The sequence below is a fragment of the Mucilaginibacter phenanthrenivorans genome (assembly GCF_024721155.1).
Lineage (GTDB): Bacteria > Bacteroidota > Bacteroidia > Sphingobacteriales > Sphingobacteriaceae > Mucilaginibacter > Mucilaginibacter phenanthrenivorans.
The window spans coordinates 1-57,671 of the sequence record NZ_JAHVAP010000013.1 but is presented as its reverse complement, the minus strand read 5'-3'; the positions used below and the strand labels follow the sequence as shown (position 1 = coordinate 57,671).

The 57,671-nt window shown below is 42.1% G+C and carries 48 protein-coding genes (1 of these 48 running past the window's edge); 17 read left to right on the top strand and 31 right to left on the bottom strand.

The genetic code is table 11. The annotated features are described in order from the left end of the window. From KXD93_RS25585 to KXD93_RS25560, 6 genes are all read left to right on the top strand, one after another. On the top strand, nt 1-99 hold the 3' portion of the coding sequence (locus KXD93_RS25585) for a JAB domain-containing protein (protein WP_258140373.1). 372 nt of this gene lie to the left of the window's left edge; the window shows 99 of its 471 coding nt (coding positions 373-471); its start codon lies off the left edge, out of view; its stop codon occupies nt 97-99. 57 nt (nt 100-156) lie between these two features. Further along, complete coding sequence (locus KXD93_RS25580; RefSeq protein WP_258140372.1) at nt 157-990, top strand: DNA adenine methylase; 834 nt, start codon at nt 157-159, stop codon at nt 988-990. 15 nt (nt 991-1,005) lie between these two features. Continuing rightward, nucleotides 1,006-1,197 carry a hypothetical protein gene (locus tag KXD93_RS25575; protein WP_258140371.1) on the top strand — a complete coding sequence of 64 codons (192 nt, stop codon included), beginning with the start codon at nt 1,006-1,008 and terminating at the stop codon, nt 1,195-1,197. Beyond that, nucleotides 1,194-1,571 carry a DUF2958 domain-containing protein gene (locus KXD93_RS25570; RefSeq protein ID WP_258140370.1) on the top strand — a complete coding sequence of 126 codons (378 nt, stop codon included), beginning with the start codon at nt 1,194-1,196 and terminating at the stop codon, nt 1,569-1,571. Before KXD93_RS25575 ends, KXD93_RS25570 begins: the two co-directional genes overlap by 4 nt. Nucleotides 1,572-1,632: 61 nt before the next feature. Beyond that, nucleotides 1,633-2,547, top strand: a complete 915-nt coding sequence (locus KXD93_RS25565) for an ArdC family protein (protein ID WP_258140369.1) — start codon at nt 1,633-1,635, stop codon at nt 2,545-2,547. Between the two features lie 137 nt (nt 2,548-2,684). After that, nucleotides 2,685-4,373, top strand: a complete 1,689-nt coding sequence (locus KXD93_RS25560) for a hypothetical protein (RefSeq protein ID WP_258140368.1) — start codon at nt 2,685-2,687, stop codon at nt 4,371-4,373. A 14-nt stretch (nt 4,374-4,387) separates the two neighbouring features. Here KXD93_RS25560 and KXD93_RS25555 read toward each other — a convergent pair whose 3' ends face one another. The 8 genes from KXD93_RS25555 to KXD93_RS25520 all read right to left on the bottom strand — a co-directional run bounded on the left by KXD93_RS25555 (nt 4,388) and on the right by KXD93_RS25520 (nt 12,223). Further along, complete coding sequence (locus KXD93_RS25555; protein ID WP_258140367.1) at nt 4,388-4,774, bottom strand: hypothetical protein; 387 nt, start codon at nt 4,772-4,774, stop codon at nt 4,388-4,390. After that, nucleotides 4,758-7,496 carry a MobF family relaxase gene (mobF, locus tag KXD93_RS25550; RefSeq protein WP_258140448.1) on the bottom strand — a complete coding sequence of 913 codons (2,739 nt, stop codon included), beginning with the start codon at nt 7,494-7,496 and terminating at the stop codon, nt 4,758-4,760. The genes KXD93_RS25555 and mobF overlap by 17 nt, the downstream gene beginning before the upstream one ends. Nucleotides 7,497-7,599: 103 nt before the next feature. Next, complete coding sequence (locus KXD93_RS25545; protein WP_258140366.1) at nt 7,600-8,034, bottom strand: hypothetical protein; 435 nt, start codon at nt 8,032-8,034, stop codon at nt 7,600-7,602. A 749-nt stretch (nt 8,035-8,783) separates the two neighbouring features. After that, complete coding sequence (locus KXD93_RS25540) at nt 8,784-9,233, bottom strand: hypothetical protein (RefSeq protein ID WP_258140365.1); 450 nt, start codon at nt 9,231-9,233, stop codon at nt 8,784-8,786. 120 nt (nt 9,234-9,353) lie between these two features. Beyond that, nucleotides 9,354-10,115 carry a hypothetical protein gene (locus KXD93_RS25535; protein ID WP_258140364.1) on the bottom strand — a complete coding sequence of 254 codons (762 nt, stop codon included), beginning with the start codon at nt 10,113-10,115 and terminating at the stop codon, nt 9,354-9,356. A gap of 10 nt (nt 10,116-10,125) precedes the next feature. Beyond that, on the bottom strand, nt 10,126-11,655 hold the full coding sequence (locus KXD93_RS25530; protein ID WP_258140363.1) for a type IV secretory system conjugative DNA transfer family protein: 1,530 nt from the start codon (nt 11,653-11,655) through the stop codon (nt 10,126-10,128). Nucleotides 11,656-11,729: 74 nt separating this feature from the next. Next, on the bottom strand, nt 11,730-11,915 hold the full coding sequence (locus KXD93_RS25525; RefSeq protein ID WP_258140362.1) for a hypothetical protein: 186 nt from the start codon (nt 11,913-11,915) through the stop codon (nt 11,730-11,732). A 101-nt stretch (nt 11,916-12,016) separates the two neighbouring features. Beyond that, complete coding sequence (locus tag KXD93_RS25520; RefSeq protein WP_258140361.1) at nt 12,017-12,223, bottom strand: hypothetical protein; 207 nt, start codon at nt 12,221-12,223, stop codon at nt 12,017-12,019. Between the two features lie 123 nt (nt 12,224-12,346). On the opposite strand from KXD93_RS25520, the gene KXD93_RS25515 reads away from it, so the two are divergent. After that, on the top strand, nt 12,347-12,682 hold the full coding sequence (locus tag KXD93_RS25515) for a hypothetical protein (protein WP_258140360.1): 336 nt from the start codon (nt 12,347-12,349) through the stop codon (nt 12,680-12,682). 103 nt (nt 12,683-12,785) lie between these two features. After that, complete coding sequence (locus KXD93_RS25510; RefSeq protein ID WP_258140359.1) at nt 12,786-14,048, top strand: hypothetical protein; 1,263 nt, start codon at nt 12,786-12,788, stop codon at nt 14,046-14,048. An 85-nt stretch (nt 14,049-14,133) separates the two neighbouring features. On the opposite strand, the gene KXD93_RS25505 is transcribed toward KXD93_RS25510, so the two are convergent. The 5 genes from KXD93_RS25505 to KXD93_RS25485 all read right to left on the bottom strand — a co-directional run bounded on the left by KXD93_RS25505 (nt 14,134) and on the right by KXD93_RS25485 (nt 16,344). Beyond that, nucleotides 14,134-14,409: a hypothetical protein gene (locus KXD93_RS25505; protein ID WP_258140358.1), complete on the bottom strand. Its 276-nt coding sequence runs from the start codon at nt 14,407-14,409 to the stop codon at nt 14,134-14,136. 4 nt (nt 14,410-14,413) lie between these two features. Next, nucleotides 14,414-14,686: a helix-turn-helix domain-containing protein gene (locus KXD93_RS25500; protein ID WP_258140357.1), complete on the bottom strand. Its 273-nt coding sequence runs from the start codon at nt 14,684-14,686 to the stop codon at nt 14,414-14,416. A 249-nt stretch (nt 14,687-14,935) separates the two neighbouring features. Next, the gene (locus KXD93_RS25495) at nt 14,936-15,154 is read right to left on the bottom strand and encodes a hypothetical protein (RefSeq protein WP_258140355.1); all 219 of its coding nucleotides are present in this window, start codon (nt 15,152-15,154) and stop codon (nt 14,936-14,938) included. Nucleotides 15,155-15,357: 203 nt separating this feature from the next. Further along, nucleotides 15,358-15,759: a DUF1104 domain-containing protein gene (locus KXD93_RS25490; RefSeq protein ID WP_258140352.1), complete on the bottom strand. Its 402-nt coding sequence runs from the start codon at nt 15,757-15,759 to the stop codon at nt 15,358-15,360. A gap of 12 nt (nt 15,760-15,771) precedes the next feature. After that, nucleotides 15,772-16,344, bottom strand: a complete 573-nt coding sequence (locus KXD93_RS25485; protein ID WP_258140351.1) for an RNA polymerase sigma factor — start codon at nt 16,342-16,344, stop codon at nt 15,772-15,774. Nucleotides 16,345-16,628: 284 nt separating this feature from the next. On the opposite strand from KXD93_RS25485, the gene KXD93_RS25480 reads away from it, so the two are divergent. Continuing rightward, nucleotides 16,629-16,967 carry a TfoX/Sxy family protein gene (locus KXD93_RS25480; RefSeq protein ID WP_258140349.1) on the top strand — a complete coding sequence of 113 codons (339 nt, stop codon included), beginning with the start codon at nt 16,629-16,631 and terminating at the stop codon, nt 16,965-16,967. Nucleotides 16,968-17,053: 86 nt separating this feature from the next. Here the strand turns inward: KXD93_RS25480 and KXD93_RS25475 are convergent, their stop codons facing one another. Both KXD93_RS25475 and KXD93_RS25470 read right to left on the bottom strand, forming a co-directional pair. Then, nucleotides 17,054-17,545, bottom strand: a complete 492-nt coding sequence (locus KXD93_RS25475; RefSeq protein WP_258140347.1) for a hypothetical protein — start codon at nt 17,543-17,545, stop codon at nt 17,054-17,056. A 187-nt stretch (nt 17,546-17,732) separates the two neighbouring features. Further along, nucleotides 17,733-19,907 carry a penicillin acylase family protein gene (locus tag KXD93_RS25470; RefSeq protein ID WP_258140345.1) on the bottom strand — a complete coding sequence of 725 codons (2,175 nt, stop codon included), beginning with the start codon at nt 19,905-19,907 and terminating at the stop codon, nt 17,733-17,735. Between the two features lie 456 nt (nt 19,908-20,363). Here KXD93_RS25470 and KXD93_RS25465 point away from each other — a divergent pair, with 456 nt between their 5' ends. After that, on the top strand, nt 20,364-20,879 hold the full coding sequence (locus KXD93_RS25465; RefSeq protein WP_258140343.1) for a hypothetical protein: 516 nt from the start codon (nt 20,364-20,366) through the stop codon (nt 20,877-20,879). 180 nt (nt 20,880-21,059) lie between these two features. On the opposite strand, the gene KXD93_RS25460 is transcribed toward KXD93_RS25465, so the two are convergent. After that, entirely contained in the window at nt 21,060-22,151 is a 1,092-nt protein-coding gene (locus KXD93_RS25460; RefSeq protein ID WP_258140341.1) for a DUF3810 domain-containing protein, read from the bottom strand. A 92-nt stretch (nt 22,152-22,243) separates the two neighbouring features. Next, nucleotides 22,244-22,759 (bottom strand): DUF2911 domain-containing protein, encoded by a 516-nt coding sequence (locus KXD93_RS25455; protein WP_258140340.1) that lies wholly within the window; start codon nt 22,757-22,759, stop codon nt 22,244-22,246. 383 nt (nt 22,760-23,142) lie between these two features. On the opposite strand from KXD93_RS25455, the gene KXD93_RS25450 reads away from it, so the two are divergent. Beyond that, nucleotides 23,143-24,798, top strand: a complete 1,656-nt coding sequence (locus tag KXD93_RS25450) for an ArnT family glycosyltransferase (protein WP_258140338.1) — start codon at nt 23,143-23,145, stop codon at nt 24,796-24,798. Between the two features lie 309 nt (nt 24,799-25,107). Here the strand turns inward: KXD93_RS25450 and KXD93_RS25445 are convergent, their stop codons facing one another. The 13 genes from KXD93_RS25445 to KXD93_RS25390 all read right to left on the bottom strand — a co-directional run bounded on the left by KXD93_RS25445 (nt 25,108) and on the right by KXD93_RS25390 (nt 47,507). After that, nucleotides 25,108-26,412, bottom strand: a complete 1,305-nt coding sequence (locus tag KXD93_RS25445; protein ID WP_258140337.1) for an HlyD family secretion protein — start codon at nt 26,410-26,412, stop codon at nt 25,108-25,110. A 101-nt stretch (nt 26,413-26,513) separates the two neighbouring features. Next, the gene (locus tag KXD93_RS25440) at nt 26,514-28,691 is read right to left on the bottom strand and encodes a peptidase domain-containing ABC transporter (protein WP_258140336.1); all 2,178 of its coding nucleotides are present in this window, start codon (nt 28,689-28,691) and stop codon (nt 26,514-26,516) included. Between the two features lie 243 nt (nt 28,692-28,934). Then, nucleotides 28,935-29,144: a bacteriocin-like protein gene (locus KXD93_RS30710; RefSeq protein ID WP_157740613.1), complete on the bottom strand. Its 210-nt coding sequence runs from the start codon at nt 29,142-29,144 to the stop codon at nt 28,935-28,937. A gap of 96 nt (nt 29,145-29,240) precedes the next feature. Beyond that, nucleotides 29,241-31,667 (bottom strand): TonB-dependent receptor, encoded by a 2,427-nt coding sequence (locus KXD93_RS25435; RefSeq protein WP_258140334.1) that lies wholly within the window; start codon nt 31,665-31,667, stop codon nt 29,241-29,243. Between the two features lie 443 nt (nt 31,668-32,110). Then, complete coding sequence (locus KXD93_RS25430) at nt 32,111-33,700, bottom strand: cysteine peptidase family C39 domain-containing protein (protein WP_258140332.1); 1,590 nt, start codon at nt 33,698-33,700, stop codon at nt 32,111-32,113. 107 nt (nt 33,701-33,807) lie between these two features. Then, nucleotides 33,808-37,485, bottom strand: a complete 3,678-nt coding sequence (locus KXD93_RS25425) for a carboxypeptidase regulatory-like domain-containing protein (protein ID WP_258140330.1) — start codon at nt 37,483-37,485, stop codon at nt 33,808-33,810. An 11-nt stretch (nt 37,486-37,496) separates the two neighbouring features. Continuing rightward, nucleotides 37,497-41,453: a carboxypeptidase regulatory-like domain-containing protein gene (locus KXD93_RS25420; protein ID WP_258140328.1), complete on the bottom strand. Its 3,957-nt coding sequence runs from the start codon at nt 41,451-41,453 to the stop codon at nt 37,497-37,499. A gap of 79 nt (nt 41,454-41,532) precedes the next feature. Beyond that, nucleotides 41,533-42,195, bottom strand: a complete 663-nt coding sequence (locus tag KXD93_RS25415) for an ATP-binding cassette domain-containing protein (RefSeq protein WP_258140326.1) — start codon at nt 42,193-42,195, stop codon at nt 41,533-41,535. Nucleotide 42,196: 1 nt separating this feature from the next. After that, on the bottom strand, nt 42,197-42,502 hold the full coding sequence (locus tag KXD93_RS25410) for a hypothetical protein (protein ID WP_258140324.1): 306 nt from the start codon (nt 42,500-42,502) through the stop codon (nt 42,197-42,199). A gap of 47 nt (nt 42,503-42,549) precedes the next feature. Then, a complete protein-coding gene (locus tag KXD93_RS25405) occupies nt 42,550-43,746 on the bottom strand; it encodes an MFS transporter (RefSeq protein WP_258140323.1) in 1,197 nt (398 codons plus the stop codon). 73 nt (nt 43,747-43,819) lie between these two features. Beyond that, entirely contained in the window at nt 43,820-44,419 is a 600-nt protein-coding gene (locus KXD93_RS25400) for a C40 family peptidase (protein ID WP_258140321.1), read from the bottom strand. A gap of 103 nt (nt 44,420-44,522) precedes the next feature. Then, entirely contained in the window at nt 44,523-46,991 is a 2,469-nt protein-coding gene (locus KXD93_RS25395) for a TonB-dependent receptor (RefSeq protein ID WP_258140319.1), read from the bottom strand. 99 nt (nt 46,992-47,090) lie between these two features. After that, on the bottom strand, nt 47,091-47,507 hold the full coding sequence (locus KXD93_RS25390; RefSeq protein WP_258140317.1) for an EamA family transporter: 417 nt from the start codon (nt 47,505-47,507) through the stop codon (nt 47,091-47,093). 197 nt (nt 47,508-47,704) lie between these two features. Between KXD93_RS25390 and KXD93_RS25385 the strand changes: the two genes are divergently transcribed. The 5 genes from KXD93_RS25385 (at nt 47,705) to KXD93_RS25365 (ending at nt 55,148) form a co-directional block, all read left to right on the top strand. Further along, complete coding sequence (locus KXD93_RS25385) at nt 47,705-48,382, top strand: response regulator transcription factor (RefSeq protein ID WP_258140315.1); 678 nt, start codon at nt 47,705-47,707, stop codon at nt 48,380-48,382. Continuing rightward, nucleotides 48,379-49,653: a sensor histidine kinase gene (locus KXD93_RS25380; RefSeq protein ID WP_258140313.1), complete on the top strand. Its 1,275-nt coding sequence runs from the start codon at nt 48,379-48,381 to the stop codon at nt 49,651-49,653. The genes KXD93_RS25385 and KXD93_RS25380 overlap by 4 nt, the downstream gene beginning before the upstream one ends. A 199-nt stretch (nt 49,654-49,852) precedes the next feature. Further along, entirely contained in the window at nt 49,853-51,088 is a 1,236-nt protein-coding gene (locus tag KXD93_RS25375; protein ID WP_258140311.1) for a TolC family protein, read from the top strand. Between the two features lie 2 nt (nt 51,089-51,090). Further along, nucleotides 51,091-52,041 (top strand): efflux RND transporter periplasmic adaptor subunit, encoded by a 951-nt coding sequence (locus KXD93_RS25370; protein ID WP_258140309.1) that lies wholly within the window; start codon nt 51,091-51,093, stop codon nt 52,039-52,041. Continuing rightward, on the top strand, nt 52,038-55,148 hold the full coding sequence (locus KXD93_RS25365; protein WP_258140307.1) for an efflux RND transporter permease subunit: 3,111 nt from the start codon (nt 52,038-52,040) through the stop codon (nt 55,146-55,148). Before KXD93_RS25370 ends, KXD93_RS25365 begins: the two co-directional genes overlap by 4 nt. Before the next feature lie 79 nt (nt 55,149-55,227). On the opposite strand, the gene KXD93_RS25360 is transcribed toward KXD93_RS25365, so the two are convergent. Further along, nucleotides 55,228-55,827, bottom strand: a complete 600-nt coding sequence (locus KXD93_RS25360; protein ID WP_258140305.1) for a GIN domain-containing protein — start codon at nt 55,825-55,827, stop codon at nt 55,228-55,230. 487 nt (nt 55,828-56,314) lie between these two features. On the opposite strand from KXD93_RS25360, the gene KXD93_RS25355 reads away from it, so the two are divergent. Beyond that, nucleotides 56,315-57,337, top strand: coding sequence for a fatty acid desaturase (locus KXD93_RS25355; protein WP_258140303.1), 1,023 nt, complete (start codon nt 56,315-56,317; stop codon nt 57,335-57,337). Nucleotides 57,338-57,671: the final 334 nt, after the last annotated feature.

The following is a 57,671-nucleotide window of genomic DNA, read 5'->3' as shown; positions in this document are numbered from 1 at the left end:
ATTGAGGGCGGCAGGATACTCGACATCAAAGTGGTCGAACACATTATTTTGACATCGGATGGCTATTATTCCTTTGCAGATAATGGGCTTATCCCGTAAGCCCCACGACAGCCATTTTCAACACTTCAACCCAACACAGCATGAAAGGAAATCTGCATGCAGCCAACACAACTTAAGCCTTTTTTAAAATGGGCTGGTGGAAAAAGAAAATTGTTACCCGAAATCCTCAAATACATCCCGAAAAACTATTCCTGTTACTACGAACCGTTTTTGGGCGACGGGGAAGTACTACTGGCGCTACAGCCAAATCGGTACGTCGTAAACGATCTTAACCATGAACTTATAAACGCCTATAATGCAGTAAAATACAATGTGTACTCCCTGATTAAATATTTGGAACTCTTCAGGAACACCGAGCATGAATTTTATGCAGTGAGGGCATTAGACTGCCATGCCAACTATTCCGCAGTTGATTCTTTGGCAAGAGCCGCCCGGATTATCTACCTGAATAAAACCTGCTTTAACGGGTTGTACCGGGTTAATCGCGCCGGTAAGTTTAATGTCGGCTACGGCTACCGGAAAAACGTCGACGTCGTTTCCCCCGATAACCTTACGGCAGTTGGCGAATATTTATGCATCGCAGACGGCATCATCACAAGCGTCGATTTCGAAGATGTTTTGAAGACGGTGATAAAAGATAGCTTTGTCTACCTCGACCCTCCCTATGATACCGTCGCTAACAATTCGTTTACCGCTTATACGGATTGTGGTTTCGGCAAGGATGACCAGATTCGGCTAAAGCTGGCATGTGACAGATTGAACCACTCTGGTATCCGATTTTTACTTTCGAACGCAGATACGCCTTTTATCCGCAAGTTGTATCAGGATTACAAAATCGAAATGGTCCAGGGTCGCAGGAATATTGCCGGAAATCCAAATAGCCGACTTATCGTGAATGAGCTACTTATTCGCAATTACGATGTGAATTAGGCTCTTGTTTTTTTCGTGAATTTCCTGTCAGTACGTGCCAACGGTTATTTCAAAAGATTAACCGAAGCCGCTGCCGACGCCAACTATTATTTTCCTCTGCCTTCGGCATTCACCCGCCCATCCAAAATTACAGCCGGTTTCGTCACTATTCTTCCGGTTGGCCATCTTTTGCAACCATCAACACTAACAGAAAAGGCTTCAAAATGAAACTTTTTACCAAATCACAATACGAGAAACTCATCGAAAACGGGAGGGATCAAACTTCTCACAAGGATCATCCGCCCGTTGTAAAACTGTTTATGACCTGCACCGACTGTACATGGTTAATCAGCGAACTTGACCCGGAAGACAGCGACATAGCCTTCGGACTTTGTGACCTTGGAATGGGCTTCCCGGAATTGGGAACGGTTTTCATTAGCGAATTAGAAAACGCCCAGGATATTTTGCGATTCCTTGAACGCGATCTGTCGTTTGAAGGCACACATCAAATGAGCGTTTACGCCAATGCGGCATACGAAGCCGGCGAGATCGTTACTGATGAAACAACCCTAAACAACATTGCGCTGAAGTTGAAACTATAAACATATTCCAAGTCCTGCAATCCCGCAGGGCTTGGAACTTTTAATTGAAAAGGACTAAACGATGGAAACTGTCGCGCAAACAAAAGAATTAACCAAAGACGTAAAAATCAAGGATGCCTATCAACGGGTAACCGATATTATTATCGAACAATTGGAAGCCGGGGTCATACCGTGGGAGAAACCCTGGGCCGGCGCAAGTCATAAGGCGTTAAGCCTGCCATATAATTTTACCACCAAGAATTTTTACCAGGGCATGAATATTATTCTTCTTTGGTGTTCAGCCGTCAAGAATAATTTTCCAACAAACGAATGGGCTGGCTATTACCAGTGGAATCAACGCAATGAATTCATCAAGAAGGACGAGCAGGGAAGCCTTATCATCTATTACGATACGGTTGAGAAAGAAGTCGAAGGCGAAGTAAAAAAACTACCATTCCTCAAAACCTATAAAGTCTTTAACCGATCCCAACTTGCAAGTTATGTTCCCGGTGAGGCCAATCAGGAACCAACAAAATCGCTCATTGAGAAAATTGATGTCATTGATGATTTTTTGGCACATACCCACGCAATTATTGAGCAACACGACGGTGGGCCATGTTATGACCTGGTGTCCGATAAAATTTTGATGCCCTATCCCGAAACGTTCCAGGACACCAAAACCTGTTCCGCAACCGAGGCCTTTTATTCATCAACAATGCATGAACTGGTTCATTGGACAGGCGCCAGGAACCGTTTGAACAGGGAAGGCGGCAAACGGTTCGGCGATCAGCAATATGCACTGGAGGAATTAGTCGCCGAGTTTGGGGCGGCATTCCTCTCCGCAGGCTTTGGGCTTGCAACGGTTGAAAAGGGCGACCATGCTGGGTATATTGACCATTGGCTTAAAGTAATCAAAGAAAACAATCGCTCGATTTTTATTGCTGCCAGTGAAGCGTCGAAAGCCGTTGATTACCTAAACAACATACAACCTAAATGACTTGACTAAAAGATAACAAAGGCTGGGAATCTAATCCCGGCCTTTTGATTTCGATCCCGTTATAGGTGATATTTTTCGGATCTAATTTGTTTTACTTCAATGAAATATTTAAATTTAAATCCATTATTTAAATATGTATGAAAAGTACAAACCTGACTTATCACCTAAAGTTCTCAATTTTACTTATACTGTTTTCAAGCATAGTATCATGCAAAAAGAACAACAAGTTAGATGTTCCGCTAACTACGAAGAATAATCTAACTGAATTTGGGATTTACACAGTTGGATTTCAAGACGCCAGTGGAAATCAAGGTTTGTCTGTTATCGTAGTACTGGAAACACCAAATAGAACATTTTCAATTGAGAACTTCAGTTTTCAATATAATGAGAAAGATGGTGAAAAAATCAGATTGTTAAGTAACGTATTTTTTCAGAACATCGCCAATAAGGATAGTTCATTATCGAAATACAACAAGTTGTCTGATTATATAACCGCATTTTTTAAGAACGCTAATTCATACCAAAAATCCGTGTTTTTATCGAATGAGCAACTGTTAGCATTAATTCAAAATAAACCTTTTTTAATTGCTAAAAACGGTGAAAAAGACAAAAGCATCATGTATAAAATATTAGGTGGCTTGATCCCAAATGCAAATGCGCAAACAACGCCACAAGGAGTTTATAAAAATCTTTACGGTGTTTTAGCTGGGGGTATGCTTATCGCTGTTTCATCTATTTTGGATCTACCGCTCATAGCAATAGTTGGAATCGGCGTTGCAGGAAATTATCTAATCGATCAGGCGACCGGCAATGAATTTAATTCGAGTGCGTTATTAACTGGTGACTTAGGGGATTTTGCTTATTTACTTTTCGGAAGTGGTCAATTAACTAATTTCTTAAATTCACTTCTTGATCCGGCGAAAAAGGTACTTGACCCCACTTACGTGCCGACAAAGTCTCCCGAAACACCGAAAGATATTCTTGATAACATACAAAAATATCTAAACGATTATATTACAAAGCTTAAATCAACTGTTAGAATGTCAGTTATTTCAGAGGACGCGACGTCTATAACGACAACGTCAGCTGTTGTCGCTGGCTCGTTTTCATCAGACAAGCCAGTTGCTGGAATTATTTATAACGGTGTAATTTGGAGTAAAACCTCTGAGCCTATTTATGGAGGCAATTATGCCTCGGCAGGGGCTGGCATAGGTCACTTTTCCACTATAATTTCCGGCTTAACGCGAAACACCACCTATTACTATCGGGCATATGCTTACTACGTATACGGCCCGAAATTGGATAAAAGCTATGTTTGGGGAGCAGTTAAGTCTTTTAAAACGAAAAACGAGTTAAAAATAGGAGATGATTATGCTGGTGGAACAATTTTTTATTTGGACAACTCAAAGATGCACGGACTTGTTGCGTCAGCTTGTGGGTTTGGCGCATGGGACCCAACCTACTATCCACCTAATCAAGGTTACACCCCTTTACCAACCTCAACATCTACATCATTCGGTTCGGGCAAAGCTAATACACTCAATATTGCATCAGTTTTCGGGCCTACTTCTGCCGCTGGTGTATGTCTGGCCTGTGAAGTTGGTGGATATAAAGACTGGTACCTGCCTTCACTAGAGGAATTGACCCTATATTATAAAAACCTTTCTGCGATTAATAAGATTAGTTCAATAGACGTCGAGAACTGGACAAGTAGCGCATTTGATCAATATAACACATACGTTATCGAAACTCCAAGCGGGAAAACCCAATATATTGCTGCATGCTGCGGCGTTATAGCCGTTGATATAGCTATACGAAACTTTTAAAATAAATAATTACATTATCGGGAACTGCAAATATTGATATCATTTATAATACAACTATCGTGTTCATCAGTTAAATTATATCGCGGATCGGCGCATTCAACTTTCATAGGTAAATGACTCAGAAACTTCAGGAAAAGTTCTCTAAGCCCTGAACCAACCATCATTACTGTATCTGTTGTATAAACCATAACTATTGTTCCATCATTGGGGCGATACTCTGCCGAAATCAGGTAAGCATAATTCAAAAACTTCATCCGCCCGTCCGGCCATACAAAGCATAAATTGCGAACGTTGCCGGGATTCGAAAAGCTTTCGTGAATTCCTGATTGCGCGCTTTCCGTTTCGCCTGTGGGTTTGCTCTCACGCATTTCGTCAAATTTCAGCTTAAAGTTCTGGCTCATAATCCTCTTTAGCTAATCGCGTTGTTAAATTGAGAGTTTTTTTGGTAATAGTTTGGGCGTTCTTTGGAATATAGTTTTCACGTTCCGCTTGCTGAACGTAATCCATGTGGCTTTTCCCTGATTTGACCAACTCTAGGGCCGATTGCCTGTCGCCGATTTCAGAGGCATATTCCAGCAGAGCCACGCGATCATCGGTGTATATAGTCGCAGCATCCCGGCCACGCGAAACAGATACATAAAATTGCTTTGCGTCGGTCGCCGTGAACGTCGAAGATGGCTGCGAAATAAATACTTCATCCACAGTTTTACCCTGTGCCGAATGTGAAGTAGTGCAATAAGCGTGGTCAATATGCCCAAAATCCTTATTGAGTAGATAATGTGTTTTACTGGCGGTGTTAAGTAAGACAACCTTACCGGACTTGTTAATTTCTGCCACTTCAAGATGCTGCCCGTTATTAAGGCGTTTATTCTGGTGATCCAGGGCGTTCCGCGTAATTCTAACCTTATCACCGATAGACAACTCGATTTCTGATTGCTTGTACACATCAAATACGGGCTGTGTTTGCGGCAGGGAAAGTGTTTTTCCGGCATCGTTACCTATAAGGACAGCTTTTCCACTGACCTCGCGTACGACCCAAATACTACCACGTTTTATTTGCGCCATATTCTGATTGAACTGAATTATTTCTCCTGGCTTAAAGTTTCGCCAGTCGCTTTTTTGCGCCTCTGTAAGGTTGAGATTCTCCAGTTTATTAGCTTTGATTTCCTTTTTGCCAAGCATTCGTAAAGAACGCAGCTTTTGCCTTATTTCATCCGTTACCGCTTTTCCCTGCTGATGGGTGGGTGAAACAATGAGAGCGCTTTTGCCTTTTTTGATGGCTCCCATATAATTGGCAATCAGCGATTCATTGGGCTTTAAGGGATCAATATTCCTAATCGCACCGATACTGCTAAGCTTGATAAAAGCGGAATTTACATCGCCTTTTGATAAATCTTCAACGGCTGCCCGGTAATGGACGTTTTTCTGTCGGTGTATTTTACTGATTTCAGCGGTTTTAATTCCTGCTACAGTATTTAAAATTCTTAGAGCATCACCGCGAACGACAGCGCTGTGTTGTCTCGTATCCCCACCAAGTATGATACGCGCGTTTTGTATTTTAGCTAAGGAGAGCAGGGCGGTCATATCGGTTGTACCGAGCAGGCCCGCTTCATCAACCCATAGCACCTTATGCTTTAATTGTTCCTGTAATTCCTTGTTTTGAAGGAGGTTTGCAACCGTTGTAGCATTTTCAAATCCTTCTTCGACCAAAACGCCCCGGGAGGCTTGCGCTGTCGGAGCAACGACAAATAATTGCTTGTCCGCCGCTTCTATATGCTTCCTGGCCTCGGTCATCACTGTTGTTTTACCCGTTCCGGCCGCTCCGCGAATAATGGATACCTGATGAGGTGTCGTCAGCACATGGCTGATGGCCAATGTTTGCTGATCGTTAAGTTTGGAACTTAACGCTGGCGGCTGATGATATAAAGGTTGAAATTTGCCTTGACCCTGACGGGCAAGATTCACCATTTGTTGCTCTTCTGCCAAAACAGCTTTGGTAGTGCATAGTATTTTATATTTGTCCTTTACACGGATGATACGGCTATCGCTCTTGAAGCTGTCCGAAATATTTTCAATAGATACCGACCGCTTGCCCAGGCTATGCCGGTAAGCGGTGGCCAGTATCCTGCGGTCTGCCATAACGGAGGTACGCTCAAATGAATGCTTGATAGCATAATCCACGCAGTCCGGTGCCGTTGTTTTATCTGGCTCCCTTTGCGGGGCATGGCGGATTGGTGTATTTTCTTCGCCGGGTTCATAGGTAATATTTTCTGCTATCTGTTTCCGCCATGCCGCCTTAAGTTCGGCCATCCCTAAACCTTTTTGCTTTTTGGAACGGGTTTTAGCGCCGAGTTCACTTAATGTTTTGGCATCGGTAATACCCTTTTCTCGGGCTGCCTGTCCGATTTCGTTTGTACGTTTACTAAACAGGTCGATTACCTTTTGCGGAACTCCTTCAATTTCGAATGACTTGTCTGTTCGCCGGATGCTATAGCCCAAATCGGTAAGTTTATCCGCAAGACGCTTATGAAAACGGGCTTGATAATAAGGCATATCGCGATTTATATCCCGGAATTGCCCGGCTTTAGTACGGTTTTCCTTTTTGTCAAATGTGGCATTGAAGACGAAACAATGGGCATGTAGGTGCGGGTCGGGCAAATATCCGTCCACAGGGCGGGCAGTCTGGTGTATAAATTCCGCCCATAGTAATTCGTCGGTTTCCCTATCTTCATAAGCGTAGCGCTTTCTGACGCGCGTTTTGGCATCCGACTCAATATCAAGCATCGTTTCATAAACGCTTGCCTGAAATGCTTTTAGAATATGTTCATCCGGCGACAGGGAATGGACAATGCTTAAAGATTTCGGGCAATGGAAATTGATATCATAGCCCGTGGTGCGGTTTTCAGCATTACGCGGGGTTAAGTCTTTTCCCGTTACCGGGTTAATGTTTTCACAAAGAGCAAAAAAACTTTCTTTGGTTGCTTCCTGTTGCAACCCGATGCGCCCGGCCAAACTTCCGAAAAATTTTCCGGGGAGTTCCTGGTCTGAGGTATAATAATCTGATTTTTGTAATGCATCCGAAAAGTACGACTTCGCGTGTGCGGCATTGCTACTTTGTATCATGCGTATCATGGCAGATGTTATACGTTAGAATCGGCTCCCGCCGGTAAACAATTCGGTTTTATTTACGGTAGGTAAGTATTGATAATGATATCGCAGCCGATTACTACTCTTTCTCCATATCAATATCCTGCGACTTATTTCGGACAGTCTTGTCTGGTGCTTTATTATTATGGTTCTCTAAAGTTTTTTCAAATTCTTGCGTTCTAAAGTGAAGACCTTTTTCAAATGTTCTCGTGGCTTTGCATTCGTTATATACTTGTTCACTTAGTTGATAATCCAAAGCTTGCCTAACTTGATCTGCGTCTTTCGTTTCATCATCATAAAGTTCATGTTCAAACTCCTCTTTTGTCGCATCAATTGTTAATGTAATTTCTTCGTCGAGCACAAGTATAGCTGCCTCATATCTTGGTGGTTTTATTGTTAACAGCTTTTCCTTTTCCTTATAAAGGTGAAAAACAAGAACCTGACTGTCCTTCAAGGTTTCATTCAGATAGGCGTAACGCTCCGGTAAATCCATCTTTTTTGTTTTATTGTTCATGGTTGTTCGTTTTAGTTATTTGCGTGTCGATAGCTAGCCGAGTAAGTAAAGCAGTGCTCAGGGCAGTGGCTGGTTATACGTTAGAATCGGCGTATGCCGGTAAATAAGTCGTTTTAATTAATGAATGATAATGAAAAATGCTCCTTTAGAAAATGCGATGTAGCCATTGTTATCTGTCGGGAATAAAGTCAAATTGTTACGGCCAGAGATTACCGAAGCCACTCCCGTTACCAACTATTATTTTCCCCTGCCAGCGACATTCCTCGCGAAACAAAATAACAGCCGGTTTAGTCGCTTACCTTCGGTCGTTCATCTATTGTAACCATTTACTTCCTGCAGAAAGGAACAATACATGATAAATAGCAAATCTCAATCAGAGCTAAACTCTCCCATTAATGGCAAAAAAACTGTAACGGGGCGGCAACAGCCATACAAAAGAACAGGGCGATTCAAAGATTTCTTAAAACGATATAATGTCGTCGTAAAAGAAGATAATAACATATTTTTTGATTACCAAGAACTCCCGCCAAACATTGATCCTTACTGCGTTTGGTCTATTGTTGAAGGGGATGATAGCAATTGGTATGTTGTGCCCGGCTTCCATTGTGTAAACCACACAGGTCATTACATTATATGTCTCAACGCTCGTGGCGCTGGCCACCATAACGACTATTTATATTAGAGTCGCTTCCACATTTGGTAAAAGCCCCCCAACTACGGGGGCTTTTATTTTGCAAAATCATTCAACGTCAATTTTTATCCAAATCAATATTTTTTAAAACATCTTTGGTGTTTTCACCAAATCTGGATTTATTGCTTTTCAACCCGTCCAAAAACCTTTCTGCGTAGTTTATGTATTGATATTCTTTTGTTGATTTCTGAAAATCGGACTTGGCCTTTTCGTAAGCCTTATCACTCAATTGATAATTGACCGCAAGCCTTAGATTGTCCTGCTCGATGAAATAGCCCTCCCGGAGTTCAGTCTCAATCCATATCTTAAACCCTTCTTTGAAGTGTTGTTTATCTTCGGATAGCTGCTTTATCTGGCTGGTTATAGAACTATCAGGATTTGCTTGTGACCGTAAATCGTCAAGCTTTTTGTTGATTAAAAAAACCTGCTCTTGGGCCCTGTATAGCGGATCCTTCAAGTGCGACCAATCATTGGGCAGCTTAGGGGTATCATCGTTATTGGCGCTCATAAATGCTAAATTTGATTGATAATTATTTTGCCGTGGCAGTGCTCAGGGCTGTGTCCAAAAAGTCATTAATACCTAATAATAAAAACCCATCAGACTTCTTCCCTTAAACGTGCTAAGGGCTTATGAAGCGATATAGGTTTCGTCCTCGTAAAAATTGTTAGCCACGTTGCGCCGAAACTCCGGGTCGACAGGTTTTCGTCCATAAGTTTCAAAACCCCTTGTATCTTCCGGTTCGCGTCCATCAACAAATGAATTGACCATTTCCTCGTTGCTGATCATTTTATCAATAGTGTCCATAATGAAATGATCGCCGCGTACATATTCGCCTATATAACCCAAAGAATAACACATGCTGCAAAACAGAATCAGAATGCCTACTTTTTGCATAAGGATTGAGAGTACTATCCCAATCAAACAAAAGAAGGCTGGCTCAATGAGGGTGCAAATTAAACGCCTGTTTATTTCCTTGCCTTTAATTTTTATATTGTAAAAGCGGTCATCGATATCCCCATTGTAGTAACTGAATTTAGCAAAATCAAATACTCCCGGTTCCCGTTTTACTTCCTGGTGCCTTTTGTAACAGAAATACAAAAAGGCCGCTAAGGAGATATACCACGATATATTGGTAAAAATGATTGTTACTACTGACTTACCGCCGAAACTGGCAATCTTATCGATAGAAATAGGGATGAAAAAAAGGAAAATGCTAATCAAAACGGCTTTTACCATTGAAAAGTAACGTACACCAAAGTTTTTCCTGATAAAAACTTCCAAGAGGATACGCGGCCAGGTGATAACAAATACGAAAATGAACAAGGACATTTCCTTAATGATGCTTTTTCTTTTGAAAAACACCGTGTAATACAAATTTTTAGTTTTCATGATTTTTAATTTATTGATTAAATAGTTTTGGATTGTAATTCTGGTCAAAAGTGATTTTTGCGTGGTTAAAGCCTTTTCGAACTCTGTTGCCTTGGCGATGTAGCACACCCTCAACCAGGTAGTTATTTAATGGGCCACCGGTTTTAAGCTGCACGAAGCTTTCCGGCCTTAATATTCTTTCCAATTTCAGCGAGGTATTCCGGCTCTTTGAAAAATTTTCTGCTACGGTTACTCCGGCAGATAAATCCTCAAAAAACGCATCGCCAATAAGTGAACTTGCATATGAATTTGTTTCTGCATCCGCATTGGCCATGAAGATTTTAGTATTAAGCGTACCCAAAAAAGCTTTCACGCGATGTTCACTTTTTGCGCCGCCCATTACGCTGTAATAGCAATGCAAATTTTGTGTAATATAAATGGTCGCTATTAGACTACTTCGAGCGGTGGCTTGAAAATCAGCATCATGCTGGTGCAAAAAATTCTGCGCTTCGTCGGCCCAAAGAAACACCGGACGCGATTCTGCGTTAATCTCCCTCTTTTCCATTGCGCGTTGCCAGATATATTTATATAAAATTTGGCAAGAGCGTCCAGCCTCATGGTAAAGCTTAACAGGTAAGTCAATTAAAATAATTTTACCTTTTATACTATCCTCCGGCGTGACTGTCGAAGGACGTTCGCAAAAAAGAGAATAAACCGGCTCCCTGAGCAATTGGAACAGCCACCCTGCAAAAGAAAAATCTATAATTGAACGCGTTTTTTCAGATAGGTTTTTATAAGTTACACAAAAAAACTGGTCAAGAAGTTTAAATAACTTCGCATCAGGTATAGCGTTTAAAAATGCAGACTCGTAGAGTCCATTTTCATTTAATTGGAGTCTTTCAGCAGTCGATAGCGATTGTTCCCATAAACTTATTTTGTTCAGGACTTTCTTTCTTGCCAATTTGTATGCTTTTTCGAATTCGTTTTCTTCCGCTTCTTTGGGTTTTGAAACATTTTCACTGTTACTATTTGGTAGAGATTGCACTAAGTCGTACAGTAGCTGAACAGATACTTTGCCGTAGGCCATCATAGCGATATCTATACAATGAAAAATCAACATATCAGATGCCGTTTGCCAAAAGGGGTCCGCACCGCCAGTATGTCCACTGTCTTTCTCCGCGCCAGCAAGGATTACGGTCTTTAAAACCTGCGCAATGTTTGCGGTATAGGCTTGTTCACCGGAACTGTTTTTTGATTCATATTCAAGGAAATTGAAGCTGTGCGCTTCGCCTGGGCCGATAATTATTAAATCATTTTCCCTGCCTGTTAGTCGGCAGTATTCAATCCAATCAGCCTTATCCGTTGACTTGACCGTTAATACTAAACCACCATAATTATTTAAGAGCAGGTTGAGTGCCAAAGTTTTTCCACCACTTGTTTTCCCGCTGCCTGTCGCGCCGAACACGGCGCAGCCAGTAATTGAGTCCCGTATCGTGAACGAAATATTATCGGTTTCAGAACCGAAATTGATAATCGGTTTATCTAAGTCGAAAGGTTTCATATAAATGTTTTTTTAATAAAGGATTGTAAAACCTTCTATGGTGATCAGTCATAGAAGGGCTCTGAAACAGGTTGTTACTTCAACCTCTTGGCCATTGTTGAACTTGGTGTGTCACTGCCATATTTGTTATGGCGACCACCGTGGTCAACAATAACCCCATTACCTGGTCTCATGGTAACCGTGCTATTATCTTTTTTTAGCACATAAGGGTCACTTGTTACTCTGAAACCTGCATCAGTCGCTGATTTTTTTGCGCTCATGATATATTAAGATTACAGTCGTTGCTTACTCTGTTCCGGCGTTTTCAGCTATTCCGCTGCCTCTTTTTTAAGGGTTTTAGGCGTTTTCCCTATGCATATCTTTAGTTGCCATCTTTTTTCGGGTCATATTGAACTGGCAATGTTTCAGGGTCGGGATATTCGATCCCGTGCCATTGTTCTAAAAATCCGTGTTTTTCGAGGAACGGCGTTTTTTCTACAAAATCTTCTCCCTTATTATCGCATGGGAACAAATGGTTAACAATGAGGGTTATTCTATCGATATTGATTATTATCCGGTTTGTTTCCATTGTCGTTTATTTGTTATTACTTAATTACAATGTTTTATTTTTTGATGGCCGACCGTTTATGTTGACAACTAAATCTATTTATGCTATGTAAATGGTCTAATTAATTTTTTTTGTGAGGCTGATGTGGACAAAAAGAAATTTGATTTCTCCGAAAACTACCGCACTATAGGGAACGAACATCAACCTTTGACCAAAAACACCGTTCAAGATTATATTACTAAGCACGGCAAAGAATGTGGCGAGGGTTACCTTACTGCTGTCAAGGACTTCATCGAGGAAATGTACTTTGTCCTCGAAGAAAAAATATCTGAGGGGCAGTATAAAGACCGAGCGCCACAGCGCAGTGTTGATATGATTTGTAATTTGCTGTCCCATAAAAAAGCCATTTTAAAAGCTGTAAATAATAAGTCTATTGATAACCCTGAGCCACCGAAAAGTAATGGCCCCATACAAAGTTGAGCGGTGGGATGATTTCTTTGTCGTTTCCGGGAATTCTTTAGTCGTTTCCAGGAATTAATTTTAAAAGCATATCTTTTTACGGGAATTCCTGTAAATTTAAAATATGATAATTCCTACGTTGATTTATGTAGAATTTTATTTAATTCTCAAAAAAAAATTTATTGAAAAAATACCGGCGTTCAAAAGGAGTCAAGTCGAACACACACGGTATAACTTTTGGAAAGCTAAAGCGGAAGACGGCGTTCAAAAACTTTTTGGATTAGTATTTGGTCCTGAAACAACAAATCCTAAATTTTTCTATAATAAATATCAAGACGCATTAAACTATCCCACAATACCAATTGAAGAAAAAGACGGCTTAATAATTCACATTGTCGAAAACATTTTCGGTCTCACCTTACCCGAAGAAATTGAAGGACCAGGTGACTTATTTTTTGATGAGCGCGCCCAAGTCTTATTTCAAGTGTTATTTGAGGAAAAGTCACCGACCTTTTATAAGGATAATTTAGTCCATTTGAAGGTTTTTGATAGAGAAACAAAAAAAATTGATTTTAAAAAAATCAGAACGGATAACCGAGTTGTTGAACCTGATGTACTACCTCCTGGTATCTCTTCCGAGGAAAAAACTGCGCAAATCCCGGATTTAGATAATGTACCGATGGCCAAATCCGATGAAACGGAATTTAATGAAACATTTTATAAGGGTTTACTAAATCAAGTTTCGGAAAAAGATGTACTTTTTTTGCTTGCGAAACTGAAACTTAAAAAACAAATCGAAAAATATTTTGTGGCGTTATCCATGAAGAGGTATGATGTAGCCTATCGATATTGGCATCCAATAAGTCGAGCGGATATTTGGGGCAATAGCCTTTCTAACTTCAGAAGTAAATTTTATAATGTTAAGGATATCAAACTTATTTCGTCAACCGATTTAATTAATGAAAACGAGTATTCTTTTCATGTCTATTATGATGTAGAAATGTCTTCGCATGTAACTCTTAAACTATGGTCGATTATTCAAGAGCCTAAATTGCTTGATTTTCGAGATATATCTAAATATCTTAAAAGTGTTTTAGAATATTTCCGAGAGCACAAAATAGATGTAGATAATAAATCAATTAAATCACTTTTCGACTATTCACTAGTCGATGAATTACAAGAATTTGGAGCTGACAATATTACCAAGTTTAGTTCAATCTTTCCAATAAAGTTGATTGTTAAGCTTCGTCGTTTTGCGATGGTATCTTTTGCTTGGTCTGAGGAGGAGAAGACCTACCAGATTACAAAATTCGAAAACATGTTTACGCACAACTTATGGATTGACGCGGATAAGGGCTTCTTTTTCCATAAAGTGATGGATGCTTAAAAAAGACTTCAGCAAATATAAGGGTAACGGTATTGAGTGGAATAAAGACCAAGAAGACCGTAACATTTGCTGGTGAAAAGAAAAACTATCGTTCCGGCTCGTCTTTATCGTCTTTCTCACGGGACCTCTCCCAACTGGCATTGTCTTCTTTAAACCGATCTCCTTTCAGCCAGCCAGGCAAATGGTTTGTTTTTTCGTTATCAAATATTCCTTTGCCTTGCTTCATAGCAGCCAGTACCTTACTATTTCCAGTTGAGTGAACAATCAAATCCCAAAAATCCGGCGCGTATTTACCGAGCAAATAACCGGCGTTAACTTCGTTGATAAATTCCTGGTCTAAATCTTTGTCTTCGTCTGCCATGTTATTAAAATTTATCGCGCGATTTCTTATCTATGTATTCGTTTATAGAATCAATATCGTACAAGAACGCCCTTGGGGATAATTCGGAATAGCGAATAAGGTTTTCGTTTCTATATCTTTGGAGTGTGGTTTTACCGACATTCAGCTTTGCCATTGCCTTTTCGGGAGAAATCCATTTATCTTCTTTGATGCCATGCTCAGCCTTGATATAAGCGACCACTTTATCAATGACGGCTTTGAATGCTTTATCTTCGAGGCAAATAAATTCGGCTTGCATAGGATGAAGGTTTAGCCAAATGTAAAAATAATTTTGGGTTCTTTTTGGTAAAAGATAAACCGGAATAAACCCGTTTTTACGTGACTTATGCGTGACCCGGATATAGAACGAGATACATAAATAAATGCAATTAACTAGTAAACAGAATGTTGTGTAAGATAAACAAAGCAACTTACGAAGTTTAAAAAACTTCGTAAATCTGGGAAAAGTTCAAATCAGCGAAATCCGCTAATCAAAAAAAATCAGCGGTCAATACTCCAGCTCCTGGCAATGATAGCCCGCCGTTTGCAAAAGCGATTCGATATACCGTGGCGATACGTCGTTAGCTTCTATCCGCAGGATGTTATCACAATCTTCCAAATCGAAATTCCAGCCGCTGATAGCCGGTACTGCGGTTAGCAATGGCTTTACCTCGTTAACCTGTTCGGGCCTTTCAACGCTTGTTGTAAAAATCAGGATGTCGGTCATAAGTCTTTAGTTTTTAAGTCGGTAGCCCTTAGTCAAAAAAACATGAGAGGCCGGCTTGGTTTATGATCTGGTTGCTTTTAATTGTAATAACTATCGGGAACGGAAAAACTGGACAAAAAGTCTATTATTTTTTATTATTAGGCCGATTGCCTTTAGTCTCGAGATTTCTCTTCACTCAAGACTAAAGACTCCCGACTCAATACTTATTCCGGCTTAGCTTCTTCGGTTTTAGCTTCCTGCCAGTATTTCTGGAAGGGATGGTCGCCATGGTGACCCCACCTGCCGCAATTCCTGAACTTCTCTTTAAACTTTTCGCGTTCTTCGGGCGTCATGTTTTTAAATTTCTCCTCCATTTTGCGGCGCATCCATGGGGCGCCGTCGCCACCCCGACCGCCAAAACCGCGGCCTCCCTTGCCAAAGCCAAACAGGATCTTGCATAAAACAAAGATGCCCATGGCCTGCCAGAATGTAATTACGCCTACGTGCAAAATACCGGGCAATAAACAGTTCCACAAACTCATCACCGCAAAGCTGATGAGCGACAGAAAGGCGGCAACTGCCAGTGGGATAAAGAAAAATCGCCTTTTATAAAAAAATGGTCTCATGTTAATGTTCTTTTAATATTGTGTAATCTCTTCGTATAATTGTTTTAACCGTTTGCGCAGGTGCACCACCGCATACCGCTTGCGCGACACCAGGGTTTGCACATTGATGCCTGTATTCTCGGCTATCTCGCTAAACGGTATATCGTCCAGCTCGTGCCAGATAAATACCTCCCGTTGTTCCTCCGGTAGTTCATCCAAGGCGCTAAATAACTGTTCCCAAAAAAGGCTGCGCATAAACTCGGTTTCGGGCGTAGTGCTTTCCGTCATCAGGATGGCCTTGAAGTCCGGCGCATCATCGTCATCCTCATCCCCGGCAAGCATGTCATCCACTAAAAGTTCGGTATGCTTTTTATGCTTATCCAGGATCTTGTTACGCGCAACCTTGTACAGCCACGCGCTGGTTTGCTCAATAGGCTCCGAATTTATAACCGAACTGAACTGGTACCAAACATCCTGCAGAATGTCTTCGGCATCGGCGTCGCTTTTTACCCTGCGCCTGATAAAACCCAGCAAGTTTTTACCATACGCTCCAATAGCTTGTATGATGTTCTTGTGGTTTTCTTCTGGCATTACGGCTGTTATCAATTTATTTAAAGTTATTTAATATAGAAGACGATTGCACTATGGAAACATTTTAAAGTTTTTGAAAAAAGTTCATGGTTCATAGATCATGGTTCATAGCCGGTGAGTTGTTAGGAGAGCAACAGCTATAGTCCTCATCTTTTGGAGTATTAAAAGGCGAAAATGTTTCAATTAATATTTACCTATAACAGTTATAATGGCCAATTAATTATTAATTTGGGTTGATAAATGCCAGGTATCCACCCGACACCAATGAACTAATGAACCAGTAAACTAATGAACTACCCATGGCCTACAACACCAAACTTGCGGATAAAATAAGGGAAGCGCTAATGCACCTGCCCGATGTGGAAGAAAAAGAAATGTTTCGCGGGGTATGCTTTATGGTTAACGGGAAGATGTGCGTTTGTGTCAGCGGCGATGAAATGCTTTGCCGTATAGGCGCAGAAGCTATGCAAACCGCCTTAGATGAAAACGGCGTTCGCCAAATGGTAATGAGCGGCAGATCGGCCAAAGATTTTGTGTACGTAACCGAAGATGCCTTTCACAAACAAAAGGATTTTGACCACTGGATAAAACTTGCGCTTGATTTTAACCCGATGGCTAAGGCATCGAAGAAGAAGTGAGAGAAGTAAAAACAGGAAAGAGGGGTGTCATGCTGAGGCACTCGAAGCATGAGAACGCGCTTTTTTGAGTCACTGCCTCACCAACGTCAATCCAATCCCAAATACTCTTTTTGTTTTATCTCAACCAGGCCTGATGTTTGATCGCGGCGGAGGTAGATACTAACCTTATAAAAGCTATTGTCGAAAAGATAAATATTATTTGATTCATCAGCGCCACGGAACTTAAGTTCCAGACCGAAACGTTTTGCCTGGGCAATCATGTTGATGATGTGCTGCGGATCTGTTGAGGTATAGTTAACGGTGTGAAGAACGGTACCGTTGTACAAGCGGGTGTAATCGCCAACCATTATTTTTTCGGTACCGGGCTTTGGGCCGATGTTTTTGAAATATTCCAGCTGCTTTCCATTAACGTCTATAGCGTAATCCTGCCTGAAGTAGTTGCTCTGCAATAAGTTATTATACACTTCGCCATTGGTTAGGTTGGTGAAATAAATTAACTCCTCAAATCTTGTACTTTGTGCATGTATGCTCATGCTTGCCAAAAGCATTGCCGATAATAGGAAAAGGTATTTCTTCATAACAACGATAATTGTTTTATCTGCAGTGATCTATCTGAGTATAACACTCAAATATACTTTGATTAATAGTTTTAAACAAGAGCGGGAGTTTAGATTCAAGAAGTCAAGAACCAGGAGACAAGACAAAAAATCACAATATTCTTAGTCTTCCTGAATCCTGATTCTTAAATTCTTGATTCTCTTTTAATCACTCACCCGGATGATATGTTTTTTCGGCGTGTTTAAGCACGTCGTCTTTATAAAACAGAACATCCTTAAACTTACCTTCAATATACATGCCAGCCTGATCTGTATAGTGTTTTGAGGCTGGATTGAATGATTGACCGCCTGTTATGATAGTTTTTGCCTTAATACGGGTACCAAATTCCACAGCGGCAATAAAACTATTGCCCGAATATCCGTAGCGTTTCTTCGTATTCATGGTACGGCTCTGGAACGATGGTAGCTGCCCGAATGCGGATGAAACAGCCCCAACAGGCAGGCTTGGCGCATCGTCACTAAACGTAACACCATCAGCGGGGCGTTGGTAACGGTTGATATCGCCCCATTTTGTTTCCCAGCTGCCGTAACGGTTTTTAACATTATTCACGGCTTCGGCAAAAAAATCCAACTGTTGTTTATCCGTTAAAGTTTGAATAAATGCTTCTATGCGTTTGGTTTGATAGGTGCTTTCCTCGTCTGTTTTTGCCGGAGGTAATTTACGTATTAGTAAAGTCCCCCACTCTACCGCCAGCGTGGTTGCTACAGAGTTTGCTGCCGAAGATCTATCCCATTTATGCATAGTTTCCACCGGCCCTGCAAGAAGCTGCTTAACAGAATCCGGCGCAGCAGCATAAGCGTTAAATAGCGACGGCAGCAAATCGTCAAAAGCGGCCAGATAATGGTTATAGCCTTTCGCAATCAATTCATCAAGTGTAAGTTTTTCGGGGTCGCTTAATAGTCTGATAGCGTTTATTGCCCGGTAGTTTTGCCCGTCGGGCGCCATGTAGGCGGGGTATTTATTTTTATCCGGGCTATATTTTCCCGCTGAAGCAAAGGGCGTTGAATTACAATTCTGGATCCAGCCGTTGGGTGGATTGGAAACCTGCACAATTTCGCCCAGTTTATGCAGTCCCTGCCATTCGGTTGCGGAGGTGCTGCCATCAACCGGCAGACTCCAATCAAAAGCAGGGTTGCGTTTTGGCATAAAGTTGCCGTACCAGAAAATGATGTTTCCCTTATCATCAGCATAAACCGTATTATTTGTAGCGTTACTGAGCAGGTCCATCGCTTTTTTATATTCGGCAAGTGAGTTTGCCTTTGTTATCAGCCATGATTCTAATAATGCATTGTATGAGCGGTTATTGGCTTTAAGCGCCAGCCACTTGCCGTTCCTGCTGCCGAGCACCGGGCCATGCTGCGTGTAATAACCGGTAAAGGTCTTTTGTTCAACTCCCGAACCATTTTTAACATTCATTACCAGTTTGCGGGTGATGATGGGTTTTAGCTTTCCATCATATTCATAATACCATTTCCCGTCCTTCTTACTCACCTTTTCGGCATACAGGTCGCCAACATCTGCGTTACTGCTGGTATGCATCCAGCCGCAATGCGGGTTAAAGCCCTGGTAAACAAAAAACTGTCCCCAGGTAACCGCGCCGTAAACATCAAGGCCCTCTTCGCTTACCAATTGCACCTCGCTCCGGAAATAAAAAGGCACATGCGGATTAATATACAATAGTGCATTTCCAGATGCCGACTTTGACGGAGCTATAGCAAACCCATTTGAGCCGGTTTCCCTGTCGTTTATAACGGGTTTATAAACTGCGCCAAGCTTTTCGACCGGGCCACCATAGAATTCGGCTGTCTCTTTTAAATTGATCCCTCCTGTTACAGTTGCTGATACGCTGCCATCAGTAAACATCAGTGCATACCATGGCTCAAAATGCTGAAAAACAGCAGGTTTAACTTCAGGATGTTTGTATAAATAATAGTTCACGCCGTCGGCAAAAGCATCCATTAGTTTTTTGAAAAAGGGAGCTGCAGTTTTATAATCTTTTATCGCATCAGCAGTATCAGCAATTAATTGCAGCTGCACATCGGTATAAAGTTCCCTTTCGCCGCTAACTTCGCTTTGCCTGCCCAATTGGTATAAATAATTTTGTTCAATCCCTTTAAAATTATCTTCACACTCGGTATACATCAGCCCAAAAACCACATCAGCATCGGTTTTTCCATAAATATGCGGAACGCCCCAATTATCGCGTACGATGGTCACCAATGAGGCTTCGTGTTCAAAACGCTTTATTTCGACGGTGTTAAACTTCTGGGTAAACGCAAACACGGGCGACAGAAAAAAGAAGAAAAACAAATATTTTTTCATCGTAACTACACTTTTACTAAATAATTTATGAATAAAATGCCTTTTTTTGCTTGATTTTGCAATTATTGTTACTTTTACACTTATAATTACACAATAAAAGCTTATTGTATTTCGTTAGGCCTCATATTGTAGCTAATATAGCCGGAATTTAGGCAATTAGGTACGTGATTTGATTTAGTACACAAATAGAAGAAATTTAATTTACCGGGACTAACAACCGGTTACATAAAGGCCTTGGATTAACACTAAGCATGTGATCTGAGATTTAGTTGGTCAACACTACCTGGGGTACTGTTGCATTGCGTTCCGGGGTGAGATACGGAACGCATTTTTTGTTTATTGGCGCCATATTCCCCGCCGATTATCCACCCTATCGTCATAATTATCCTCCGCCTAAAAAATAAAAGAAACTTTTTTGCAGCTTTTGTATTAAGTATAATATAAACCAACACAGCAATGAAATACGCATTTTTAATAGGCTCCAGTGCATTTGTTGTACGGGGCAAAACCATCAGCCACGGCGAAGAGGGAAACTGGAAAAGTTTTTTACGGATCAATACCGTTTCGCAGGGAGCCGCCGGCTCCGGAGAAAGTCTGAACATTGATCTTGATATTAAAGACACAGACGGAACTCCTGTTACCATTATATCAAACAAGCCTGTAACCGGCGCACCCTACACCATTAAGACAACGCAGGACAGCGTTGATGTTTTAAGACTTGACGGAACAACCATCATTCACATTAATCAGCTTGATAACGATTCGGCTATGGCGCTGGAACATAACATAGTCGCCGAACTTGAAGTAAACATGCCTGTTGCAGTTATCCGCATCAGCGGCGAGTTTTATGTAGATAGCCTGCATATCCGTGCTGAAAGCGAAAAACTGCTGATAAACGACAACGGCTATGCAACTTCGGCATTGGCAGGAGACAATGATCTGAAATTCACCGCGGACGGGGTGGTGCTTTAGTTTAGTTCATGGTTCATAGTTGATGGTTCATGGCAGGAAAGTCATTAGTCATTAGTCATTAGTGGGAATTGCAATTGGTCATACTATTTTGACTGATGAGGCATCTTATTTTTCCCGCCTTTCTTTCGGCTATGAACTATGAACCATCAACTATGAACAACTATTAGCTATGAACAACTACTAACTATGAACCCTCTTCTCGTATAACGCCATCACCAGCAAAATCATGCGGTTATAGGTGGCAAGCCCCTGTGGCTGGTTGTTTACCTTTAAATAATGATCATAAAAAAGGCTGGTCACTATTTCGGCCTTATTTTGATAGGCAATCCAATATTTACGTTCGATCACAAAATCGTTGTGAACAGTTTTTGACACCCGCGGCTTCAGCGCTTTATTAGCTAAGCTATCGCGATAAAAAAGCGCGTGCATAAATTCGTCAACCGCCAGGTGATAGGCAGAGTAGCGTAACAACCTGTCATTAGAGCCAATGCCGGCTAAAAACCCAACAAAATCAGCTTCATCCTCCGGCCCATATCCCATCTGGTGCGACATTTCATGACAGGCCACAACCGGGCGGTTAAATATGGGCATCTGATAGTTGATCTGCGCCTCGCCGGTAAACGGGTTAAAATAACCCGATGTGCCTATGTAGTTTAACAAAGGCGTTAGGATGGAGGGCTTTACACCCTGATGAAATGTTCGAAAAGCTACGGAATCAGTTGATAATTTGCCAACCGCCTTTATTGCTGTATTGTAAATAGCGCCGTTATCCTGCGCCAGATCCGCAGTAGTTAAACGTGCCCGGGTGGCATTTGCACTATCAATAAGCATCGTTGTAACAGCTTTAAGGTTTTCGGTGGTATAGCTGGTATCCTTTAAACTTAAGCGCTCACCTGCAGATGGCCGGAAGTAGTTCATCCCCCAAAAAAGGTAGAAAATTATTATAGTGGCTTCCACTTTTATTATGAGGGCGATGACCTTTAACAAGCAACGCATCAGCTCTCTTCTAAAAAGAAGTTTTATAAACCGGCATAACGAATAAACCAGGTAACCTATAACCAGGATATACAATACATCGCCAACACTAAAGGGGAAAATATTTAAAGCAGGGTGAAGCAAATAACTAACTCCACGGTAAAAGCCCTGGGAATAATAGCGCTCAACAAGTTTAGGATAGTCGGCAAATACCATTAGCAGGTAAATAAAGAATAGGAGGGCTGCTATTATGATAGCTTGCTTTATTAATATTTTTTTATTGCCGGCAGTAAACATCGGCGGTAAATATAGCAATATGTAAGCGCAGCTAACTAAAAAGGCCCTCTGCAAGCAGAAGGCCTTAAATTATGATTAGGTATAGACCAATATTATTTTACAGAAACAGGCACACAAACGGTATCCCAGTTCATGCTAAAGCCTCCTTTATTGATCACGTAGGTTAGTGATTCAGTTTTCTTTATTTTTTTAGGCGTTACCATCACCCTTAGCTGATCCTGGGCCTGGTCATATTTAAATGCGCCCCATTGCTCGGCTGTTTTGTTGAATATAACGGTCCATTTGCCGGTTTTTTGCGGGATAACAAAAAATGAGTATTTACCTGCCGGTAATTCTTTGCCTTCTACTTTAATGGCTTTGTCGGTAGTAAATGTGGTTGCTGAATCTGCCCCTGCGCGGTAAACTTTGGCGTAAGGCACCAGGTCGCCCCAAATTACACGGCCTTTAACATACGGGCTTCCATAACGAATGGTGATGGTTGCGCCTGCTGCAGTGCCTTTTACTCCCTTATGCGGGCTTGCTGGTTTTTCCTGTGCCATTACCGTTACCGATACCAAAATAGCGCATACAAAAACCGCCAATGTTTTAAATTGAAATAGTGCTTTCATGATAAAAATATTTTTATTGGTTATAATTTAATTTCCATAAAGGTAAACTGAAATTTGGATTTATTGCATCCTAATTTTTGATATTTATTTTGAGATGGCATTCATTAATCCCAGCGATCGCCAACTACCGGAATCAGCAAAAAATATTTTTATTTTTTAATACTTGTCATAAAACAAAAATAATATTGCAACGTTCTAAATATCAGAATCATATTGCAGTTAGGAATTGACCGAAAGGTTAAACAATTGTTGTGATTTTTGGCCTCATGCTCTTCAGGGCGTGAGGTTTTTTTATGTCCTTTATTTTAACCGTCATTTTATAACATATCGTTTATATTTGCCGGGTATGCTGGTCGCCACAAAAATCATTTCTTTCGCTTAATATGAAGGAGCCGAATAAAATAATATTCCTGGCGTTTTTCATATTGGCGCTTGCGGTAAACTTTGCCGGCATAAACGTTAAATTTTTCACCGATGACCCGGGCCTCTATGCGGCAATATCCAAGAATCTCATCTACAAAAAGAGCTTCCTCGAGCTGTTTACCTACAACCGCGACTGGCTTGATAAACCGCATTTTCCGTTTTGGCTGGTACTGTTCAGCTTTAAGGCATTCGGCATAAGCGAGTGCACCTACCGCCTGCCTGCCCTCTTATTTTTTGCGCTAAGCCTGCTGTATACCTGGCTTTTTGCAGTTAAATATTACAGCCGCGAAATTGCTTTTACCGCAGTATTAATAGTTATGACGGCCCTGCATGTATTGTTATCAAATACTGATGTTCGTGCCGAGCCCTACCTGATGGGGTTATTAATGGGATCTATTTATCATGTTGCCTGCTTGCAGCAACGTTATAGTTTTAAGCACCTGTTTTTAGCTGCAATGCTTACTGCCTGCGCCATCATGACAAAGGGGATTTTTGTAATAATACCTGTGGGTGGCGCATTGTTCGGGCAACTGGCTTTTCAAAAAAGGCTTGCCGATCTGTTTAGTTTCAAGTGGCTTGCGCTTATCGTGGTTACCATCATTTTTACCATCCCGGAGCTTTATGCCCTTTACATCCAATTCGACTTGCATCCAGAGAAAATAGTGTTCGGCACCAATCATGTCTCGGGCCTTAAATGGTTTTTGTGGGACAGCCAGTTTGGTCGCTTTATAAACGCAGGACCAATAAGCCGGGCCGCGACAGGGAGTAAGTTCTTTTATCTGCATACGCTGTTGTGGGCATTTGCTCCATGGTGCCTGTTATTTTATTATGCCGTTTTTAAAAGTGTAAAAAACATATTTAAAGGCGTCAGGCTTACCGAGTACTATACGTTGAGCGGTGGATTATTGCTTTTACTGTTATTTTCATTTTCCGGGTTCCAGTTGCCGTTTTATACCAATGCGGTTTTCCCGCTGTTTGCTATTGTTACGGCACCGTTTTGTGTTAACCAGTTAAGCAGATTCGGTACAAATTTAAGGGCAATTTCACTATGGATCTTTGCAATTGCGTTGCCGTTGGTGGTAGTGGCGCTTAATTATCTTTTAAAACCGGCAAGTAATGTATTTTTTGTTACCGATATTATCATATTCGGTATTATGATTGTCCTGATCTTAAAATCGGTAAAGGAAAATTATAAAAGGATATTCTTTGCCTGCTGTGCTGCTGCGTTATTTGCGGGGTTTTATTTGAATACCGTGTTTTATAATGAAATAGTGCCTTATCGCGGTGAAATAGCAGCCGCTGAATATATCAACCAAAAACCCTTTGATAATTTTAAAATCTACTCCCTAAAGTTCGAGAATAATATTTTCCAGTTCTACAGCAAAAAGCCGATAGATTATTTGCCGATTGAAGAGTTTAAAAACTTCAGACCCCAACAAACATCCTTGTTTTATGTAAGCCAACGGTCAATGGATTACCTGGTTCAAACCCATGCTGCATTTACGATAGTACACTCGTTTATAGACTATCCGCAGGAAAACCTGAAGCCCAATTTTTTAAACCGGGCTACGAGAGCTACGGTATTGGGCAAGGTGTATTTGATTTCCAAACCTTAGAAACTAAAAATATTTCTAGCGGGGCACTATTAGTTCAACTTTTTGGCCACTGCAAACTGCCAACTTAAAACTGCCAACTGAACGCAGGGGGTTAACAGGGTTAACATAATTCTGAAATATTTTGCGTTAAAGAATTGATTATAAATTATTTACGAAAACAAGGGGTTAACATGCAAAGACGCCCCCGGTGTTCCAAAGCGTTCCATTTTTGCACATGGAACACCCGGAACACTATGAAACATCCTCATTATCAATGCATTAAATTTCTAACGAAAAAACAATCGATAGTAATGCCGAACTCACGTTCAACTATTTAGTGCCGAGAATCTTGAAGAAGCTCCTTGTCAGGCGCTGTAATATAGTTGCATCCTGTGTGATGATTTCAGCATCGGCCATCATGCCTTGTTTTAAATGAATAGGCTTTTTTAAATCGGATGAGTTATTGATCTTAAACTCTACTCTCGAAATAAAAACGCTGTCCTTATAAGGAACATCGGCAATGTATTTTATCCTTCCCCTTATCATACCATATTCTTCAAACGGGTAGCTTTTTAGTTTCACCAATACTTGTTGCCCCTCCTTAACCTTACCCATATTATTTTGAGATATCGTCATATTCCCGAAAAACGCCTCATTACCCGGATCAATATAAAAAACTTCCTGCCCCGGGCTAAGCACCTGGTTTTCCTGTATGATACCTGCAAACGAGAGCTTGCCCGCCTGCGATGCGCTCAATACATACTTACTTTTCCAATCCTCGGCTGTACTCACCAAACTGTTTAGGGCCTGCATAAATTTCGTCTTCTCTTCCTGCACCTGGTTGTCAAGCTCCAGGATCTCTTTTTGCTTGGCAGCGTAATTATTTTCGTTGGTCATGATGCTGGATTGCGTTTGCAGCAGGGGCGATTGTTTGGCAAGGTACTTACTTTCCTCCTGCCTTAGTTCGGCTTTGGTTTCCACCCTTTGCTGTACCAGTTTTTTGTGCATCTCATATTCATCGCCGGCCAGCGCAAAATCTTTCTGTTGGATAATTTTTTCGGCATTTAGCTGCTGTTGCTGCTGCGAGATGTAGGTAAGGTCCTTTTGCAGGTACACTTTCTTTTTCACCAGGAAACCATTATCAATTGTTGCCTTGTATGCAATATATTCCTGCGAAAATGCCTGGTAGGCGCTTTGTAACTCACCAAATTCTACATTATCAGACTGGTTTAACACAACATTGTTAAGCGGCCTATTTTGCAATACCTGGGCTTGTAACTGCTGCAGGGTTGTAAGCAAGGCCAGCACCTTTGCATGGTTGGCGGTACTTTCCAAATACGCCAAAGGCGCGCCTGCTTTAACGGTTTCATTTTCCTGCACCAGCAACTGGACCAGTTTACCCGATATTTTCGACACCACAGGTTTTGGCGAGTTAGGTGAATCAACCTTTAGCTGGGCGTTAACAATATCAGGGTATTTTATTAAAGCCCCTAACAGCACTATTAAAACCAGGATCCCAAAAAACAGGGAGATCCCCCAGCGCAGCAGCCACCCGGGCACCGCGGTAATAATATCCTGCATCTCGTCGGTGTGGCGGCCTTCAGCGGCACTATCATTAGCGTATATTGTAGGCATAGTATTATGATTTCACTGATTTTTATTTGATTTCACCGATTTCCAATGTGTTTTTTCTTTCTAATCTCTAGTCTCGGGTCACTAATCTCTAATCACTAACCTCACGTTCCCAACTCCAATTGATTCTTAACCAACTTATAATAATCCCCCTTTAAGGCGGTCAGCTCATGGTGGGTTCCCTGTTCAATTATGCGGCCTTTGTCCAGCAAAATAATGTTATCTGCATTACTAACAGTGCTTAAACGGTGTGCTACAATAATCACTGTGCGGCCCTTAAAAAACTCCGCCAGGTTATCCATTATCACGCGTTCGTTATTGGCATCAAGCGCGTTGGTGGCCTCGTCAAAAAATATGTATTGGGGATTTTTGTAAACTGCCCGGGCAATCAGCATGCGCTGGCGCTGCCCCTGGCTGATGCCGTTACCTTCTGCACCAATTTTGGTATTTAAACCAAGTGGCAGGGTATCGATAAAATCCTGGATGTTGGCTACCTTGATAGCATGGCGCAGTTTTTCTTTATCGGGATAATCATCTCCAACTGCAATATTTCGTTCAATCGAATCGGAGAAAATAAAGCCATCCTGCATCACTACACCGCATTGCCCGCGCCATGTTTTAAAGCCTATGTTATGAATGGACTGCTCCCCTACCCTGATCTCGCCTTTTTGAGGCTCATAGAATCTAAGCAACAGCTTCAGGATGGTTGTCTTTCCGCTGCCACTCATGCCTACAATGGCAGTAGTTTTTCCCTGGGGAATGTTGAGGTCGATATCCTCAAGCACCGGCTCATTACCAGCCCCAGGATAGCGGAAGGTAAGCTTGTTAATGCTCAGGCTTTTATCCTCGGGCAGGTTATGGTTCCATTCTTTGTTTACCGGTTCCTCGTCCTCCATCTGGTGAATTTCGTTCAGCCTTTCCAAACTTATCTTGGCATCCTGGAAACCCTGCATAAAGCCAAGCAACTGCTCGATAGGACTGCTTAACTGGCCGACGATATACTGCACCGCAACCATGGCGCCCAGTGTGAGGTTTCCATTAATAACCGCCTGCGCGCTCAAAAAAGTAATCAGGATATTTTTGCCTTCGTTTATAAAAGTTGCCCCGCCCTGCTGGTACTGGCTCAGCGCCAGGCTCTTTACGTTGAACTTAAACAACCGGGCCTGGATGTGCTCCCATTCCCAGCGTTTTTGCTGCTCACAGTTATTTAATTTTATTTCCTGCATGCCGCCTATTAGCTGCACGATGCTGCTTTGATTTTTGGCCGAAACCTCGAAGCTTTTATAGTTAAGAGCCCGGCGGCGTTTCAGGAACAGCACTATCCAGGTAATGTACAAGGTGCTGCTTGCTGCAAACACAAAAAACACCCCTGCGTTGTAATACGCCAGCACTACCGAAAAAACCACCAGGTTGAACATGGAAAACACCGTACTTAGCGTCGATCCGGTTAAAAAGGTTTGGATGTTTCTCTGGTCGTTCATCCGCTGCATGATGTCGCCTGTCATTTTGGTATCGAAGAAGCTCATGGGCAGCTTCATCAGCTTGATCAGGAAATCCGTCAGGATGGAGATATTAATGCGGGTACTGATATGCAGCAAGATCCACGACCGAATGAACTCCACACTCACCCGCCCTATTATTAAGGCTGTTTGGGCGATGAGGATGATGTAAATAAAATTGAGGTTGCGGGTATTAATCCCGATATCAACTACCGACTGTGTTAAAAAAGGCGTGATCAATTGCAGCAAACTCCCTATCCCCAAACCAAATAACAACTGCACCACCAGCTTGCGGTAAGCTATCAAATACCGAAACAAAAACGACCAGCTAACGGCTGTGCCTTTTTCATCGTCCTGCTCATAAAATTGCGGTGTTGGGGAAAGCAAAAGGGCGATGCCCTCAACCTTATCTTCGTCATTAAGCCAATTGCGGGCAAAGTCCGTTTCATTAAGGGTAACCAGGCCGGCTGCAGGATCTGCGAGATAATATTTGTGGTTCTTTATTTTATACAGCACCACAAAGTGATTTTGCCGCCAATGCAAAATACAAGGCAGCTCTGCTTCTCTTAGCTGTGCGATGTTCAGCTTTACGCCCAATGACCGGAAGCCGACTTTTTCTGATGCGTCACTGATGCCCAGCAGGGATACCCCCTCGCGGTTAATTTCGCAAAGCTTCCGCAGGGTTTGCACCGTAAAGTTGCGGCCGTAATGCTTTGCCACCATACGCAGGCAGGTGGGGCCGCAGTCCATTTGATCAGGTTGTTTGTATATGGGGAAAGGCATAGGGGTTAAATTTTTATTAACTTATAAACAAGTATACTTATTTTAATAAATAAATACAGGAATTCATTTTTGATTATATCTGCTATAGCCAGCAACGCTGTGGATTCATTGCTTTATTAAAAACCTTCTACTTCTTATTGGTTAGATTTAGCAGCACACCCCATTTCTATATTTTTTAAGTATTGCACCTTAACAAGTAGCAGTTAGTAAATACTAACTGCTACTTGTTATTGATACCCTGGTTTATAACAGGCAAGGACAACGGTCTGCATCACCAGCATATGCGTATGAAACCCAGCCTCCATTATCAGGACAGTGAGGGCATGGGGCACACGGACTTAACACTTGTTGGTTAGTGCCATTTATGTTACAAATAACCCAAACCTGGTCCTGCCTGATCCCACCAGTAACGTTTTTCATTTCATTTCTGCTTAACTTTTGTTGCTTTTTCATATAAGTGTATTTTAGTTTTTACCGGTACCACCCCGGCTGGCGGCATGTGTTTTAAAGGACACGCTCCTTTACTTTCGCGAAAAGTATTTTCAGTTTTCATTCAACCTTATACCTGTAAACCTGCCTGCCTAAATTACCATCCACATCAATGCCTTCAACCACCACCCGGTAAGTCCCCTTGCCATCTGCATTAAAAAAGCTGAATGAGGCTTTGCCGTCTTTATCTGTTATGATATTGGGGTTCCAGTAAATAGTGCTGCGTAAATCAGCCATTTTTTGGTTGGTTTTGGGGTTATCATATTGCGGGGAATAAAACTCCCGGGCTTTGTAGAAGCCTTTTGGCATATAGGTGATTACCCCGGGGGCGTAACGGTAATAATTTTTCGTTTTCCGGCCTCTTTTAGTAGTAATTATCAGTCCCCCGTGTGCCATCCGGTCTCCGTAAATAGCCCCATAATGTGGTCCGAGGATTACTTCAATACTTTCAATATCTTCCGGATGCAGGGAATTAAAAACTTCTTCGTATTCGGGTAACTCTAAAAAGGTACCATCGACTATAATAGCCATAATTGCTTGATGATCCCGCAAATTAAGAGGCAGTGCACCTCTGAATATGACGCCAGATAGCATACCCGACAGGCAATAGGTAAGTTTTGAACAATTCATCCGCTCTAATTGTTTAACAGTTAAAGTTTGGTCTGCCCCTCCGGCTCCGTTAAGGTTTTCTGAGTGGTAGGGTGTCGTTTCTTTTTTTGCTTCAATATGCACTTCCTTCAAAACCACAGCGTGTTTGTTTATACCGTATTTCTGCTGTTCTTCATAAAATTGCTTTTGATTAATGGTGTAGGTGTTCAGGCCGATTTTTTCATCGTGGTCTTGCTTGGTACTCAAAGACCGATTGTAGACATCGATGTTGGCAGGCGGTAGGGTATCCAGTTCTACGGTTACATCGTCTTGTCCTTTGGTTACTTTCGATTGTACCAGAAACTTGGTGCTATCGGCAAATATCAGATCTTTAAAAGCAAACCTGCCGTTGTTATCAGCTATTGTATCTATCATAAAAAAACCGTTAGTCTTACTAATCAAACTTACCTTAGCCCCGATTGCAGGTTTGCCGTTCCTCTTTATCATGCCAGATATCGTAAAAGCTTTTTCCGCCTGGTATTGCGGCTCAGATTGTTCTTTCTCGCCTATTTCTTTCCACTCAAAATGACGATAACCCTGGGTAAGTAACAGGTTGTCAAGGTCATTTTGCGTTTGCTCGCTATTATTTCTGAAATAATAGGCAGGCGTATCTACATAACCTTTCAAATCCGACGTCAGCAATAGGTAGCTAAGGATACAGTTTTCATTTGCCGTATCTGCGGGTGATCTGGTTTCATCTGTTACAGAAATTGAAAAACTGCCCATTTCAGGCATATTTGTTTTGTCATATACATTTAGCTCAACATTTACTTTTTCCCTTAATTTATATTTTTGCTTTCTACTCTTAATACCCAGCTTTAATTCGTCGTGATTATCAATGAATACCAACCGTTCGTTTAAGGGCTCTTTCTCCGGAGAATATAACGTGAATTGCACGATTCCAGTTGGGAACTTGTTTTTAGGGATAATAGCCGAAAAGAATTTCGCACCTGTTTGCTGGTTTTCTGCCGCATAATATATGGTGCCGCCTGCCCTGGCAATAAGACTTAATTTGTCAGTCGTATTGTTTGTTGCTGCCGTTACCCTTATTCGCAGCGTATCTGCGCTATTGTTATTAACATTTATAGTGTATCCTGTTTCTGTTGTTTTGGGTAAAACAACCACATCGTGCGTTCCGTCATCATACACAATGTTCGCCTTATAAGTCTTGCCGGCTTCGGGTACAAACGTAAACGAGCCCATGCCGGCATGCGCCGACGAAAAGCTGGCCAGTTCGTTGCCAGTTTCATCGGTTATCGTTCCTTTTATATTTAGATAACTTCCATTAGCACCTATTGCTTTAAAGGCAATTTTAGAATAGTTACCTGCCACCAGCGTGCCGCCTTCGGGCATAAATTGCACATCGCGTTTAGGCTGCTCTTGTTTTTTATTTACTATGTTTTTTTGGCGTTCGCCACTTTCGAATTTTTTGGCGCTTGCGAAACTGCCAACGGTAATAGCTTTTTCAAAAAAGCTATTTTCACCCTCATTACGCATCCAGTTGGTATAGGCCCTGACAACATAGGTGCCGCCTTTCAGCGTATCAGCAAGCGCAAAATCGCCCCAGCTGGTGCCTGCCATTACCTGCAGGTTTTCTGCACGGACTATCTTCCCTTCAGGATTAATCAGCTCCGCATGCAATACCCCGCTTAATGCTGATAATTTGTGATTCCCGCCGATAGTTAGATACCCCTTGAAATAAATGGTATCGCCGATGGAGTAATAGGGCTTATCGAATTGGAGGTAGGCTTTTTCCAGGACGTTGTTATTGGAATATTTTTGAAACTTTTCCAAAATGGAATTTGTAGCCTCATGATCAACCTGGCTATATACAGGCATGCAACACAGTCTTAATAATAGCATGGATATGCTCATTTTTAATAGCATGTCAACTTATAAGTTAGAGTAAATTACAGGTTGATTAAATCAATCAACCTGTAATCAATGTTAAATATTGCTTGATAAATACATTTAGTTACAAGAACAACCTATTCGCGTGCCGCCGATTTTGGCGCATTCTGTATCCTGTGATTCAACCGAACAATCGGGCACTACTTCAGTTACAGTTATTAAAGGATTAGGCCAGACATCGCATTCAACTCTACATACGGGTGCAGTTCCACCTGTCACATTTTCATCTCAGCCCTGCTGAGTTTGTTAAAATTTTGCATAAAATTCTTTATTAAATAATAGTTAATTTTACCGGAACCAAGCCCCCATATTTGGCTGCATGTATTAAAGTGCATGCTCCTTTTACTTTCGCGAGAAGTATTTTTATGTGCTTATTCAAGCATGTATTTTAAATCGGGGAGCTGGTACAAATCAGGCAGGCGGTAGCCGTTAAGCAACGTTGTTGGTGTAGCGGTTACCTCTGCCATTTTACACCAGGCATTCTGCTTTTCCAGCTTGTAAAAGTTGGCTTCATTCAACTGCACAGGGTACACCTTTGCCCAGGCCTGGTAGTCTTTTTGTTTTTGCTCGTACCAGTCGTGCAGGGCATTTTCAACTATTGTTTTATCGGGGAGTTCATTTAAAGCCATCAGGTGGCGGGCAACGGGGGTTTTTATATCCGCATCGGTGTTATCGGCAGTAAAAACTATCCGCGCCTGTACGGCGCCGCTGCCTTGTTCCAGCAGTTCGGTTAATTGTTTATGGGCTTTTGCACATGGGCCGCAATAAGGGTTGCTTACCATGGTAATAATGTTATCAGCCTCTACGTTGCCCAATACAATACTCCATTCTTCGCCAGGGATAGCATATTTGGGTTGTGCTGTTAGCGTATTGGTAAATAGTTCGGTATTGTATTTAAACCTGCGCAATTGTTGTTTTAGCGGTTGTAGCTGCTGCTGTTTTAAAAACAAAGGTTTTAGCAGTGTCCATAAAATTACGGGTGTAAGCAGGCAGATGAAGATGGTTATGACATCACCGCTCCCGGTAAATACAAATGGATGGGTAAAAGTTGAAACCTGTGTTAAAAACTCCAGCCATAACAATGCCTGTACAACGCAGCACAACACACACCATTGCTTGGCAATGCGCGCCTGGTAATATATTGAATACACCGTATAAGGCAGGCTTACCGCATTTAAAATAGCCAGGGTCCATAAAACGGTAACAGAGCCTCCGCCAAAAAGCAACAACAACCAGGTGCCACCAAAATAAAAAAAGCCTACCTCGCTCCAGGTAAGCCCCTCAAATACCTTTGCGGCCTTTGACGATAATATGGCGTTACAATTTACTTTGGTAGTGGTTTCACACAGTTTTTGGATCAATGGGTTGTTGCTGTCGATTGATTGGATCAGCAGCAATGTGGATGTTATTAATCCGGCCGTTTTAAACACGGATAACAACGCTGTTTGCCAGCCCAGGTTGGCGAAATAACCATTGCCGTAAAGTGCAGCTAACAGGATCAGTAAAACTCCGGTAATTAGTGCCGGCGCTTTTATTGTCGCTAAAAATGTGGGAAAAGTTGCCGGTGCTTCATGAGCCGCCGATGGTTCGGCGGTTAATACCACCCCCTTGAACATCTTTTTAAATTCGTCGAGCGTTATTTTATGCCTGTTCCATTTTTCGTTTGATACAAGAACCGTATCGCCATCAATTTTATTTACAACTAAAAAATCACCGTTATTCACGTGGGTGTGGGCTATAAACGGACAAGGTACATTTACCAGGTTATCATTATCAACCCGGAAAGCTGCATTTTCAATATTGAAGTTATTCAGTACATCGCTGATTGCCAGCAGACTGGGACAATCGGGGTGCTTTTCAAGCTCGCCGGCGATGGTTTCCGGAACGATATGAATCGACAGATCTTTTAATAATTTATTAACTGCGGTTTCAGGATTTTGATGTTTAATGAGTGATAGCATGGATTAGGATTTGTTATTACGTTAAATTTATAAGGTTTAGGGAAATAAACATAACGCAAGCGTTATGTTTATTTGTATCATTTCTGTTACAATTAAACAACAGTCTGCTATTCAACTTTATACCTGTAAACCTGCCTTCCTAAATTGCCATCAGCATCAATGCCTTCAATTACCACCCGGTAGGTCCCTTTGCCATCGGCATTAAAAAAACTGAATGATGCTTTGCCGTCTTTATCAGTTACAACATTGGGGTTCCAGTAAATGGTGCTGCGCAGGTCAGCCATTTTTTGGTTGGTTTTGGGGTTATCATATTGCGGGGAATAAAACTCGCGGGCTTTGTAGAAACCGTTAACCGTATATGTTTTTACGCCTGGCGTGTAGCGTTCATATTTGCGATTTTTCCCTCTTTTGGTAGTAATAATCAGTACGCCCCCTGCTGCCCGGCTGCCATAAATTGCGCCATAATGAGCCCCAAATCCTATTTCAATACTTTCAATGTCCCCGGTTTCTATCCAATCAATAGGTTTTGGTGCATTTGGGGGATCGTTAGGTTCTTTTTGCCGAAATGGCGCGCCGTCAATAATAATTTCCATCATATCCCTTTGCCCCGTAAAGTTTGGGACTGAACGCCTGGAGTATAAGAAATGGTCGAAGGTAATCTCAAGATTGGGCGAATTCGCTGCCAAAAAATCCTTAAGGGTTGTATATGATGTATTTTCCAATTGCTTCGAGGTAAACACCTGGTCGGCATTGCCTGCCCCGTTTAAATTTCCAGAATGCGCTAACGAGGGATCTGTTTTCTTATCCTTTATCACTACCTCCTTCAACATAACCTGGTGTTTGTTGACCCCGTATTTCTTCTGTTCCTCGTAAAACAATTTGTTGTTTCGCAAATATCCCTCCATTGGGTTATCAACCTTTACCAGCCCTGCCAATCGGGATGAAATTACGTTAACCGCCGGACCTGCAGTGCTATCCACACTAAGCACCACGTCATTTTGTGCTTTACCTACCAGCGCCTGTATCACAAACTTGGTAGTATCGCCAAAAACCAGGTTATCAAACACAAAACGCCCGTTCAGGTCTGTTACAGTATCCAATAACAATGTCCCGGACGCGGACCTGTTAAATAAGGTCAGTTTGCCACCCGTAAACGGCTTTCCTGATTTGTGTGTCAGCGTTCCCGAAATTTGCAAGCCTGTCTCCGGCTTAAGTATTGGGGTTGAATTGCTGCTGCCAGCACCCAGCACTTTTTTCCATTCAAACCGGCGGTAGCCATGAGTCAGCATTACAAGGTCAAGGTCGGCGGTGGTTTTGTCGTTTATATTTGTAAAATAATAGTTGGGCTGTTCAATGTACCCTTTAAGTTCCGACGTTAGCAGCAGGTTGTTTAAAATTGTAGGTTCTGCATTTTCATCCGCCGGGAGCTTACCTTCATCGGTTATCGCCACCGAAAAATTTCCTGGGGCAGCGGCATTATCATTCCCCTGCGTTTTTAAAAAAACCTTTACCTTCTCGCGCGTTGCATAAGTGGATTTGTCGGTGCTTAGTCCCAACTTAAGCAGGTCATCGTTCCGAACAAAAAATAAGCGCTCGCATAATGGCTCACCGGCCTGCGAAAATAAAGTTGCTTTGGCTACGCCTGTACGGAACTCCTTTTTACCGATATTTAAGCCTACCTCCTGTTTATCCAGCTTCACAGCAAAGCTAAAAGGCATACCTCCAGAATAAATTATCAGCGTATAGTTTTTGTTCCTGTTCTCCTGGTACCAGTTCTTTGAAGCGTTAATTTTTATGGTGTATGCACGGCTGAGGTCAGTGACATCCATACTCAGGCCATTTGAGCCCGCGGCGGGCAGATCAATAATTGCTTCTGTTCCGTCAGCGTAGGTTATTTTTGATTTGTAAGTCTTATTTTCCCTGGGCTCCAGGTAAAAATATCCCATCCCCAAGTGCTGCGATGCAAATGTTGTTATTTCCTTGCCCTCGTTATCAAGCACCGCACCCTTCACGTCAATACCAAAACCATCCGGACCAATTGCCTTAAACGCTATTTTCGATTTAACGCCGGTTAGCAGGGTCCCGCCTTCCGGAAAAAACTGTACTACTGGTTTTTCATTGGCGGGAAGCTTTTTCGATGTACTGCTTTCCGATACCCGGTTGTTAAGCATTGACCCAACCGGAACGCTTTGCTCAAAAAATGCTTCATCGCCGTCGTTCCTCATTAATTGGGTATAAGCCCTTACCCTGTAATTGCCTTTTTTCAATGAGTCGGCAAGCGCAAAATCGCCCCATGCAAGGCCGTCTGCCAGCGGCAGTTTCATTGACCGGGCTATTTTGTTATTTGGGTCGATAAGGTCGGCATATAATACACCACTTCGGGTTGATAGCCGGTGGTCCCCTTCGCCTGTTATATAAGCTTTAAAGTAAATTGTGTCGCCGGCCGCATAGTATGGTTTATCAAAGTGTAGGTAAGTTTTTTCTGTGAGATGATTTGCTGCGTAGTTGTTTAGCTTACTGCTTATGTTATTTATTAACGCGCTGTCTCCTGCGAGCGCTTTTGTTGTACCCGGTTCATAATCCAATGGCAGCATTCCGGCTAACCTGCTCCGGCTCCATACACCTTCGTAGGTTACATCCTTAGGATCAAGCACATTGCCGTTCTTGTCGAAAGGGACAGACGGAGTCTCGAAGATGATAAGGGTATTATTTTTGTTTTCAGCGTCCGATAATTTGCTCATCGTGCCTTTATTAAACCGGTGATACTTATCGTACGAAACATACAGTGCATCGTTAACATTCCCCCCTGATGCAGAAACATTGCTTAGCGTATAAAAGCCTTGTTTATCGGCCCCGCTTATAAACTCTTCTTCTTTTAGCGGCTTAAGCAAAAGCTTTTGCAAGCGTTTAGGAAGATTAGATTTTTTCGTCCAGTATGCCAATGAGTCGCGGCCGCTGCGTTTATCCTTCTCATCCTGGAAATCCTCTATTTTTTTATTTATCAGCTTATCAGCCGGGCGCTCCGGGTTGGCAGGTAAACGCAACACCCTAAAACCGTCCTGGTCTAACTGATCCACCAGGGCCGATCTGAGGAAGTGCCTTACCGAGCCGCGATAAGTTTCCGCCCTTTTGTTTTCCCATTGTTGTTCTTCTGCAGGGCTGCCCTTAAGTGGCTCAAACGATACAACGCCAGAGTAGCCTACTTCCTTATTGAGCTCATCAGCATTATTTAAAGTAAAATCCTTTAACAGGTATTTTATTTTATACCCCAGTGCGTTGTTTTGGATCACCAAAAAATCAACTGAAGAAGCAGTAAGCACTCCCGCTTTTTCGTCATAAATCAAATCAAGCACTTCAGGGTTCAGGATCTTGCATTCTTTGGAGAGCTCCGTTTTTCCTAAAAATTCCTCCTTAAACCAATCGTAATTGCGCTGGCGTGTAAAATCAACTTCCGGCTTTACCTTAACTTCATTGAGCGCTATCGATTTAGGATAAATAGTAATGACTTTCAGGTCGAGATCACTTTTATCCACTACTATAGTTTGATTGTAGGTATCAAATCCAATTATCGATACAACCAATTCATACTGACCCGGCTTTACGTTTTTTAACGTAAACGTTCCATCGGGCGCTGTCTTACTGCCAACCGTAGCGTTACTGATAAACACACTGGCATCTGCGACAGGTTTGGTATCCGCCTGGCTTATGATTTTTCCTGAAACGGATACCTGTCCAAATGCTACAGCAGGCAAAAATGCGATAAGAAATATAAAAGTTTTGATCATAGCGTGTCTGTTTATTCAACTTTGTAACGGTAAACCTGCCTGCCTAAATTGCCGTCGGCATCAATGCCTTCAATCACAATGCGATAGGTTCCTTTCCCATCGGCATTAAAATATTCAAAAGAAGCTTTGCCGTCCTTGTCGGTTGTAATGTTGGGTTTCCAATAAATTGTGCTTCGCAAATCGCGCGCTTGCTGGTTGGCTAATGGGCTATTGTATTGGGGTGAGTAAAACTCACGGGCTTTGTAATAGCCTTCGGCGGCAAATGTGGTTACGCCGGGCGCATAGCGGTAATAATTGTTGATCTTTTGCGCTCGTTTTGTGGTGATGATCAAGCCGCCATTTGCCATCCGCTGTCCGTAAATAGCCCCATAATGCGGACCAAGAACAACCTCAATTCCTTCAATATCCTCCGCATGCAGGTTATCGAGTATATCATAGTCATTATCGTCCAAAAAATTACCATCAATTACTACGGCCATTTTTGCCAGGTGCATCCGCGCGTTAAGCGGAACTCCTCCTCTAAACATTACGCTGGTAAGCACGCCGGATAAACAATCCACAATTCTTCCGCAAACGAGCTTCTCCAGTTCCTTTGCCGAAACCACCTGGTCTGCAACTCCAGCCCCGTTCAGGTTATCAGAATGCGGAATAGCAGGTTCTTTTTTCGCTTTTACGTGCACTTCTTTTAGTAAAACCGGCGGCTTATTTACACCCGAATGCTCCTGCTCCCTTTTATAATCCTCGCCCCGCTTTGTTGTAATCAATAAAATACCGTCACCGCCCTTACTACCATAAGCAGTACCATAGCTAGGGCTTGACAGCACTTCAACGCTCTGAACCCGGTCCGGGTCAAGATGGTCGTAATCATTGTAGCTAACAAAGTCGCCGTCTATTATAATTTGCATTGGCGCATGAAGCTGGGGCGGCCCCCTGTAAGGCACACCATATCTAAAGAAAACTGAGCCCATCAATATTTGCCCCAAACGGAATGATAAAGTATTTCCTGGTAAATCCTTTAATTGGTCGGCAGTCACCACCCGGTCGGCGTTACCGGGTCCATTTAAATTATCAGAGTGCTTCAGAAAGCTCTTTTTATCCCTGATCACTACCTCCTTTAATAATGCAGGGTGTTGGTTTATCCCCAGTTTAGCCTGCTCTTTGTAAAATTCTTTTTGATTATTTAAATACGGTTGCAAACCGCTAGTTGTATCAACCGAAGCCTCGTAATTACTTACGGCAAAATTTACCATGGAAACGCTTGGCGGTGATTTTCCCTCCAGTTTGATTGCAACGTTATCCTGCCCCTTATTTGCCTTCGCCTGCAATACAAATTTTGTGCTGTCGTTATACGCCAGGTCGCGGAATGCAAAGTTTCCATCCGCGTCAGACACGGTATCCTTAAAAAAAGGACCGCCTTTGGTCGTAAATAAACTTACCTTACAGCCAGCCAACGGCTTATTGCTCCGGGTAACCTGCCCTGCTATAGTCAAACCGGTTTCGGGCTGATAAAAAACAGGAAGCTTTTGGTTGTTAAATACCTTTTTCCATGAAAAATTGCGATAGCCCTGGGTAAGCATCAGCAGGTCAAGATCAGCCTGCGTCTTTTCATTGCTATTAATGAAATAATAGTTTGGTTGTTCAATGTTTCCCTTCAGTTCCGAAGTCAGCAGTAAATTAGCAAGAATACTGTTTTCATTGCGTTCGTTAACCGGCACTTTTGATTCATCAGTAACAGCAACCGAAAAACTCCCCGGCGATGGACTGCCATTACCGTTCTGCGTATTTAAATTGATCTTTACCTTTTGCCGGGTTGCGTAAATGTTTTTATCGGGTGATACGTCTATTTTTAACTGGTCCTTATTGTCAATAAATGCCAGCCTTTCCGTTAATGGCTCCCCCGCTGCATTAAACAAGGTAAATTGAACTATACCCGATGGGAATTTTCTCTTAGGGATAACAGCCGTAAAAAACTTATTGAACGGGCCGCTTTCGGCGGCGTAATAAATAATTCCGCCAGCTTGTGCTACCAGGCTCAATTTATCAGTTAGGCTTACACCTCCGGCAGTTACCCTTAACCTGACATTGTCGGCATCTGTGTTGTTTATGCTGATGGTATAACCGGCTCCTGTAGCTTTGGGCAGATCGATAGTTGCGGTTGTACCATCAATGTAATTCAGCTGCGCTTTGTAAGTTCGCCCTGCCTCCGGAACGAAACTAAATGCCCCCATACCTAAATGAGTTGATGCAAATGTGCAAACTTCTGCGCCAAGGTCATCAACTACAGTTCCCTTAACATCCGTTCCAAGCCCATTTTCGGCTACCGCTTTAAATCCAACTTTTGAATAAACGCTGGTTATAAGATTACCTCCCTCCGGTAAAAATTGCACATCTGTTTTATGGGTCACAATAGTGGTCTTTGCGATGATAACCTGCTTTTTAAACGAACCGCTTTCAGCGAATTTTTTGGCAGCTAAGGAGCCTATCGGTATAAGCTGGTCAAAGTAATTTGCGCCATCACCATTCAGCATTAAGTTGGTATACGCCCTTACGCGATAATTGCCTGCCACCAAAGTATCGGGTAAAGCAAAATCGCCCCAACCAATACCCTTATCCAGGGCCAACCATATCGAATTCGCCACCTTGTTGTCAGCATTTATCAGGTCGGCATGCAACACCCCGCTCAATTGCGACGGAATATGCTGGGCCCCTTGCGTTAGGTAGGCTTTAAAGTAAATGGTATCGCCGGCTGCATAATAGGGCTTGTCAAATTGCAGGTAGGCCTTTTCGGTGACATGCTCTCCCGCATACTTAAACAGTTTATCCCTGATTTTATTGAGTGTACTATCAGCGTTTGTAACTATTTTTTGTTCATCATCATAATCAACCGGAAGCAGCCCCGCAACTCCCGATCTGGCCCATGCTCCGTCATAAGTTAAGTTATGCGGATCGGTAATTGTTCCGTTATTGTCGAATGTCACCCAGGGAGCATTGAATGTAACAACCGTATTATCCTGGTTTCCTAATTTGGCATATGAAGAATTATTAAAATGATGATATTTATTATAGCTGATGTAAAGCATGGAGTTTTTACTCATCAAATTATATAGTCCCGCCTGGTCCGGACCTGTAACTAATGAATCCTTTTTCTTTATTCCGCTAGCCAGTTTTTTGTCGATATAAAAAACACTGTCGGGTACATAACCCTTTTTTACAGGCAAGCGCAATACCCGGAAGCCTTCTTCCTCTACCCGGTTATCGATAACCGCACGCAAAAAATGCATTTGTGAGCCTTCATAAGCTTCACGTCTGCGTTTTTCCCACTCTTTTTCCTGTATTGCGGTACCTTTTAATTTTTCGTACAAAACATAACCGTTATAGTTAAGTAGTTTTGTATCAAAACTCGAATTATCAAGCAAAAAGTCCTTTAACAGATATTTTAATTTGTAGCCCAGCGCACGATTTTCTATCTCCAAAAAATCAACCGATGATGCTCTTAAAATGTTACTATCTGCATTGAAGTTAAAATCGAGCAGTTCAGGGTTCATGATGGTGCACTCCTTCAAAAGATTGGTGCTGCCCAGGAATTCGTTCTTAAACTTTAGGTAGTACTTCTCTCTATCAGGATCGGTTCTGGATGCCTTTACTGTTATGATGTTCAGGGAAATAATTTTAGGAGAAATAGCGATAACTGGTAGTACAACATCATTGCCGCCAACAATTACCGATTGTTTGAAGACATCAAAACCTATGATAGAAACGATAAGGTCATATCTGCCTGGCTTTACATTCTGCAAACTAAAGCTACCATCATTAGCTGTTTTGCCACCAATAGCTGCGTTACTTAAAAAAACACTTGCATTGGCAACCGGTTTAGTATCGGCCTGACCAATAACTTTACCTGTAATGGTTATTTGTCCAAATACGCTAACAGGCAACAGAAAGATCAGCAGCAACATGGTTTTGGTCATAACCAAATTTAACTATAAGAAAATCAAATATCAACTATTGCTTTAGTTAATTTAACTTTTTATAATCGTTACAATTCGATCAATAGCCTATTCTTATATATCCTAAATCTTCCAGGTCTTCAACAGTTTTGGTGAGGTGGGTTTTGCCATCCTTTAATAAATATACTGCATCGCTTATATCAAGCAGGTGGCTGTACATATGGTCGGTTATCAGCAAACCTTTGTTTGCCTTCTCTTCCAATAAAAACTCCTTAACGTTTTCTATCTGGATAGGGTTTAAATGCGTGAACGGCTCATCGAGCATAGCAAACAGCGAGGGCGTTTTTACAACAATGTATAATTCCAGTGTTCGCCACTGGCCGCCGGAGAGCTGGTTTACCTTCAGGTCGTATCTAGACTTAAATTCCGGAAAGCGAGCTTCAAGTTCGTTGGCAGAAAGCTTAAAATCGTCCAGCACTGTTTTAACTGTGAGCCCATTGGGGATAAAGTTGAATTGCGGGAGGTATAAAAGCAGGTCGGGCCGCTTACTTACCTTGCGGGTTACGTTACCATCAAACCGGATAGAATTGATGGATGAATTTAAAGTGCCGAGGATAATGTTCATCAGGCAGGTCTTTCCCTGCCCGTTTCGGCCAAGCAGACCGGAAATTTTCCCGGTTTCGCACTTTAAGTATACATCTGAAAGGATGCGCCTCGTGCCGAAATCAAGTTGAATGCCGTCTGCTTCCAGGGTGTGGATCATTTTATCGCTTAGTGGTTATAATTATCGCTATCAGCCAAAGTAAAAAATCAAAAGTGGATGTGGCGACCGCCAGTTTTATCTTTGAAATGCCAAGGTTTTGGTAATAGTACAGTTCTTTCTTTTTGTAGTAGATCCAGGTTGAAAATATCATACCTATGGTAATAATTTTATACCAAAACAGCACACCTATCAACTCCATAGCATGCGCGCCATAAAAAATCAATAAACCAATACAGCTAAGGGTTACTAAAAAGTTGGCTAAAAATATTCCACTGTAAAATCTTGTGATGAGCTTAAGGGTGCGCATAAGTTCACTTAACGCAATTATTTTGAATAACTTATATTTTAGTTTAATTAATCTTCAGGCAAAAGAATGGCGTCATCGCTTGATTGCTTATCATCATCTTTTAATTTTGATACCAGCAACACTATCATCGCCCCAAAAAGGGCAATTACCCCGAATGACAGGCGAATACTTGATGCATGGGCGATATAGCCCACAAACGGCGGGACGACCAAAAAACCGGCATAACCAATGGTAGAAATTGAAGCCAATGCCGATGAACTACTCATGGTTTTTGACTTACCGGCCAGGCTGAACACCATTGGTACAACGCATGACACACCCAGCCCCGTAAGCATGAAGCCAATAGCAGCCGGAATCTGATAAGGTAAAATCACAGCCAGCAGCAATCCGCAGAAAATAAAAATGCCGCTAAATCTCAACACGGTTTTTATACCCAGCCGGGTTACCAGCCTGTCGCCTACGAAGCGGCCGGTCGTCATGGCCACCATATAAATTACAAATGCCGCTGTAGCGGTGGCCTTTTCAGTGTGTACCGCCTTTTGAAAGTAAATTGCACCCCAATCATATATTGCATTTTCGCAGGCCATGCTGGCAAAGCAGATGAGGGAAAAGTTGATCAGGTATTTATCAGGCAATGAAAATATGGGCTTGCGGCTTTGCGGAATTGGCTTTTGATCGATAGTGTTTTTTATAAAGTAAAATGTGATGATGAGCAGGCCGATACTTACAAACAAAAAATGATAATGTACGCCAATGTTAAAGAATACCATCAAATACGCCACAGCTGCGCCGGCAAATCCCGCCAAGCTCCAGATGCCATGAAATGTAGCCATAATTGATTTGCTGTATAAAGCCTGAATGGCAACACCCTGGGTATTTATGGAAAGCGTCATGAGGTTGCGCGCCGAGCCGAAGCAAAACAACATGATCACCAGCTGCCATACCGCATTTGAATAGCCAATAATAACCAGGTTAACGCATAAAAACACTGAGCCAAAAAGCATTACCGCCCTGCTGGTATATTTGGTCAGCAGTCGGTTTGTAACCGGCATGGTAAGCAGCAAGCCAATTGGCATAGCAAACAAAATTGACCCAAGCTGAGCTTCGTTTAAATTTAATGCGTGCTTAATGGTTGGGATGCGCGATGCCCAGGTTGAATAACCAAAGCCGGAAATAAAATAGAATGCTGTGCAGGCTACCCTTAATTGATGAGGTGTTTTTGTACTGGTAGTTAGTTCGTCCACTTAAAAATAGTAAACGTAAAAATACGGATTTTGACAGAAAGAGCAGCACAACCAGGTGCAAAGTATTGTGTATTTACCTGCTTGCCAAAAACACGTCATTTTGTTTCAGCAGGCGAACGACCTGTACAAAACGGCGTTTATAGGTATCGTCCATAGACGAAATGGTTACGCCGTATTCCTTACCCGAGGTTGAATGAATGAATTTAAATTCATCGCCATTGTTGCTGTAAACAATACCAACATGCCCTATCCTGTGCCTGTTAGTTGGGCTTGTAAACAATATAATATCACCGGGACGGGCGTCTTCGTATCTTACTTTCTGGCCTACGTTAATGAATTCGCAGGACGAGCGTGGAACGTTAAAGTTGAAATTCTTGAATACGTAACTTACAAAACCCGAACAGTCAAAACCACGATTTGGGTCTGAGGTTGCAGGGCGATAACGGGTCCCCAACAGGCTTTGCGCAAACTGCATAAGGCTATCCGCTGAAACGCTGTCAGTATCCATCGATTCCCTGTAAACAGGTATTACATGTTCCCTATAAGTTGTTTTGTAAGAGAATTTGTGGTGGGTAATTTTATGCGCCTTGTGAGATTTCCGGGCGTGGGCGGCACATGGCACAATATACGCCATGCATAAAAGGACAATTAGGGATGATAATTTTTTCCTCATTTACTGTCGGCAAATTATCATTTTTAATTAAACAAGCCAACTTTTTTACAAAAAATATAAAAAAAATACGAAACCGATTTGTATCAAACTAGAAACCATGCGGTTAACCGCCGTTATCTCCCGGCACCTGCTGACCGTTATCGTCTTTTTCCTTATCCTTTTTAAATTCGAGCTTACCAAACTTATAACTTATGCTTATGCCAAATGAGCGAAAGGGCACCTGCCTGATGGTTGTTTGATCGAAATTAGAACCAAACGTAGTTTGTTTTTGGTTGATGTACTGGCTAAACGGATTTGCGGCAGTTAATCCGATACTCGCCTTTTTATTCATGAACTGTTTGCGTACAGCAATGTTATAAAAGGCGAAAGCCGGGTTAGTGCCCTGGATTCCCTTTTGAGAAGAACGGTAGTTTACAAAAAATTCGGCAGCCAGGTCATCTGCAAGCTGGTAACTTCCGTTCAGGTTAATGCGATAAGCAAAACCGCTCACCTGCGGGCTGCCTGGGTTATTGGTTATCCTATCGGCAAAAAACATATTTGAGCGCAGGCTCAGTTTACCGGTTACCGGCAACGACCCGAAAATATTTATGCCCGTGGTGGTTTCCTTGCCAATGTTGTAACGCTGGTTTAACGAAACATTGGTATAGGTTGAGTCGCCTACCCGCAGGCTTTGGTAAAACGTGGTGAACGATTGTATATCGTTGGTGTTATACCTGTAAAATCCCGCAAGGTAAATATTGGCCCCGCCGTCAAACGATTTGTTATAGCCCAATTCAAAATTATGCCCCAATTCAGGTTTCAGGTTTGGATTACCAGTGCTGATGTTATGCGGATCGCTAATGTTATAAAACGGGTTCAAATCCCTGTACTCAGGGCGCTCCAATCTGTAGCTGTAGCTAAATTTAATAGTTTCTGTTTTGTCCAGTTTGTGCGACAACACAAACGAAGGGGCAAAAATACCATACGATGGGATCACGGTATTTGGAAAATCGGACGTGGAACTGGTATGCTCATATCTCAATCCTGCCTTTCCATCAATAAAATTAAACAGAGAGAACGATGATGACAGGTAATACGCAAACACTATGCGCTTATAATTAAAGCCATAGGTTTGAAACGGATTTGGCACATACCCGCCGTTACTCAAGGTTTCTGTAACCACACTATTGTTTAAATTCTCTATTACCGCTTTGGCCCCGGTTTCAACGGTGAAATCCTTTGCAAAGGGCTGCGTATAATCAACCGCGATATCTGTTTCCTTATCCTTTCCAGGATTATTGCTCAATGATCCTGTAGACGCAATTCCGGAGGTGATGTAATCCTGTTCAAGCGAGTAATTGTTCACATTATTACCATAGCTGGCGTTGTACAGTACATCCAGTTCCTGCCCTTCCTTACTAAAAGTTTTTTTGTAGGCTAAACTCCAGTCTGTTGAATTTGCGCTGAAGCGGCTATTTGAATTTGTACGACTTAACGTATCCACGGTCAGATTTGTGAGCGTTGAAAATGTACTTTGGTCCAAATTGGTTATGCCGCCTCCATGGTTGCCGAAATGATTAAAATTAACTGCCGCTGTAAGTTCGTCCTTAGGGCTGATGCTCCAGTTAAAGCTGATTCCTGATTGGTAACCGCTTCGCCTAAATGCGCTGCTTCCCTTTTGATAAAGGCGCGTAATGGTATCTCTGGTATTACTGTATGAGGTACGGTTAGTTGTAGTTATTGCCGTGCTGTTCAACTGCTCGTTGCCGCTAAAAAAGGCATTCACGCCAAAGTTTCCTTTACGTGCGTTTAGATTGAATGACCCGTTTTCAAGCCTTGTTCCGGCAGAAAGGTTAACGCTGCCGTTTATCCCCTGGACCTTGCTATCCTTTAAAATAATATTGATAATACCGCCTGTTCCTTCAGCGTCGTACTTTGCTCCAGGACTGGTGATCACTTCAATACTTTTTATCTGGCTTGCCGGAATTGCCTGCAAAGCATCTGTAAGGCTCGCACCAAAAATACTTGAGGGCTTTCCGTTTATTAAAAACCGCACATTAGCATTGCCCATCAGTTCAACATTACCATCGATATCAACAGTAACCATGGGTACCTTACGCAGCACATCAGTTGCCACCCCTCCCTGTGCCGTCAAATCATTCGCAGGATTGTATACCAGCTTGTCAATCTTATTTTCAACGGTTGGTGCTGTCGCCTTAATAACCACACCGCTTAACTGATTTTGTACCGGGGATAACACAATATTGCCCAGTGATAAGCTTTTTACAGTATTGCTGATCACCAGGTGCTCAACCACCAATTGCTTATAGCCTAAAAAGTCAACTTTTATAGTGTACTCTCCGGCAGCGACTTTATCTATCTTAAAATTCCCCTTAGGATCGGTACTTGCACCGTTGAATGGTGATGCTGTTCCCTGCTTGTAAATACCTACCGTAGCATAATCAACCGGTACCTTTGATATTGCATCAATTACCTTCCCGCTTATTTTACCGGTATTGTTTGAATTATTATTTTGGGCGAAAAGACCCGATACGAGAAAAAGTAATATTAAAAATAAAGGGGTCCGTTTCATTCAGTTGCTTCAAATAAAGTACGGCTACAAAATTCCAAGTCAACTTTGTATTAAAACTGTATTTTGAGAAATGATTATGTAATAGTTAAATTACAAATATCAGGCAAAGATCAGCACCACACTACCTCCGATTATCATCAACGCCCCAACAGCCTGCTTTATACTAAGTGACTCCTTTAAAAATAGTACCGCCAGTATTATGGCAAGCGCCACGCTTAGCTTATCGATAGGCGCCACCTGCGACACCTTGCCCAATTGCAGCGCCTTAAAATAGCAGATCCACGATAAGCCCGTGGCTAATCCTGAAAGCACAAGAAATGTCCAGTTGATTTTAGTGAGGCCACCCATGCCGGCGGCGCTGCCTTTAAAAAAAACAATTGCCCAGGCAATCAGCAATATTACAACTGTACGGATGGCAGTTGCCAGGTCGGTATCAACTCCTTTGATACCAACTTTTGCAAATATTGCAGTTAAGGCTGCAAACAGGGCTGAGAGTAACGCGTAGATCCACCACATATAACTAAGATTTGTATGATTATTAAAATTATAGGACTAATGTTTAACAAAGCTAGCTAGTAAACTTGTATAAAAGTTGTTCAGCCATCTTAAATCATTGAATCAATTTAATCACGAAAAATCAGCGGTCGAAAATAATTCCGCGAAATCCTAAAATCATCCAAAATCAGCGGCTATCTTTATAAACAAAAACGCTTTTGAAAATACTGATCATTGAAGATGAGGAAGGCCTGCGGGAAAGTATTGAAGAATATTTTACCGAATCAGGCAATATTTGTGAAACTGCCGACAGCTACCAAAGTGCTTTGAGCAAGGTCAATCTTTACCGCTATGACTGCATTCTGCTTGATATTACCCTGCCCGACGGTAACGGCATCAACATTCTGAAAAGCCTTAAGGAAAACAACCATCCAGATGGTGTGCTTATCATTTCTGCAAAAAATTCGCTCGACGACCGCCTCGAGGGGCTGAATATCGGGGCCGACGATTACCTTGTTAAACCATTTCACCTATCAGAATTGAAGGCAAGAGTATCTGCAATCATCCGCCGTAAAAGTTACAACGGCAGCAACCTGCTGGTGTTTAATGAGATCACTATCGACCTGATGGCTAAAGAGGTTAAGGTTGATAAAACCCCGGTAAAATTCACCCGCAAGGAGTTTGCTTTGTTATTATATTTTATAGCCAATAAAGGCAAAGTGGTATCAAAAAATGCCATAGCCGAGCATCTTTGGGGCGATGGGATCGACATGGCTAATAATTTTGATTTTATTTATTCGCACATAAAAAACATCCGCAAAAAATTAATGGAGGCTGGCTGTACAGATTATATCCAGGCAGCCTACGGTATGGGTTACAAGTTTTCGGCACCATGAAGCTGCTAACTACTTACAACCGGGTAAACCTGGCCACTACCATTATAGTAATGCTGATAACCGGCATTATTTACTACCAGGCCATCAGTTATATTTTAACCGGTCAAAAAGATAAGGACCTGGTGGTTGAAGAGCAGGAGATTTTTGACTATGTGAAGTTAAACCACGAACTGCCGCAAACCTTTGAATCAAACGACCAACAAATTACTTTTTATACGGCAGTACCAGGTTCCATACAGCGTGAATTTTTCAATACCCAATATTTTGAGAAGGACGAGGGTCACAGACACCACAGGCATGGCGGCGAATATGAATCGGGTCGTGGTTTAATCAGTTCGGTTACCGTAGGAGATAAGTATTACAAAATACAGATTATAGAATCAAAGGTAGAAACAGAGGACCTGATCCGGCTTATATTTTTTATCACTATCGGTCTCATCTTATTTTTACTATTGATCTTATTGTTAACAAACCGGCTGATCTTAAACCGCCTGTGGCAGCCATTTTATAATATTATGGGCGAGTTGCGGTTATTCAACATTGCCGATACACACGAGATCCCCAGCGTGCCCACAACTATTGATGAATTTAAGGAACTGAACACCACCGTTGCCGAAATGGCGGCGAGGGCCAAACATGACTACCAGGATTTAAAAGTATTTACCGAAAATGCCTCGCACGAGTTATTGACCCCAATTGCTGTGATCAACTCAAAATTAGATACCCTGATCCAAACCGAAAACTTCAGCGACAGGCAAAGCAACCTGTTAAACGATCTGTACGGCGCTGTTTCCAGGTTAAACCGGTTAAATCAGTCGCTGTTGCTGCTGGTGAAAATTGAGAACAGGTTACTGCATGATAAACAGCAGATAAATTTGCGGGAGTTGCTTGAAGAAATGCTCTCCCAATTTGAAGAAATTTTTAACGATAAGAATTTGAACCTAGTCGTTAATCTTGAAGACAAAGAGGTCAACGCCAGCCGGTATCTTGCAGAAATATTACTTAGCAACCTTATTAGCAACGCCATCAGGCATAATTACAACGGCGGAGAGATAGTTATTCGGTTAACCAGCCAAAGCCTGGTAATCAAAAACACCGGCGGCCCCGAACAATTGGAGGAGGAGAAAATCTTCACCCGTTTTCATAAATCATCCGGCTCCGAGGGAAGTGGGCTGGGGTTAACTATTTCAAGGCAGATCTGCGAGAATTTCGGGTTCAGGCTGGAATATTTATTTGAGGATAAATTTCATGTTTTTGTGGTGGAGTTTTGATTAAATATCCGCGTAGAGACAGAATACTTTCTGTCTCTACTCTACTAGCGTTAAAAAGACACAAAGTATTGTGTCTCTACATCGTTACAATTTTAAACCTGTACGCGTTGATTTACTGGTTCAATAAATCTACCCGTCCCAAATTAATCCAGAATTAAATTTTAATTTAGCTAAATAAATACCCTTAGAAACATCTTTAATGAGATTGCTTTTCAGCATTATTTTGTGCCTTTTCATTTGTTCTGCATCATTCGGGCAAACAAACACACTGGATCATTTTTTAGAAACCGCCAAAAGTAACAGCCCGCTTTTAAAGGATCTCCGCAACCAGGTAGCGTCAAACCAAATTGATAGCTTGCGGCTGCGCGCCGGATTAAGGCCGCAGGTAAATTTAAACAGCGGCGGTTTATATGCCCCAACGATCAATGGCTATGGTTATGCTTCGGCTATAACCAATGAGCATACTTTAAACGCGTTATTTGGGGTCAACCAGGCCATTGTCAGCAAAAAAAATATCGAATCGCAGGTGCAGGCTATTGTGTTACAGTCACAATCGCTTGTTAACTCGGGTAAGATCTCGGAGCAAGACCTAAAAAAGGCAATTACTACGCAATACATCACTGCTTACGGTAGTTTGCAGCAGTTTAAATTTAACCAGGAAGTTATTGACCTGTTAAGCCAGGAAGAAACCCTGCTAAAAAAACTTACCCGCAGCAACGTATACCGCCAAAGCGATTATTTAACCTTTTTGGTTACGCTGAAACAAGCACAACTAACACTGTTTCAATCGCGCCAGCAATACAAAAACGATTACACCACGCTTAATTATTTGGCCGGTGTTGCCGATACCAGCATGATTGAACTCGCGGAGCCGGCTTTACAATTGCCCCTGCTGCCTGATGCAAATACCAGTATATTTTTTAAGCAATATAAAATTGACAGCCTTAAGCTGGTTAACAGCCGCCAGCAAGTAGACTTTAGTTATAAACCCAAAATAAACCTGCTGGCCGATGGTGGCTATAACTCCGATTTTATGGGGCAAGCCTATAAAAACTTTGGCATAAGCGCGGGCTTTAGCTTCACATTGCCGCTTTACGATGGCGGGCAACGAAAAATGCAATACAATAAGATCTCATTACAGGAGGAAACCCGGCAAAACTACAAGGCATTTTTTGATGTTCAGTACCGCCAGCAAATAGCGCAGCTTAAACAACAGATAGGAGAAAGCAACAACCTGCTGAAGCAGGTGGATGATCAGCTTAAGTATTCAAAAAGCCTGATAGAAGTTGATACCCGCCTGATGCAAACCGGCGACCTGCGCATTGCCGACCTGATTTTGGCCATTAATAACTACCTTACAGTAAAAAATCTAAGAACCACTACTAATATAACCAAATTACAGCTTATCAATCAGCTAAATTACTGGAACAGATAAACATGAAAATATCGAACCTTAAATACCCCCTGGTTAAGCAACTACTATTTATTACAGGAATTTCCATCGTACTTTTCTCCTGTCACGGGGCTGATAAAGCTGACGATGAGGATGCAAAAGTAACATCACAAACACCGGTTACTATTACCACTATTAATGATAGTACGTTAACCGATTATATCGACCTTAACGCAACCTCTACCATCCTTCAAAAAAATTACGTTAAATCAAATGCCAACGGTTATATACAACAGGTAAATATTCTGCCCGGGCAAAATGTGGGTAAAGGACAACTGTTGTTCACTGTTAAAACCAAAGAAGCTCAAAGCATAGGCAACAGCATTAATATTTTAGACACTACATTTAAATTTTCGGGAGTAAATGCAATCAGGGCATCATTGTCGGGTTATATTTCGCAGTTAAGCCATCAAAAAGGTGACTACGTTGCCGATGGCGAACCGCTTGCTGTAATAAGCGACCGCAGCAGCTTCGTTTTTTTAATGCAACTGCCTTACGAACTCAGGCAATATGTAAAAATGGGGCAAAATGTGGACCTTACGCTACCCGGAGGCACAAAGGTCGGCGGTATAGTAAGTTCGTTTATGCCAACGGTTGATACCGTTTCGCAAACGCAGGGTGTGGTGCTCAAGGTAAACAGCAGCCAGCAGATCCCGGAGAATTTGATAGCAAAGGCACGGATAGTAAAATCAGCCAAAACAAACACCGCTTCATTACCCAAATCAGCCATACTCGCTAACGAAACACAAACGGAGTTTTGGGTGATGAAACTCATCAATGACACCACTGCAGTAAAAGTGCCCGTTAAGAAAGGAATTGTTTCAGGCGAAAGGGTTGAGGTACTTTCACCCGCTTTCAGTAAACAAGACAAGATCGTTATCAGCGGAAATTATGGACTGCCCGATACGGCCAAAGTTAAAATTGTGAAGCCATGAAGCCGATAAAGGATATAAAGGATAGCTTCTTGTTTCATAAAAAGCCTATCAGCCTGGTTTTAGGCATTATTTTATTGGGCGGTTTATTTGCCTATTCGAAGCTGCAAACATCCTTATTTCCTGAAATAACGTTTCCCAAAATTAAGGTTATTGCGGAGGAAGGCCTGCAACCGGTAAATAAAATGATGGTAACGGTTACCAAGCCGCTCGAAAATGCCATTAAGCAGGTACCCGACCTTCAACTGGTACGCAGCACAACCAGCCGTGGCAGCTGCGAGATCTCGGCTTATATGAATTGGGGTGCAGATATTGACCTGAGCCAGCAAAAGATCCAGACCAGTATCGACCAGATAAAAAACGACCTGCCGGCAGATGTGAACATCACTGTTGAGAAAATGAACCCTTCCATTTTGCCGGTAAGCGGCTATACACTGGAGAGTCATAGCCGTTCACCTATCGAGCTCAGGCAATTAGCAACTTATACTGTAAAACCCTTTTTATCGCAGGTTGACGGGGTATCGGAAATCAGGGTAATTGGCGGTAAGGCAAAGGAATACTGGCTTACACTCAATAAGCAAAAAATGAGCTCGCTGGGTTTAACGCCCGATATCATCAGCACCACGCTAAGCACTACTAATTTTGTAAAATCGGAAGGCTATCTATCCGATTACAAAAGGATGTACCTGACTGTTACCGATGCCACCATCAACGCAAAGGACCAACTGGAAAATCTGGTGATCACCAATAACCGGAAACGTGTAATACGATTAAAGGATTTTGCCGAAATAGCCATACAGGAAGGAATTGAATATACCCGAATTAATGCCAACGGGCATGAGGGTGTTCTGATAGCCGTTATCAAACAACCCAATGCAAACCTGGTGTCATTGTCAGCAGATATGGACGCCAAGGTAACCGATCTGCAAAAGCTGCTGCCGAAGGATGTTTCCATAAAGCCATATTATGTGCAGGCAGATTTTGTGAAAGAATCAATAAAAAGCGTTAGCGATTGTTTATGGGTTGGTTTGCTGCTGGCCATTATTGTTGCTATAATCTTTTTAAGATCGATAAAATCAAGCGCGGTTATACTTATTACAATCCCTGTAACCTTGTGCCTGAGTATTGGCGTGCTTTACTGCATTGGTTACACGCTAAATATTATGACACTGGGCGCCATCGCAGCTGCCCTGGGGTTAATTATTGATGATGCCATCGTCGTTGTGGAGCAAATTCACCGTACCCACGAGGAGCATCCACAAGAGCGCCCGTTAAAGCTGATAAAAACTGCCATTGACTATTTGTTCCCGGCGATGCTGGGTTCATCCATCAGTACTATCGTAATATTTATCCCCTTCATGCTGATGACGGGAGTTGCGGGCGCGTATTTCCATGTACTGACCAATACCATGATCATCACGCTGGTATGTTCGTTCTTTGTTTCGTGGATAGGCTTACCGGTGATTTATTTACTGCTTAGCCGCCACAAACACCAGGACGGTGCAAAAAGCAAACAGGAGGAAGTTCACCATGTTAAAAAACAACGCTGGGTTAAGTGGTTTATATTAAGGCCGTATGTAAGCCTAATTATTATGGCAGCCACAATAATTGCAATTGTAATAGTGCCGCCATTGCTCGAAACCGGTTTCCTGCCCGAAATGGATGAAGGCAGTATAGTGCTTGATTATAAATCGCCACCAGGAACATCGCTCGATGAAACCGACCGGATGCTGCGTGATATTGAAAAAATAATTATCAAGCAACCTGAGGTTAAAGCCTACTCGCGCCGCACAGGCACCGAAATGGGTTTTTTTATTACCGAACCTAATAAGGGCGATTACCTGATACAGCTAAAAAAAGACCGCGACAAAACCACTGAGGAGGTAATGAGCGACCTGCGCAAAAAGATTGCCGCAAGTCAGCCTGCATTAACAATTGACCTGGGCCAGGTAATTGGTGATATGCTTGGCGATTTGATGTCGTCTGTACAGCCTATTGAAATTAAGATATTTGGTGATGATCAGCAGAGGATCCAGACGCTTTCAACACAAATTGCACAAGTTGTAAGGGATGTAAAAGGCACTGCCGATGTATCGGATGGAGTTATAATTGCAGGACCATCAGTAAGTATCGATCCTTTTTACAGCAAGCTCGCACAGTATAATATCACAGCAGCCAGCCTGCAATTCCAACTGCAAACAGCATTGGAGGGGAACATTATCGGCAACATGCTTGAGCGCGAACAGCTCTCGCCCATTCGCATGGTTTATCCTGGTAATCGGGGCTTAAATGTAGCAGGTATTCAAAATCAAACCGTGTTTGTACCAAGCGGCAAACTTATCCCCATCAGCGAACTGGCATCGGTACAGCTTCGCGCAGGCGACGCCGAAATTAACAGGGAAAATCTTCAATCCATGGGCATAATAAGCGCCCGGTTAGAGGGCAGCGACCTGGGTTCCGTAATGCCCGCCATTCAAAAAAGCATCACCCAAAAAATAAGTCTGCCAACCGGTTATCATGTAGAGTACGGCGGCGACTATGCGCAGCAACAACAATCGTTTAAAGAATTACTTATAATTTTGATAACCTCCAGCCTGCTGGTGTTTGCCGTAATATTATTCCTGTTTAAGCAATTCAGGATAGCCATTTTAATATTAATAGTAGCGGTATTGGGTATATCAGGCAGTTTCCTGGCTTTGTACATTACCCGAACCCCGCTCAATGTGGGTAGCTACACCGGGTTGATCATGATAGTCGGCATTATCGGCGAGAATGCCATTTTCACCTTTTTACAGTTTAAGCAGCGTGCGCTTGAAAACATAGCAAATAATGTAGAAAACGGTATCGACGAAGCAATCATATTCTCCATTTCCACCCGCTTACGGCCAAAATTAATGACGGCTTTAGGCGCTATTATTGCCCTGATGCCATTGGCTTTGGGTATTGGCGCGGGTGCGCAATTACATCAACCCCTGGCAATTGCCGTTATTGGCGGATTTGTAGTTGCCTTGCCTTTGCTGCTGATTGTTTTGCCAAGCGCAATGCGGATCTTGTACAGAAAAGGGCATTTTCATGAGAATATTCATCCGGTAACGGGCGAGGTGAAATAAGTGGCATCTTAAATTCTCCCATAAAAAAACCGGCCCAGCAAATATGCTGAACCGGCCGATTGATTGGTTGGGTTATTATTTATAGTGACACAATATCTGCTGAGTTATCCTTAACGTCATCCACATCGGTTTTGGTTACGTTGCCGGATAGCAGGTTTGCGGTGTTTAGAACTGAAGTGTGGGTATATTTGATGGTACCCTCGTTAATGTTTCCAGCCAGGCTTGCCTTAGCCCGGTCGTTTAAGGTGATGTAAGCCTGGAATGCATCCATATTTAATTGTGCCGATGCGTTGTTAAATAACTTAACATCCAACTCAATTGCCGATAGCTTACCAAATGATTTTACTTCTGCATTATCATAAATTGCCAGGCTGCGTAAATCGTTAACGGTAACCCATACAACCAGTTTTTCGGTTTTGTATGATGAGATGCACAATGTGCCGTTTTGATCCTGGATCAATGCGCTTTCTTTGTAATAGTTATTGTAAACCTTTACCTGGTCGCTGTTTCCGTCAGAAAGATACAGCTCTACGTTTCCATGAACTTCAATTTTGTTGATATTGCTTACCTGGGTTAAAACAGTATAAGTATCGTCTTTTACTGTTTCGGCATAGGCTGATTTATTTATGCCGATTACTGTTGCCAGTAGGATTGCTGTTGTTAAAACTATAGTTTTCATTGTTGTATTTTTTATTGATGAATTATTATTTATTATTTTATTAACCCATGCCAATATTGATACCTTATTTACAACTATCTGATTATCAAATGAATAAATTCAATGTTAATTTAAAAAGTGTTCGATAGCGTACGCTTCCTGCGCGAAGCCGTACGATTTTTGACCCGTCGAGCGATAATTTTTGTGGAACTACCCGTTCTCTGACTAAATTCCTACAGAATCAAGCATTATATTTATTCCTTAAAACTGCAAGAGGTGTGCAATAGTTGATGATACGGCTGCCATTATAAAATAAGCCTATTTTTGAACGTTACCCCTTTAAGCTCTATGATATGCTCGGGCTTTTTAATACTATTTAAGCTAAAATTTTCGTTATACAATTAAAAAAATCAATTATTAATTTAATTTTCAGGAATAAAAATTTACAATAAAATTATATTTAAGGTTCATATTATTATCTTTACCCCTGATACCCTAAAATAAGCTAATGACAAAAAGAACAGATTTCGTTTACTCGCAAGAGTCAGAGCCGCATCGTATTCGAACAAAAAAAATTTTAAAGCAATTTCCACAACTGCGGGAGCTGATAGGGAAAAATCCGTTAACCATTTTTGCCATTATAGGCCTGGTAGCGTTCCAGGTTGTTTTAGCCTGGTTGGTACGTGATCAATCATGGTGGATTATTTTTGGAGCGGCTTATCTTTTAGGGGCATTTGCCGATCACGCCTTGTTTGTAATGATTCATGAGTGTACCCACAAGCTACTATTTAAAAATGCAAATGCAAACCGTTGGGCATCCATGTTCTCAAACCTGCCGCAAATTTTGCCAAGCGCAATATCATTCGAAAAATACCATATCAAACACCACTCATTCCAGGGTGTGCATGAGCTGGATGCCGATCTTCCTAACAAATGGGAAGCAAAGCTGATCAGCAATTCGTTTGTTGGCAAAGCTTTGTGGCTTTTGTTTTTCCCGGTTTTCCAGATTTTCCGCTTATCAAGGTTAAGAGAAATTCACCCGATCGACGGCTGGATCATCACTAATTTTGTATTGCAGGCAGCATTCACTACAGCAATATGGTATTTTATGGGCTGGCCTGCTATAGCATTTTTATTGCTGAGCTTTTCGTTTTCGGTTGGCCTGCACCCGCTTGGTGCGCGTTGGATCCAGGAGCATTATCTCACACATAGTGTTGAACAGGAAACATACAGTTATTATGGTTCATGGAATGTGCTTGCATTTAATGTTGGCTTCCACAATGAGCACCACGATTTCCCTTCTATCCCATGGAACAAACTACCGGAGATAAGGAAAACCGCACCCGAGTATTATGATACATTATATTATCATACCTCGTGGACCAAACTATTCTTTAGGTTTTTGTTTGACAGGGAGATTTCCTTATTTAACAGGATCCTGAGAAAAGATCGTGGTCGCGTTGCCCTTACCGACGTTTCAAAACCGGATACCGACCTCCTGGTTCAAAAGGAAGAACCGTTAGCAGTTTAAAAATAATTCTTTATTTTATATAGATGACCTGTCAGCCGGCAGGTCATTTTTTGTTTAGCTCATTAGCTTGATGGCTTCAGGTATTAACGCACAAATACTGCGCGAAAATAACTACGTTGCTATTAATATCGCTCCGCTGCCCCATCGGGGGCCAATATTGGTAGAAAAAATAAGCAAGAAAGTTCGCGCCGTAGGTGCGTAACACCGACGAAAGGTATGCGCTGCGCCTTTCGCCTCTATAGGTTGCATACCTACGGCCAATGTCATTAAGTTAAGGGATAATGGACTGGCCTATATGTTATTAAGTTAGGAAAAAGGGAATAAAAAAAGGATT

Coding starts and splice junctions, on each gene's coding strand:
- KXD93_RS25490 (WP_258140352.1), bottom strand. CDS start 15,759: ATGAGACCATTTTTTTATAAAAGGCGATTTTTCTTTATCCCACTGGCA.
- KXD93_RS25465 (WP_258140343.1), top strand. CDS start 20,364: ATGAAATACGCATTTTTAATAGGCTCCAGTGCATTTGTTGTACGGGGC.
- KXD93_RS25580 (WP_258140372.1), top strand. CDS start 157: ATGCAGCCAACACAACTTAAGCCTTTTTTAAAATGGGCTGGTGGAAAA.
- KXD93_RS25545 (WP_258140366.1), bottom strand. CDS start 8,034: ATGAACAATAAAACAAAAAAGATGGATTTACCGGAGCGTTACGCCTAT.
- KXD93_RS25510 (WP_258140359.1), top strand. CDS start 12,786: ATGATAATTCCTACGTTGATTTATGTAGAATTTTATTTAATTCTCAAA.
- KXD93_RS25380 (WP_258140313.1), top strand. CDS start 48,379: ATGAAGCTGCTAACTACTTACAACCGGGTAAACCTGGCCACTACCATT.
- KXD93_RS25500 (WP_258140357.1), bottom strand. CDS start 14,686: ATGCAAGCCGAATTTATTTGCCTCGAAGATAAAGCATTCAAAGCCGTC.
- KXD93_RS25425 (WP_258140330.1), bottom strand. CDS start 37,485: ATGATCAAAACTTTTATATTTCTTATCGCATTTTTGCCTGCTGTAGCA.
- KXD93_RS25375 (WP_258140311.1), top strand. CDS start 49,853: ATGAGATTGCTTTTCAGCATTATTTTGTGCCTTTTCATTTGTTCTGCA.
- KXD93_RS25475 (WP_258140347.1), bottom strand. CDS start 17,545: ATGAAGAAATACCTTTTCCTATTATCGGCAATGCTTTTGGCAAGCATG.
- KXD93_RS25445 (WP_258140337.1), bottom strand. CDS start 26,412: ATGCCTACAATATACGCTAATGATAGTGCCGCTGAAGGCCGCCACACC.
- mobF (WP_258140448.1), bottom strand. CDS start 7,496: ATGATACAAAGTAGCAATGCCGCACACGCGAAGTCGTACTTTTCGGAT.
- KXD93_RS25435 (WP_258140334.1), bottom strand. CDS start 31,667: ATGCCTGTATATAGCCAGGTTGATCATGAGGCTACAAATTCCATTTTG.
- KXD93_RS25390 (WP_258140317.1), bottom strand. CDS start 47,507: ATGTGGTGGATCTACGCGTTACTCTCAGCCCTGTTTGCAGCCTTAACT.
- KXD93_RS25450 (WP_258140338.1), top strand. CDS start 23,143: ATGAAGGAGCCGAATAAAATAATATTCCTGGCGTTTTTCATATTGGCG.
- KXD93_RS25370 (WP_258140309.1), top strand. CDS start 51,091: ATGAAAATATCGAACCTTAAATACCCCCTGGTTAAGCAACTACTATTT.
- KXD93_RS25365 (WP_258140307.1), top strand. CDS start 52,038: ATGAAGCCGATAAAGGATATAAAGGATAGCTTCTTGTTTCATAAAAAG.
- KXD93_RS25395 (WP_258140319.1), bottom strand. CDS start 46,991: ATGAAACGGACCCCTTTATTTTTAATATTACTTTTTCTCGTATCGGGT.
- KXD93_RS25360 (WP_258140305.1), bottom strand. CDS start 55,827: ATGAAAACTATAGTTTTAACAACAGCAATCCTACTGGCAACAGTAATC.
- KXD93_RS25535 (WP_258140364.1), bottom strand. CDS start 10,115: ATGAAAACTAAAAATTTGTATTACACGGTGTTTTTCAAAAGAAAAAGC.
- KXD93_RS25505 (WP_258140358.1), bottom strand. CDS start 14,409: ATGGCAGACGAAGACAAAGATTTAGACCAGGAATTTATCAACGAAGTT.
- KXD93_RS25440 (WP_258140336.1), bottom strand. CDS start 28,691: ATGCCTTTCCCCATATACAAACAACCTGATCAAATGGACTGCGGCCCC.
- KXD93_RS25570 (WP_258140370.1), top strand. CDS start 1,194: ATGAAACTTTTTACCAAATCACAATACGAGAAACTCATCGAAAACGGG.
- KXD93_RS25430 (WP_258140332.1), bottom strand. CDS start 33,700: ATGCTATCACTCATTAAACATCAAAATCCTGAAACCGCAGTTAATAAA.
- KXD93_RS25560 (WP_258140368.1), top strand. CDS start 2,685: ATGAAAAGTACAAACCTGACTTATCACCTAAAGTTCTCAATTTTACTT.
- KXD93_RS25525 (WP_258140362.1), bottom strand. CDS start 11,915: ATGAGCGCAAAAAAATCAGCGACTGATGCAGGTTTCAGAGTAACAAGT.
- KXD93_RS25555 (WP_258140367.1), bottom strand. CDS start 4,774: ATGAGCCAGAACTTTAAGCTGAAATTTGACGAAATGCGTGAGAGCAAA.
- KXD93_RS25420 (WP_258140328.1), bottom strand. CDS start 41,453: ATGACCAAAACCATGTTGCTGCTGATCTTTCTGTTGCCTGTTAGCGTA.
- KXD93_RS25415 (WP_258140326.1), bottom strand. CDS start 42,195: ATGATCCACACCCTGGAAGCAGACGGCATTCAACTTGATTTCGGCACG.
- KXD93_RS25470 (WP_258140345.1), bottom strand. CDS start 19,907: ATGAAAAAATATTTGTTTTTCTTCTTTTTTCTGTCGCCCGTGTTTGCG.
- KXD93_RS25480 (WP_258140349.1), top strand. CDS start 16,629: ATGGCCTACAACACCAAACTTGCGGATAAAATAAGGGAAGCGCTAATG.
- KXD93_RS25455 (WP_258140340.1), bottom strand. CDS start 22,759: ATGAAAGCACTATTTCAATTTAAAACATTGGCGGTTTTTGTATGCGCT.
- KXD93_RS25355 (WP_258140303.1), top strand. CDS start 56,315: ATGACAAAAAGAACAGATTTCGTTTACTCGCAAGAGTCAGAGCCGCAT.
- KXD93_RS25565 (WP_258140369.1), top strand. CDS start 1,633: ATGGAAACTGTCGCGCAAACAAAAGAATTAACCAAAGACGTAAAAATC.
- KXD93_RS25410 (WP_258140324.1), bottom strand. CDS start 42,502: ATGCGCACCCTTAAGCTCATCACAAGATTTTACAGTGGAATATTTTTA.
- KXD93_RS25460 (WP_258140341.1), bottom strand. CDS start 22,151: ATGTTTACTGCCGGCAATAAAAAAATATTAATAAAGCAAGCTATCATA.
- KXD93_RS25400 (WP_258140321.1), bottom strand. CDS start 44,419: ATGAGGAAAAAATTATCATCCCTAATTGTCCTTTTATGCATGGCGTAT.
- KXD93_RS25495 (WP_258140355.1), bottom strand. CDS start 15,154: ATGACCGACATCCTGATTTTTACAACAAGCGTTGAAAGGCCCGAACAG.
- KXD93_RS25530 (WP_258140363.1), bottom strand. CDS start 11,655: ATGAAACCTTTCGACTTAGATAAACCGATTATCAATTTCGGTTCTGAA.
- KXD93_RS25520 (WP_258140361.1), bottom strand. CDS start 12,223: ATGGAAACAAACCGGATAATAATCAATATCGATAGAATAACCCTCATT.
- KXD93_RS25540 (WP_258140365.1), bottom strand. CDS start 9,233: ATGAGCGCCAATAACGATGATACCCCTAAGCTGCCCAATGATTGGTCG.
- KXD93_RS30710 (WP_157740613.1), bottom strand. CDS start 29,144: ATGAAAAAGCAACAAAAGTTAAGCAGAAATGAAATGAAAAACGTTACT.